Source organism: Actinomycetota bacterium (assembly GCA_035640355.1).
Classification (GTDB): domain Bacteria; phylum Actinomycetota; class UBA4738; order UBA4738; family HRBIN12; genus CALGFI01.
The window spans coordinates 1-57,671 of the sequence record DASQWI010000008.1 but is presented as its reverse complement, the minus strand read 5'-3'; the positions used below and the strand labels follow the sequence as shown (position 1 = coordinate 57,671).

The following is a 57,671-nucleotide window of genomic DNA, read 5'->3' as shown; positions in this document are numbered from 1 at the left end:
GGATGTTCAGTCGGCCCCGGACGCAGGCGTCGAGGAACGGAACGAGCTCTGGAGTGAGCGTTCCGAAGTCGATCAGGTCCTTTGCCGTGAACGGGTCCGCTGAGAACTTCCGGATCGTCAGAGCGGAGCCGTGGATGGCGAGGGGCGGAATGATCGCGTTCACGCGCGACCCGTCGGTCAGACGAGCGTCCACGTACGGGGAGGAGTCGTCGATACGGCGCCCCACTCGTCCGACGATCTTGTCGATCGTCCGACGAAGATCCTCCTCGTTACGGAACGAGACGTCGGTGCGATAGATTTTGCCTCCACGTTCGATGTACACGACGCGGTGGCTGTTCACCATTACCTCCGTGATCTCCGGGTCGCGGATGAACGGCTCGATCGGCCCCAGGCCGAGGATGTTGTCCCCGATCTGCTGGATGATCTGCGCCTTCTCCTGGATCGAGAGCGGTGTCTCAACGTCTTCGAGGAGCTCACGGAGCCGGCGATCCACGAGCCGGCGAAGCTCGCCGTCCTCCATCGCGTCGTCGTAGAGGCGGGCCCCGAGGACCTCGATCAGCCGTTCCTGTATCTGATCCCTGACCTCGGCAGTTCGATCCGGCTGCTCCTGCCGAGACAAACGTTCCGCAAGCGACACCTCACGACCCCCTTGCAAACAGGCGACGTTTCGTGGAAACCGCCTCGTCAGGCGCCACCGACGACCTGAGCCGGTCGGCGAACACCTGGATGCCCTTGGCCACGTCGGATCGTCGCTGGTCGAGCCACAACAACCGACCGCGGTTGATCGACTGCGCGACGAGTGGACTCGACGGGATCCGGCCGTCGACGCGGATGCCGACGAGCCGTTCGATGTCCTCGACCGTCAGATCGACCTTGCTGTCGGCCCTGTTGACGACGAACCGGAGCCGGTCGCGCGGCACGCCGAGGTTCGCAAGCGTGTGCATGGCGATCGACATGTGCCGAACCCCGATCGCATCGAGGCCCGACACCAGACAGACCACGTCCGAGAGATCGAGCGCGGCGAGGACATGATCCGAGTATTCGGACGTCGCGTCCACGATCGTGAACGCAAACGCTTCGCGTAGGGCGTTCAAGATTCGGGCGACGGCAGCGCCGGCCAACGGCTCGGCCCGCGGATCCGGGCGTGAGCCGAAGCCGACGACACCGCTGACGAGCGGCGTGCCGAGGCCCGCGATCGCTTCCGAGTCCGCACCTTCCTCGAGCGTCGCCACCTCCACAAGAGTGCGACTCGGTTCCGCACGGAAGTACGCGAAGACGTCGCCGAGGTCGTGGTCGAGATCGACGAGCGCGACCCGGGAGCCCGAACGGTCGGCGAGCGCTGCCGCGAGGTTGCACGCGAGGAAGGTCTTTCCCGTTCCGCCCTTCGTGGAGAAGATCGAGACGATCGTTCCGGTCGACCCGTGGGACCCGTTGCCGTTGGCACTCCCGCGCATTGTGGATGTCCAGTCGAGCGCGCGGCGAAGGGCGTCGGGAAACTCGCTCCTTCCCTTCGTGAGGTCGACGACGTCGCGGACCCCGCCTCGGATGAGCCTCGGAAACGCGCCGTCGACCGGAGTGTCGCGGACCAGGACCACGGCCGTGGCAGGCGACTCGCGGGCGGCGAAATCGGCGAGCGCGATCGCCTCGTCGTCCGTGACGGACGGCGCGAGGACGACGACGTCGAAGCGCTCCTGGCCGTCCGCTATCGCCCGCTGGGCGCTCGCGATCGACGGCAGCCACGACACGGCGTCGGGCGCCGCCCCCAGGGCGCGAGCCACCTCGGGGGGGAAGGTCATCGAGCCACCGACGGCGATGACCCGGCGGCCGTTCATCGCATCGCCCCCAGTTCGACGGGCGGAACGTGGACGCCGGCCTGGTTCGGCGGAAGGAGGGTCAGCCAGACGTGGCCCTGTTCCTGGGCGAAGATCAGGAGAGCCGCCTGCTCAGGTGTGACGGCAAGCGTGATCGTGCCGGTGCTGCCGGAGCTGAGGTCGTCCGACGCCGGCGTGGCGACGGCCAGAACAAGCGCGTCTTCGATGACGACGCGGGTCGTCAACTCGCCGGCGCCGCGTTCGGTGAACGTCCCGAAGACCTCGACGTGATCGCCCTGCTGGATCGCCCCCGCCACAACGCGTTGCGGCTCGAGCGTGATGGACGCTGCCTGGAGACCGTCCGGGATGCCCAGAACGCCGCCCCCGGCTTGAAGCGGGCCGGCGAGCCGCGCGGCAACGATCTGCTCCTCCGCAAGGATCGGATATCCGGTGCGCTGACCCTGGAGCTGGTACACGTCCGTGATCGCGCCGGGGACGAGGTCCTCGACGTCGACGGCCTCCGTTCGGAACACTCCCTCGTCGATCAGCGCGCTCAGTTCCTGTCCCGCTGGGATATCTCGTGTCGCGACGATGACGTCGGCCGTGATACGGCCCGCCTCCGCCCGCTCACGAACTCCGTTCATGAACAACAGCACCCCACCGGCCGCCGCGGCCGCGACCAGGAAGATGAGCGCTGCTGCCACAGGCTTCTTCATGTCGATCTCCTCCTCAGGGTCATCCGGTCAACGCCACGGCGAACAGGCCGAGGTTCGGGGCGTTCGGAATTGGATTCAGTCCGCCGGGTTCGAAACCCATCCACACCGCTTCGAAGCACCGCAGACTGCCGTTGTTGTCGGCCGGGTGGTTGCACATGGTCTGCGCGTCCTGCCCGGTCCAGACCGCCGCCACCTGGAGTCGCGCGAACCCGATCATCGCGTACTTCTGGACCGAGCAGTCCCCATCGACGTTGGCGGGGTCGAGCGCGTCCGGCCGGCAGAGACTGCCGCCCGATCCGAGCTGCTGCGACGGATCGTTCACCGGGAAGTACAGAATCTCTCCCGCTTGCGCGCTGATGTCGTTGTTGAGCGCGTTGCCCTGGAATCCGCTGCCACGGCAGACGTACTCGTATCCCGGTGGATAGTCGATCAGCAGCGAGCCCGGATAGCCCTGGTCGATCCACGTGCCGACGTCGCTCTGGCTAACGTTTCCCCCACACCCGCCCAAGGCGTCCACACCCCACGTGGTCAGGTCGACCAGACCCCACTCGGCGTTCGTCAGGGCGGTGGTGTCGTGGGGCGTTCCGTTGTCCCACCAGAAGAAGCAACGAGAAATGCCGACCTGGAGATCGGGACCGAACGGGATGTCGCAGTCGGACAGCCGTTGAAGCGACAGCATGAGCGGCGCGACGTTGCTGGCTCCGCCCGCCCCTCCCCACAGGGCGGTCGCGTGGGCGGCGACGGGCTTCGGGGTGGAAACCCCGATCGCCGGCCCGAACAACAGACTCTGTTCTCCACCGAAGTAAACGGTGACCTCCCCGCCCTCGACGACGCATCCAGGGGAATACGCATTCGGCTGTGTCGGAAGAGCATCGCCGACGTTCGCCTGTGCGATGCTCGCGGCCTGGGCGTCGGCACCGCCGAGCCCCTCGCCCTTGGCGCATGAGTACGCCGCGGCGAGCGCAGCGGCGTCGTTGGCAGTGCGGATCCGACGATACTTCGTCCACAGGAGACCACCGTCGATCGTCAGCGCGAGCATGCCGACGATCACGAAGAGACAGAGCGCGACGATGACCGCCGTTGCCCCCGATTCGTCGTCGAGCCGCGGCCTCATTCGCATCGGAAGGTCCCCGCCACGTTCATCGTGAACGACATGTCCGGCAGGAGCGGAATCTCGACCGGGATCTGTTGTTCCCAGAAGACGGTGACGGGCTGCCCGGGTGAGATGGAGCAGTCCAGATCTGCCGCCGGGGTGCCCGGCCCGATCGGGTTCCCGTTGGCGGATTGGGTCACTCGGTCGGCGATGAGCGTCGTACCGGCGCACGTCGTCGCCTCCGGGCGGCAGTGGACGGCGGCATAGCGAGCACCCTCTCGCGCCGCGCTGATGTAGTTGACCGTCCGCATGAGCGCGATCCCGAGCGCGATGATCCCGAACAAGATCACGACGAGCAGCGGCAAGAGCAGCGCGAATTCCACCGCCGCCGCACCTCGCTCGTTCCGTCTCCTCACCAGGCCGTCCTCCTACTCTCGATCGTTCCGGCCACCGTCCCTTCCTCGGGGTCGCCCGAGGAAGAGAGAGCGGCCGGAGCCGCTCTCCGTTCGGTACGAGCAACTACGGCACGACGACAGCCCCACCGGGGCACGTCGCCGCCGGAGCGGCGTCGATACAGTCGGCCGTGGCGTCGAGGCGATCGTTGATGGCGTTGCCGAGGAGGAACGCACCGGCCACGAGCACGACGGCGATCAGCGAAACCAGGAGCGCGTACTCGGCTGCGGTGGCACCGACCTCGCTACGCGTCAGATCGACAAGCCGGTCGTGCATGCGCGAACGGAGGTCCCCGATCGCCACCCGCACGTACGTGTGAGCCCGAAGCAGCATCTGGATGTCACCTCCTTCACGCGTACAGGCCGGGCGGCGCACCCAAGGAAAAAAGACACCCGGCAACCTGTGCTATCTGCTGCGGGAAGCTAGTGATCGCCGTTACGGCGTTGCCATCCGCACTTGCGCTGTGCGTACATCGGTAACGATTGAGTACGCACGCATACGTACGTGGATGTCGACGCGAGAGCACGCGCGCGTCCATTACGTCGAAGGAAACGAACGCGGCGTTGGTGCGGACTAGCTGGCGACGAGACGATCGGCGCCCGCGACAGGCGCCATGACCTCCGACGCCGGAAGCGTGAGCACTCCCATCCGGGCAGCCGCCGTCACGGCCGCGACCCGTCCGCTTGCGCCGAGCTTGCGGTAGATGTGGTTGAGGTGCGTCGACACGGTTCGCTCGCGAACGCCGAGCCGGCGCGCGATCTCGCGCGCCGTGAGGCCGTCCGCCGCCGCGACCAGGACGGAGTGTTCACGTGGCGTCAGCACGCTCGTCGTCACCTGCTGATGATCGATCGCCTGGACGAGCTCCCCGAGCGCGCCGCGAGGCAGCCCCTCGAGCACGAGCTCGCCGTTCGCGGCCCGACGCGTCGCCTCGATGTACCGCTCGGGCGACGAGTTCTTGTGTACGAACCCGTGGGCGCCGACGAACAGCGCCTGCGAGATGGCCGTGGGGCTCATGTCGGTCCCCGTGGCCAAGATGGTGATCTGCGGTGATCGCTCACGGATCGAGCGGATCAGCCAGAACGAGTCGTGCGATCCACCCAGCTCGACGCCGACGAGCGCGACGACGGTCGAAGGATTTCGCACCGAGGGCACCAGGTCGAGCGCCGTTTCGGCGTCGCCGGCCTCGCCGACGACCTCGATGTCCGGAACGGACTCGAACAGCATCCGCAGGCTCATGCGGACCACGCCGATCGCCTCGACGATGAGGACACCTGCGGAGTGGGGTGGACGACTGGTCAGAGACATCTGCGGCTCGGCTCCCTCAGTCCTCTTTATTGGCCCTTTTTGGCGTTCTCGTAAGCGGCAGATCGGTCTGGATGTCGCGGCGCCGTAACCGTAGTGGGGGACGCTCTCCGTGTACATACCTACGTCCGTAGGATTTTTCTGTACGTCTAACGGGCTAGTTCGAATGGGGGCTGTGGCTACCCACGCCGATTCGGAACGCAAAAGGGGCGCCGGCATGCCGGCGCCCCTGCTCGAACGGCTCTTCCTCAATGCATGTGACCGCCGGCTCCGGCCGGTGCCGGCTCCTCCTCCTCGGGCTTCTCGACCACGGCGCTCTCGACCGTGAGGACGATTGCCGCGATCGAGGCCGCGTTCTGCAACGCGGAGCGCGTTACCTTCGCGGGGTCGAGGATGCCCGCCTTGAACATGTCGACCCACTCCCCCGTTGCCGCGTTGTAGCCGCGGGAGTCGCCTTCGCTGCGGATCCGCTCGACCACGACGGCGCCCTCGTCTCCGGCGTTGCTCGCGATCAGTCGCGCGGGCTCAGCCAGCGAGTCGCGCACGATCCTGGCGCCCGTCGACTCGTCGCCGGTCAGGTCGACCTTGTCGAACGCCGACTCGGCGCGGATGAGCGCGACGCCGCCGCCCGGGACGACGCCCTCCTCGATAGCCGCTCGCGTGGCCGAGAGCGCGTCCTCGATGCGGTGCTTCTTCTCCTTGAGCTCCACCTCGGTGGCCGCACCGACCTTCACCACGGCGACGCCGCCGGCGAGCTTCGCCAGCCGCTCCTGGAGCTTCTCGCGGTCCCAATCCGAGTCGGTCTTGTCGATCTCGGCCTTGATCTGGTTGATCCGGCCCTTGACCTCGTCGTCGGACCCTGCGCCCTCGACGATCGTCGTGTCGTCCTTCGTGACCACGACCTTGCGAGCGCGACCGAGCAGGTCGAGCGTTGCGTTCTCGAGCTTCAGCCCAACCTCTTCCGAGACGACTTGGGCGCCCGTGAGGATCCCGATGTCCTGGAGCATCGCCTTGCGCCGGTCGCCGAACCCCGGCGCCTTGACCGCGACCGCGTTGAACGTGCCGCGGATCTTGTTCACTACGAGCGTCGCGAGCGCCTCGCCCTCGACGTCCTCGGCGATGATCAGCAGTGGCTTGCCGCCCTGCAGCACCTTCTCGAGCAGCGGCAGCAGCTCCTGCACGCTCCCGACCTTCTTGTTCACCACGAGGATGTAGGGCTCGTCGAGCACCGACTCCATCCGCTCCTGGTCGGTGACGAAGTATGGCGAGATGTAGCCCTTGTCGAACTGCATGCCCTCGACGAACTCGAGCTCCATGCCGAACGTGTTCGACTCCTCGACGGTGACGACGCCGTCCTTGCCCACCTTGTCCAGTGCCTCGGCGATCACGTCTCCGATCGCCGGATCTGCCGCCGAGATCGACGCAACGTTGGCGATCTCCTCGCGCGTCTCGACGTTCTTGGCCTGGTTCATGATGGCCTCAACGGCCGCGGAGACGCCCTTCTCGATGCCCCGCTTCAACGCCATCGGGTTCGCTCCGGCCGCGACGTTCTTCATGCCGCGCCGAACCATGGCCCGCGCGAGCACGGTCGCCGTCGTGGTGCCGTCGCCGGCGACGTCGTTCGTCTTGGTGGCGACCTCCTTGGCCAGCTGGGCGCCCATGTTCTCCCACGGGTCCTCGAGCTCGACCTCCTTGGCGATCGTCACGCCGTCGTTCGTGATCGTCGGCGCCCCCCACTTCTTATCCAGGACCACGTTGTGGCCCTTAGGACCGAGAGTGAGGGAGACCGTGTCAGCGAGCTTGTTCACACCGGTCTCGAGAGACCGCCGTGCCTCCTCACTGAACTTCAGCAGCTTGCTTGCCATGGAACCTCCCGTTCAAAAGGTCGTTACGTACGTCGGGGGCCCGGCGCATCCTCGCGCCCGAGCCCCCGCCGGAACGATCGCCGTGTTCGTTACTTGCTGAGGACGGCGAGAACGTCGCGGGCCGACAGGATCAGGTACTCCTCGCCCTCGACCTTGACCTCTGTGCCGCCGTACTTGCTGTAGATCACCTTGTCGCCGACAGAGACGTCGAGCGGAACCCGGTTCCCGTCCTCGAAACGACCCGGTCCGACGGCCACGACGCTGCCCTCCTGGGGCTTCTCCTTCGCGGTGTCCGGGATCACGATGCCCGAGGTCGTGGTCTCCTCCTCCTCGCTCGGCTGGACCACGATGCGGTCCTCCAGCGGCTTCAGGTTGAACTGCTTGGCCATACCCGTCCTCCTCCTTGCGTGTCTCTCGTGCCGGCCGGCCGCCGCCGGTTAGCACTCCCCCGCTATGAGTGCTAACAGGATAGCCACGCGACTGCCAGGGGTCAACGCGGCTATGACGAGGTCACGACGATGTCGTCGAAGTTCGCCGTCCAGGTGAACAGGGCGGTGTCGCCGATCTGCACCCGGCCTATCGGTGTGGTACCGAGGTTCGCGGTCCACGGGCCGGCGATCGTCGAGCCGTTGAGTGACAGGCGCACGCTCCCCGACGACCCAACGCCCGCGCAGAGCTCGAGCGTGTTCCACCCCGCCGGTAACGAACGTCCTGACGAGAGCTGGGCTCCGGAGACGTCGGACCGGATCCACAGGACGCGGCTGGCGCTGACGTACACGCGAGCCACCGGGCCATCAGCGGCGGTCCGCAACCGCGCGAGCGCCACGCTGTTCGCGCCGATCGACGACAGATTCACGCGCATCGAATGGCACAGGCTCGAGTGCGTCGAGCCGAGGTTCTTGGCGGCCCACGCTCTCGTGCCGGCGGCCTGCGCTCGAGCGCTCGGCGGCGCCGTCCCACCGCTCGTGTGATCGATCGCCAGGCCGCTGGTGTCGCTCCATCGCGAGAACGTCCCGGATGAGAAGTCGTCGGAGAACACGATCGGTGACGACGATACGGTGATGGGGTCCGACGGCATACTTCGCTCGCTCGATTTGAGACCGTCGCTCGCGCTCACCTCGTACGTGTGGATGCTTCCCGGTGCCAGGCCCGCGTCACGGAACGAGACGGTCGTTGCCGAGGAGCTCGTTACCGTGGCGACGGCATCGGCGGCGCCGTCGCGGTAGACGGAGTACGTCAGCACGCCGGCCCGGTCGTCCGTCGACGCCGCCCAGCTTAGATCGATCGTGCCCGCGGCGTTGCTGACGCCGGAGGGCCTGCCAGGAACCGTGGGCGCCGTCGTGTCCGGCTCGGCGGCACAATCGACCGATCCCACGCCCTGCCCATCCGTTCCGACGACGATCTGGCCGTTTCCATCACGGAACTGCCACGCGAGCCCTGTGGCCGAGCCACTCGCGCCATCGTGAGCCGTGATGTACAGCGCGCCGGGGACCTTCGTAGCCCGCCAGACGGCCCGGGCGTCGGCGTTCGAACCGCCGGTGAGATAGTGGCCACCCGAACCGGCTACGAGCTCGACCATGTGGGATCCGGGCTTCCCCGCCTCGAGCGACGCGTTCAGCGGTGCGTAGGCCTCCATCTCGTGCGTGTGTCCGTTCAGCACGAGGTCGCCGCCGTTGTCGGCGAGCAACGCCCAGATCGGCCGCATCGTCGTGTTGTCCTCGACCGAGCTCAGTACTGGTCGATGCCAGTACGCAATCACGCAGTCGAGCTCGTTTGACGCCAGGACGCTTTGCACGAACGCGTATTGCGCGCTCCCGGGACCGCATCCCCCGATGAGGTAGCACTCGCTGTTCAGGTTTAGGAACCGAACGCCCCCGAAGACGAACGTCTCCCAGTTGGGCCGTCCGCGCCAGTAGTTGCGCCAGGCACCGACGTTGGCGGCCTCATGATTCCCGAGCGTCGGCCGAGTGAACCACGCGAGCGCCCCCCACGCCGTTCCACCACCAGGCTCGAACGCCGCCCGACCGTAGTTCTCATCGAGCTCTGCCGGCGTGCCGCGTTCATAGAGGTCTCCGAGGTAAAGCAGCGTGGCGGCATCGGACGCGAGGATCGACGCAGCGACGTCGTCGGCGCGTGCGGTGCCGTCACCGCCGTCTCCGACGGCCGCAATCACGGGATCGCCAGTGAACGAACGCGGCTCGAAGACGTCCTGCCAATCGCGCGGGTTCTGCGGGACGATCGTGTCGTTCCCGTTCTCGAGCGTGAGTCGCAGCGACACCGGAGCGCCCACCGAGTCGTTGAACCGCTTGACGCGCACGTTCAGGAACGCCGTCGCGTCCAAGTATTGGTCGGTGCGCCACGTAAACTCGAACGGCGACGCGTAGTCGGTAAGCAGCTGGGTCGTCGAAGTCGTCGCCGGACCCCACTGGAAGATCATCTCCTTGACGTCGCCGACCGAACTCACCGACACCGCGATCGGCACGTCGCCGGTTAGCTCGCCCGAAGGCGCCGAGACGCAGACGGTAAGGCGGTTCGAACGACCACATGCCCCAACCGCGGTCGAGGGAACTGCGGGAACGGTGAGAACGACCGCGCACAGCACTGTGGCGACGCCGATCCGGAACGCGGCCGCCCGGCGGCGTCGGCCGGATCGCCCTCCCACGCTCACGCGTCCGATCCGATACATCCGAACAGCTGGAGCCGCGACGGGTGCACGCTACGTGATCTCCGGTACGGACACGCCGATGCGATGGACCCGTTCGTCGAGCGCGTCCAGGATCGCGCCGTCGATGCGCGTGTCGAACTTCCGGGCGAAGTCCTTGCCTGACGCGAGCATCGGCTCCAGGTCTTCGATGGAGAGGACGTCTGGACGCGGGGAGCGATGTGGAGGAAATCGGACGTACCGCCGATCGTCTCGACAGATATTGAGGGTCGGGTCGTTCAACAAGATCGTGTTGAAGAACGACTCATCCGGAACCCGAGTCCGCCGGTAGTATCGGACGTACTTCGGATTCTCCTGGACGAAGCGATCGACGGCCGCGACGGCTTTGGCCGACAACGTGATCCAGAATCCACCGCGGTAGCAAGGGAACGCCGGCGTGAACGGCGTCCGGATCCGCCGGAACCCCACGTAAACGACGCTTCCGTCAGGGAGAGCCTTCACCGTCACGGGAGTCAGTCGCTTCGAGAGGGCATCGGTGCGACCGCTTGCGGAGGCCCACGCGTGTAGGCGACGAGCAATCACAGACGGCAGCCCCGGAACGCGAAAGTAGCGATAGTAGTAGCGACGTCGCGCCTCCCGAGCGCTTCGCGGCTTCAAACTCTCGACCGGCGATCCGGAGACGAAGCCGTCGTACGGGGTCGAGGCGAGGAACGCCTCGATATCCGGCAATGGTCGGATCGCGTAGTCCTGGCCGGAAAGGACGATGAGCCAATCGAAGTCAACGTTGTCCATGACCCATCGGACGTCCCCCAGGATGATGTCGATGAACGAAAAGTCCCCCCACTCGACGGGATGGCGGCGGTCGAGAATGCGGACACCCGGTAGTCGTGCGAGCCGTCCTCGATCCAGGTGGCTGTCGTACTCACTGTGGTCAACGACGACAGATGACGCTCCATCATGCGCGCTCAGGAGCCGGACGAGCCTCGCCACCTGGTCGGGATTGGTATGGGAGCAGACGAGGAAGGCGATCTTGGTCATCGCACGAATGCGCGAGCGGCGTCCGCGCGAGTTGCCGGAGGGGGCGCCCCCCTCGGCGAGGCGCCTATCCGGGTGACCTGTCCACGACGACGTCGTCGAAGTTCATCGTCCATGTGGAAGCTCCGGCGTCGCCGATGTGAACCATCCCGATCGGCGTCGTTCCGGTATTGGCCGCCCATCCGGTGACGATCCGGTTTCCGTTCAGGTAGAGGGACCACGACCCGGGCGATACGGTTCCGCACAGCTCCACGCGGTTCCACGCGTTCATCGTCATCGCCACACCGGAGGATCGCTGTTCAGCGGAAACGTCCGAGCGTATCCACAGGACACCGGTCGTCGCCGTGTAGACCCGGGCGATCGGGCCGTTGGCCGCGGTCCTCAACCGAAGAAGGGAGGCCGTGCTTCCGAGGCTCGACGGGTTGACTCGAACGCTCATGCAGGCGTCGCCAAACGTCGAACCGAGAGACTTCGTAGCGAACCCGCTGATCGCGCTCACCTCGCCCCGAGCGCTCGGCGGCGACGGATCACCCCGTGAAGCGTCGATCGTGAGCCTCGTGACGGAGGTCCATTTCGAGAAGTTCCCCGTGGAGAAGTCGTCCGCGAAGATCGGTCCCGCGCCGCTCTGAACCACGATCGGGTCCGACGTCGGGCTGGGTGAACTGTCGTTGCCTGCCGCATCCTCGGCGACGACGCGGTAGGTGTGTGTGCTGCCACCGGCCAGGCCGGTGTCCCGGAACGTAACGGGGCTTTGACCGCTGTTGACGGTTCCGACCTGCGTGCCGTCACGGACCACGTGGTACGCAAGCGTCGTGCTGACGGCGTCGGTCGAGCCTGCCCAGGTCAGGTCGATCGTCCCGGGCGAATTGCTCACTCCGCTCGGCTTTCCTGGCGGGGTTGGAGGCGTCGTGTCACCGCCGCCGGTCGCGGGCCCGAACAGGAACATGCCTCGAGACGACCAGTTGTATCCGGCGCTCGCCGGCGAGACGACCGTGGGCGCGCCGCTGGGGACGCCGTTCACGAAGTTCACTGCGTACAGGTTGCCGTCGGTCCTGGCGAAGAAGATCTTGCCGCTCGCCATGGTGACGCCGCTCGCGGTCGCCCAGTTCACGCCTCCCCCGGCGGCGAACCGCTCGGCGCCGACGATGCGACTCTCGGGGGTGAACCATCGCCAGTACAGGTTGGCGTCACCAGCGACTGTGAAGTACAGGCGTCCCCGACCGGCGTCGAAGAACATTCCCGTCACGTTCGCCAGCGGGAAGTTGTTCACGCCGTTCAGGTTGACCGCCTGTGCCGGGCCCACGGTGGTGCCATCGAAGGACCGTGCGATGAGCTGACCGCCGCTCGTTCCGTGATACAGGACGCCGTTGATGATGACGGCGCCGCGTGTCGCGCTCCAATCGATCCCGGGCGTCTGCAGCTGCCCGCGCGAACCGGCGGTCGTTCCGTCGAACGACCGACGGTCGAGGAAGTTCACGGCGCCCGTCCTCTGCGGGGCGTTGTACAACGTTGATGGGAGGTTGTAGACGGCGTTCGCCGGGATGTTCTTGCCGCCTGCGGTCGGGAACATCGCGAGCTTGCGATGGACTTCGCCGGCTACCAAGTCCGTATCGCTCCCCATCCACAGCCCTGCCGGTGTGGAGTACAAGGCGAAAACGCCGACGCCGCGCGCGCGGCCGGGGTTCCACGAGAACGGCACGCCGTTCACCGGATCGAGTGCCGCGATGCCGGGCCGCGACACCGCCCCCGGGCCTGCCGTATCACCCGCGAACGGGTTGTTCATCCAACGCTGGTGGCCACCGACGTAAACCGCCGTCCCGGTGACGGCGACCGCCGACAGCGTGTCGCCACCCGTGTAATCCCGCCACGTCGGAGTGAGGTTGAGGCCCGTCGCCGAGGTCTCCCAGCGCGTCGCCGTGTCGCACAGCGTCCCGCTGTTCGCTCCCCCGAAGAACGCGCCGGTCGTGACGATCACGAAGTACGAGCCGTTCGGCGAGAAATCGACGTCGCGCATGTACGTGTCGAACGCGCTGATCAGGCAGTCGGGCCGGAACCCGTCGGTCTCCCAGTTCGCGACCGTCGCCGGAGACGTGCCCAGGTCGATCATGCCGGCCTGCCACCGCTCGACTCCGCCGATCCTGGTGAAGTTGCCGATGGCAACGAGCTTCCTGCCGTCCGGCGAGATGTCCATCGAATACAGAGACGCGGTCGTCCCCGCCTTGCGCGCGACGGTGATCGGCAGGTTCAGGTTGCCGTCGATCGCACCGCTCGAAACGTTGACCGCACCCAGGTTCCCCCTCGGCGCTCCGGCGAGCCGCGTGAACGCACCTCCGACGTAAAGGAGACTTCCTCGAACGATGAGCTCGCGCACACGGCCGTCGGCCGTCGCGGAGAACGACGACACCCGCTGGCCGTTGGTGACGTTCAGCTTGACGAGCTTGCGAGAGGGCGCACCGTTGACGTTGTTGAAGTTCCCCCCGGCGAAGACGTTGCCGTCGGGCGCTGCCGCGAGCGCGAGCACCGATCCGTCGAGGTTCGGTGCGAAGCCAGTGTCGATCGCGCCCGTAGAAGCGTTGAAAGCGAAGATGTGACTGCGGGCGATGTCGGCGCCGTTCGCGGTTTGACGAACGGCAGTGAAATCGCCACCGACGATCACGCGACTGCCGATCTGGACGATCGCGTTGACCTGACCAGAGACGATATGAGGCGTGAAGTTGACCGGGTCCGCACTCACGACGACCGAGTGCGCGACGTTGACGGCAGTCGCCGGCAGAGCGAGCGTGACAACAGGGGCAATGACGGCGATGATCGCTACCGCCCGGCGCCCAACCCTCCCTACCATTGGAATAGCCCTACCACACACGCCCTCCCCTAAACGCCCTACCTTATGCAAGGTTACCCCCTCCCGAGCACTTATGTTCACGGTGAGTGCACGCCCCCGAGGCGCCGCAACCACCCCACGTTCACGGAGCCGGCGAGCCGATCGAGCGCAAGCGTGCGCCGGAGCCTCCACAGCGCCGGGAGGTACAGGAGTACCCCGACCACAGCGGCCACAGCGAGGGCGAACCCGTCAGAGGCTAGGACAAGCCGCAGTGCGACCGGTATCACGCCGAACACCACGATCGCGGTCAGGCCCACCGAGACTGTCGCCACGCCGACGGGGTGGAGGCCGACGAGACCGTGGACCTGGATCAGGGGGACGAGATTGTTGACCACGATGCTGGCGGCCCAGGCGATCGCCGCGCCCGTGATGCCGAAGCGCGGGATGAGGAGAAGGTTCAAAACCACGTTGACGCCGACCGCGACGGCGGTGTTCAGCAAATTCCAGCTGCTCTTCCCCGCCATCAGGAGCGCGATGTCGACCGGTCCCACGCCCGAGCCGAAGAGCATGGCGACCGCGAGGATCATCAGGGCGTCCCCGGCCCCCACGTAACCCGGACCGAGCACCGAGACCAGCGTGGGGGCGAAGATCGCCAGCATGAGGTAGACGGGCCATCCGAGCGCTATCGACCACGCCGTTCCGATGCGGTACACAGCGGCGGCAGCGTGATGTTCGCGCCGCGCGAGCAGCTCGCTCAGCATCGGCCCCATCGCCTGGATGACGGCTTGAGCCGCGAATCCTCCGAAAACGAGGAACCTCGTGGCCGCTGCGTACACGCCGGCCTCCTGCGTTGACCGCAGCGCGCCGATGAGCAGCGTGTCCAGCCACAGCACGGCGACGGCGAAGAGGCCCGCGAGGCCTCGCGGCGCCGCGAACCGCCAGAATTCGGCGAAGAGAGCACGGCCGGCGCGCGGGGTGGCTGTCGGCACCTGGGCCGGTGTTCCCTTCGGCACTCGGGTCAGCCAAAGGCCGGCGACGAGACAACCGATCGCGTACGGCAGGGCCCACGCGACGACGAGCGCGACCGTTCCTAGGCCTAGGGCCGCGACCCCGAGCGCCAAGATCGGCTGAGCCGCGGCGCGCCCTGACCGGTCGATCACGTTGGTGGGACCCATACGCCCCAGCCCACGCGTCGCTGCGAGGACGACGGCGAAAACCGCCGCCACGGGCACGAACGGCGACACCGCCCGGATGAGGGGCTCGACGGCCGTCTGCGCCACGCCGCTCGTGATGAGTTCGGACAGCGGCCCCGCGAGCGCGGCCATCGCGGCCGCGAGGACCGCCGCGATCGCCAAGACACTCCCCACAGCGATCTGGACGATCGGGCTGACGTGTTCGCTTCGGTCGAGAACGACGAACCGCGGGATCGTTCGAACGAGGCCGATGTCGGCGCCCCACACGGAGAAGGTCGTGGCGAGTGAGAAGAGAGCCACGGTCTCGAAGAATGCACCTACCTCCGCGCGAGTGAACGAGCGTGTCACGACGAACACGAGCGCCAGACCGAACAGCGCCGACGCGACAACGCCGACGAGACTTCCGGCACCACCCCGAGCGAACGTCGTCAGGTACGGATCGGCGGTTGGCTGAACACGTTCGGACGTGCCTCCCGAAGACGTCACGTGCCCCACGAGAACGCGCGCCCGAGATATTCCTCGAGACGCCGGTTCGGCTCGGCAAAATGTTCGCGTAGGCGCTCGAGCGTCGCCGGGGCCATCTCCGCGCCAGATCGTGCGTTGAGCCGGGGGTACTCGCGGTACGAGAGCTCGGCGATGCCGAGGAAGCGCTCGACCTCCCGGAAGCCCTTGTCGGGATCCGCGAAGAACGTGCCGGAGTCGACGACCAGGAGCTGCTCCGTGGGGAAGAGCGCGTGCCATCGCTTCACCTGCTCCAGATAGCGGCCGCGCGCCAAATAGGAGAAGTGCTGATGGGGGAAGCTCACGTACTGCGGATCGCTCCGCATCCGCTCGTCTTCACCTTCGAGCCGCGTCGGCTCCACCTGAAGCGCGTCCTCGAACGCGAGATGCTCGAAACCGCGTGCCACCTCGTGGCGGAAGTGCGAGTACGCGCGTGAGACCGGGTCCCGCAGCATGAGGATCAGCCGGGCGTCGGGAAGCAGCGACCGAACCCGCTCCGGCACGAGCGGGTGGAACACGTAGTACGGACACGCCTCACCGGTCACGACGTGGCCGACACGCCGGGCGCGCCGACGGACGGCCCACTCCGTCGGGAAGTGCGATCGGTACCAACGCACACTGTTCCCGAAGTTGGTGTCGAAGTAGTGAGCTCCCTTGCGACGGAGCGTCACAGTCATGACCTGTGGATGACGCCCCAGGTACCGATACAGCGACGTGGTCCCGGCTCGTTCGGCGCCGATGATCAGAAATGAAGGCAGCAGCCTCGCCGTCGCCGTCGAAATCTCGTAGACGTGGGCGGCGCGTCGAACCGCGGACAGAGCGCGCCGTTTCACGTCGGTCATGGCCGAACCGTATGCGAGTCAAGCGCATGCTCGAGCGAGGCGAACGCTCGCGGAACGGCACGGCCGGCGTCACGCCCTTCCTCCAACCGCAGCAACAGTTCGAAGAGATAGAGGGATAGGAGTCGGCGTTGGTCGGCGTGATCGAGGCCGAGGCGGCCGAGCGTCGTGCGCGATGCATCCAGCGTGTCGGACGCCAGCGAGTTCGCGTCCACGCCGTCTCGCCACCGGAAAAGGAAGCGGTGGTGAAGCACGTCGAGCCCGACCGGGACGCTCCCCCCGCTCCGCTCCCAGTCCCAGACGTCTAGACCCGTCCGAGTTCGCGCCATGTTCCACGGCGTCCAGTCGCCGTGCCACGACCCGAACGCCACGTCGCCGTCGGTGGAGGCGTCGATGAGGGTGTCGAACCGTCGAACCAGGATCGAGCGCCGTTCCTCGTCGTCGAGCGCCTCGATGCGATCACGGACCGCCCGTTCGTACGTACTGCGCGACAGCGGCTCCACGACACGCCCAGTCCGGAACGCGATCTCTCGCACCGCGCCGATCGGCGGAGTGGCGCCGAGGCTCTCCCGTCGGAGCAACGCATGCCGGAGCGGCGAAAGAACGGTGAGATGCGCGCCGCCCACATCGGCCTGGTGGAGGATGCGGGGAACGCGGAAGGTCGCCGGCGGGGACGACAGGAACGAGCGCAAGGTGTCGGCCTCGTTCGACACGAGCCGTTTGGTAAGCGCATCCCATCCAACCTTCGCGTAACCGAGCACGTCGCCTCGCTCCGAGAGGATCTGGAGGACGGGCTTGCGGTTCGGACGGAGCCGCTCGCCGACGAACACCGCGATCTCAACGTGGTTCCCGTCGAAGACCCTACGGATCTCGTCGACAACCGGCGACGAAGTCGCCGCGTCGCCCACGAGCACGTCGAGTCGTGTCCCGATCAGCGTCGCCAACGGAGTGGCGAGCGCCGCCCCGACCAACGCCTTTCGCACGCGAGCCGGCTGCGTCATGCCGTCGTTGAATTGACGAAGCGCCGTGGATGCGGCGCGACGCGAGTGTGCCGGAACCAGCAGTCGAACGTTCCTCGCGCTCGGCAGCGCCTTCAGCGCGGCCACACGCGGACGGTCGCTCTCCGCGTTGCCCGGGATGATGGTGCACCCGGGCCAGACCGCGTCGAGCAACCGAGCTACGTCGGTCGGCGGGCGGCGCCTCGCGAGCGGGGCGGACCCGTTCACTGGTAGTCGGCGTTCACGAGCTCGGGAGCCGGCGTTTCCTCCGCAGACGACGTCTCGCGCATCGCCATGGCGATCCCGATCATCATGATGTGCAGCTGGGTCGGGAGCATGTCGTAGACCACGAGCTGGATGATGGCGATCAACAACATGACGTGGCACCAGAACCGCACGTCGTTCCGAACCGATCGCGTTCGCCACAGCGCATACAGGAACCACGCGACGAACAGAACCGCACCCACGAACCCGTGCGAGACCAGCACCGTCCAGAGCAATCCCTGCGTTCCGACAGGCGGTGCATTGGGATTCCATTTCGACGGCAGCGGTGCCGCGTACCCCAGCAGTGGAGACTCGAGCGCGGAGCGGCCGGCTTCCTCATAGAGCATCGCGCGGCGCTCGTTGCTGTGTCCGATCTGGAGACGGGCGTCGATGAGGTCCTTTAGGGGCGTGAGGATCAACAGGCTCCCCACCACAAGAATTACACCGATGAGCGCGACGACGGCTCGTTCGCGACCCGCGAAGGCCAGTCGCACCGCCGCGTACAACAGACCGATACCGAGGCTTATCCATAGACCGCGGTTGAGCGAGAAGACCACGGGAACCACCGACGCCACCGCCAACACCGCGAGCAGGCTGCGAGCGCCCGGTGATGGGCGCCTGTTCCAGGCAAGAATCACGAACGGGATCAACAGACCGAACGTCGATCCCCAATCGTTCGTGTAGGTGAACGGGGCTGCAGGTCGCGCTACGGCATAGCCGAGGAAGTCATGGATCTGGGCAGCGGCGGGATGAATGATGGTCTGCAAGAAGGCGTCGCTTCGAAGGGACTCCGGCAACATCCGCTCCGCGAGGCTGGTGACGGAGAACGTCGGCGCGAGGACGGCGAGATAACCACCTGCGACGACGATTCCCCAGAACGCAGCGAGGAGCATCGCTAGGCGGCGAGCGGGGAGCCGTTCCCTCGAAAGGTTGAACACGTACAGGAGGAAGATCGTCGCCGACAGGTACAGGCTCGTGCGCCAAACGTAGCCGATCGTCCTACCGGTCCCGACCAGCTGCGTCGAGGATGCGAGGGCCCAGCCGAGGAATGCAACCCAGACGAGGAAGCCGCGAGGGACGACGACGGCCCCACGACGAAGCAGCCAGAACAGCATGGGGACGGCGAAGACCGGCCAGACGAACGCGGCGATCCCCAAGATCCACCAGAGCGGCAGGCCGAGGATAACTGCGTAGATCGGCCACCCCGCAGGCAGGGCAGGCCGGCGAACGGTTGGGGCCTGGATCGCCGTTTCCATCAGACACCCCGACCGTATCGGTGGGCAGCGTCGAGGATCGTTCGAGCCGAGACCACGCCCGTCGAGACGGCGACTGCGGCGAACGCTCGACGGTCGAACGGGTTCGCGCGGAGCGCTTGCCAGGCCCAGCGTCTCGCCTCGGTCGGTCGTTGGGCGGCCGCGTGCGCGAACGCGATCTGGCCGCGAAGCCGCGCGAGGCCTCGTCGTGACCGCGAGAACTCCGGATACCGCTCCAGGAGGTACAACAACGCGTCGACGATCGTGTCCCAGCGGCCGCCGAACCACGACGATCCATCCCAGTGGATGCGCGCGAGCGGACGGCGGACCGCGACGACCGGACCGCGACGTGCTCGCCTCAGGAGCCATTCGTAGTCCTCTCCGTATCCACCAGGGATGTGCTCGTCCACGAGCCCATCGTTCTCGACGAGATCGCGACGCCGCGCCAGGAACGTCGACGGGTGGAGCTCCATGATCCTGGACCCGAGCAGCATGTCGAACGTCACCAGTTCCGCGGGCGCCGTCCGTTTCGTCATGTGGCCATGGAACTCGACGATGACGCCGGTCGTTATGGCGGTCGCGGTGGGGCGGCCGACGAAGCGCTCCACCTGCGTATGCAGCTTGTCGGGGAACCACTCGTCGTCGTCGTCGCAGAACGCCACGAGCTCGTTGTGGGCGGCGAGGATGCCGGTGTTCCGAGCACCGGCAAGACCGGAGCTTCGTCCGTTCTCGATGACCCGGATAGTCCGATCCGCTTGCGAGGCCACCTCGAGCGGTCGTGGTTCGGATTGGTCGAACACGACGAGAACCTCGATCGGCCCTTCGTACCGCTGCGCGAAGATCGCCTGGACCGCGCGAACGACAAGATTCGGTCGATCGCGCGTCGGCACGACGACGGAGACGCCAGGCCAGTGGGCCCGTGTCGGAGCCGCACGCGACGGCGTATTCATCGTCGGCTCACCAGTGGGTATCCGTACCTGGCGAGCAACGGCCACGTGACGGCCGTCGTCACGATCCGATCACCGCGAGGCATGCTCCGCTGCCACGTGTCGTCCGGGTGAAGGGCGACCTCTCCGACGGCGAAGCGCATGGGATTGCCCGACACTGTGTGATCCGGGGCGAACTCCACGACCCCGTTACGAACGACCGTGTCGGTTGGGACGTTCGCCCGCTTCCCGAGCGCGCCAACGATCCGCTCGATCTCTGCCTCCGGATTGCGCACGAGGGACTCATATTTGAGGAACGTCGTGGAAACGCCGGTGGCACGGAGCGCATGGAAAAGTCCGTTCACGATGAGCCACTCGAGACCGGAACGAAAGGGTGTTGTGGTCGGCATGTACGTCGGGGCGGTCGTGACCTCCGGCCTGGCTACCTGCCTCGTCAGCGAGAACGCGACGCCGTGGCTGTCACGGACGAGATGGACGACGTGCAGACGGACGGCGGGCACTCGTCGCAGGACGAACGCTGTCGAGGCGTGCTTCGACGAGTCGACGATGACGTCGGCCCCCGAGACAGCGCGGATCGCCGAAAAGAGCAGAGAAAGCACATCGGCGTAGCGGTCCAGCGTGCGTCCATAGCCGCGTGCCCGGCTACGACCGGCGAGCAGCAATGGGATGTATCTCGTCCGGTCGACCGTCCGTTGGAGTCCCCGGACCTCCAACGGGTCGAGCCGATCCCAGCCGCCGAACGCGCGCGTCCCGACCTCGGTCCAGAACGGACAGTCGTGGAATGGTGCCCCGCAACCGCAGAGCTCATTGCCCGCAACACCGCGTTCCCAGAGGTGAACGACCTCGCCAACCGAGACGAACCCCGGAACGCGGCTCAGCATCCGATGGAGGAGCGTGCTGCCGCTCCGCATCGTCCCGCCTATATATGCGACGTCAACAGCCGTATCCGACGAGGATCCCACCTTTCGACGCTTGTTTCCCCCGGCAACGGCACCCTACCCTTCCCGACGAAGCTGTGAACACGGAGAGGGTTCATCAGACGCGGGGCGTGCGTCGCCCGCGCCTGGGTGGCCGCGGCCGCTCCGTCGCGCTCGGGCGAGGCGTGCTCTAGGTTATGTGCGCAGCAATTCACGGGTAATGACGGGTATTCGCGATCAGCGGGCAGTCCGCAATCAAGCGGGCATCCGTTGGGAGGCAGGGTGACCGACAGATCCTCGTCCGACGATGCCGTTGACCTTCGGATCTACGGGGAGGTCCTTCGGCATCGCTGGCGGCTGATCACCACGATCGCCCTCCTCGTGGTTGTCCTGGCGGGCGTGTACACGTTCTCTCTTCCGGTCGCGTACACGGCCGAGGGGCAGATCCTCGTCGACCCGGGTTCGAGTTCGTCGGGTCTTCGCCCTGACCAGCTGGTCAGCATGGAAACCGAGGCCACGCTCGTCGAGTCGGCAATCATCGCCGCGCGCGTTCGCGACGATCTCGGCACCACGCTGACCTCTCCCGAGCTGATGGAGAACGTGTCCGTCGAAGCCACTCCCGACTCGCTCGTTCTCGATGTCTCCTACACGGCGCCCACGAGGCGGGACGCCGCGAGGACGGCGAATGCGTTCGCCCGTGCGTACCTCTCCTACCGGCGTGAGCGGGCAGAAGACAAGTTGGACGACGAGCGAGCGGAATTGACCGATTTGATGGAGGAGCTCCAGATAGAGCGGGACCAGTACAACGAGGACATCAACGCCACAGACCCAGGAACGATCGAGTACCGCAACGCTCGCCAGCGCCGGGACCTCCTCAACCAGCGGATCGCCAGCCTGTCCATACAGCTGACGGAGATCCCGTTGACGGTCGATCCCGGCGAGGTGATCCTCCCCGCCACGTCGGACGCCGCGGAGCCGAGCCCCAACCACGTGATCAACCTCGCCATCGGATTCTTCCTTGGCGGCTTCGTCGGCGTCGGCGCCGCCTTCGTACGCGAGCGAACGGATGATCGGATCCGGGGCCGAACGGATCTCGAGGCTGCGCTCGGAGCGCCGACGGCCGCCATCATTCCGCGCATGGCGGGGCGCAACCTGCGTCGTGCACCCTACGTCGTCCTCGAAAAGCAGCCCCGAAGCCCCGCGGCCGAGGCCTACCGAACGCTCCGCACGAGCATCATGGCGAGAGGACGACAGCAAGGCATCCGAGTGATCGGCGTCACGGGCGCCGCGATGGGCGAGGGCAAGACGACGACGGCGTCGAACCTCGCGGCGGCGCTGGCGCAGACCGGCCAGAATGTCCTGGCGCTCTCGGCCGACCTGCGCAGGCCCAAGCTGCATCGGTATTTCGCGCTCGACGACGAGCCGGGACTGAGCGATCTCCTTGCCGGCAACGCGTCGTTCGAGAGCGCCGCGAGGAAGGCGGGCGACAACCTTCGCGTCGTGCCGAGCGGATCGCCGACCTCGCAGCCGGCTGAGTTGCTGGAATCGCCAAGGTTAGCGGAGCTCCTGAAACGCGCACGCGAAGCGTTCGACTTCGTCATCGTCGATCTTCCGCCAATCCTCGGGCTCGCCGACACGCTCGTGGTCGCGCCTCTGGTGGACGGCCTCCTCGTCGTCGCGGAGGCCGAGCGGACGACCCAAACCGCGATCCGACACAGCGTCGACCACCTCGTCCAGGTCGGCGCCGTCATCGAGGGGGGCGTCCTAAACAACGTCTCGCCATCGCGGCTTGCTGAGTACCGCTACGGTTACGAATACACCGAGGAGAACGGTTCGTCCCGACGTAGACGAGAAGCGGTCTCGAGCGCAACCAACACTGACGAGCCCGGCGCGAAGGCGACGACGGTGGGTGCGTCGTCGACAGCCACGAAATCGTCGAGAGCCACGAAGTCGTCGACAGCCACGAAGTCTTCGACCAGTCAGAGCAAGCGTTGGACCGCCAAGCCGGCGAGATCCCGACGCGGAAAGTGGTGAATCACCCGGACGGTGGCCCTCCCACCGTCGTCCTCGTGTGCTCGTCGGGCGGCCACCTCGCGCAGCTCTACAACTTGCAGCCTTGGTGGGAACGCTTCCGCCGCGTGTGGGTCACGTTCGACACGGATGACGCCCGTTCGCTGCTCGAGCGCGAAGCTGTCGTGCCCGCGCACCACCCCACTACGCGGAACGTTCACAACCTGATTCGGAACGCGGTCCTCGCCTTGCGGGTGTTCCGCCGGTACCGCCCGCGAGCGATCGTGTCCACGGGCGCAGGCGTCGCGGTGCCGTTCTTCGTGCTCGCTCGACTCTTCGGGGCGAGGACGATCTACATCGAGGTATTCGATCGCATCGACGCCCCGTCGCTCACTGCGAGGCTCTGCTATCCGCTCAGCGACCTGTTCGCCCTGCAGTCGGAGGAGCAGGCGCGATTCTTCCCTCGGGGCCAGGTGGTTGGTGCGCTCGTCTAGTGATGCGGCTGACGCCGAGCGGCCGCTGGTCGTCGTGACGGTCGGAACGGACCACCACCCGTTCGATCGGCTTGTTCGGTGGGTGGATGCGTGGGCCGGTTCGGCGAGGTGGTCAATCGAGTGCTTCATTCAGGTCGGGACGTCGACGGTTACACCTCGCGTGGCGGCATGGGCATCGTACGTATCACGTGACGAGCTTCGTTCCCTGATGTCGAACGCAGCCGCCGTCGTGTGCCACGGTGGGCCGGCCACGATCATGGATTGCCGGCGGGCGGGAGTAAAGCCCGTCGTGGTGCCCAGGCGCCGGGCACTCGGTGAGCATGTCGACGACCATCAGCTGCTGTTCGCGCGTCGCGCCGCGCGGGCGGGTGATGTCGACCTCGTCGAATCGGAAGAGCAGTTGAGAGCGATCCTGGATATCGCGCTCTCCGAGCCGGGCGCTCGTCGGATCGAGAGATCCGACCATGGCGATCTCGCCGCATCCATCCGTCGCTTCCAAGCGCTCGCGGATCCGCTCCTCGGTCTGGAGGTCACACCCCAATCCAAATCGGACAAACGTGTGGAGTCTGTCGCTAGTAGGCGCCGCGGGCGGTGATCACAGCGGGGATCGTTCGGACGATCAACTCAAGGTCACGTCGCAGCGTCCACGTGGAGATGTATTCCAGATCCATCTCCACCCACGTGTCGTAGTCGAGGTTCGAACGCCCGCTCACTTGCCAGATGCACGTCAGTCCGGGCTTCACCGAGAGCCGGCCCCGCTCACGCGGCCCGAACACCGCGTACTCCTCGGGGAGCGGCGGCCGCGGTCCGACCAGGCTCATGTCGCCGAGCAATACGTTGAACAACTGGGGAAGCTCGTCGAGCGACGAGGCTCGAAGCCACCGTCCAACGCGCGTGAGCCTCGGGTCCTGGCGGATCTTGAACACCGGGCCGCGGACCTCGTTCATCTCCAGCAACTGATCGCGTGTCAAGCCGTGCCGGACCCGCATCGAGCGAAACTTGTACATTCGGAACGGACGGCCATCGCGCCCCATCCGCTCCTGCACGTACAGGGCGGGTCCCGCGGACGTGAGCCTGACCGCACCTGCGATCAGCATTAAGACCGGCAACAGCAGGAGCAGAAACGCGAGGCTGATCGCCACGTCGATCGTCCGCTTCACGACAAGTTGCCAGGGTGCTGCAACGAGGAGTCCGATACGGCCGGCGTCGCGTTCTCCCGCGACGAGCTCGAGTGAGGGCCTTGTAAGGGGTGGAGCTGCCGGCCGGGCTACCGCGATCGCTTCGGCGGCCTGGATGTCCGGCAGTTCCTCCTGCATGCATCCCCCTCGCGCCGCAACCGACGCAACCCCAAGCGTCACCGACCCGGCCGTTCGGCCTACGGCGCCCCTGACGTTAACCCGTTCGGCCGACGTAGTGCACTGTACGTGTTTCGGGGGACACATTTCCCGGTTGCTCAACGTTCAAACACGCAAGCGCCGAGAAGGGCATGCCGCGAGTTGCTCGGGACGCCTAAGTAGCATTGGCCGTCCCCACCCCTGTACAACCGGAGACCTGTGTCGGAGCCACGAACGCCGCCAAGAGGGCAAGTCGCCGAGGCAAGAGACCGGCCGCGCCCGCAGCGACGCCGCCGGGCCAAGATCGCACTCCTGGTGGCAGTGGCCGTCCTCGCCACGCTCGGCGTTTCGCTCGCCTTCACGATGCTCTCCGTCCGCCAAGACCTCGAGCAGGGGCGAGCCGCGATGGAGCAGGGCCGGAGCCATCTGCTCGCCGGAGATGTGCAGGCTGCGGCAACGTCGTTCCGCGAAGGACGCGCCTCGTTCGCGAACGCGGAGGATGCGGCGAACGGTCCCATTGTTAACGCCGCCGGATGGATACCGGGCATCGGCCGCACGAGTGACGCGGTTAGGACGATGGCAGCGTCGGCGGGGACGGCGGCCGACGCCGCTATCGTCCTTACCGACGCGATCGCGTCCGTCCCTGAAGGTCTGGCCGGACTCACGCCCAGGGCCGGAGCGCTCCCGCTCGACACGCTCGTCCCGCTCGCCGAGGCGGCTCGACGCGCGGACGCTCTCATGGGCGAGGCTGCCGCTCGGCTGGCGCACACGACCGACTCGCTCGTCTTGGAGCCCGTTGCCGGCGCCCTGCGCGACGCGGACGAAGAGGCCGCCGAGATCCGAGGCGAGATCCATGCCCTCGCCCTTCTCCTACACGGGCTCCCCCGGTTCCTCGGAGCGGATCACGCGCGCACGTACTTCTTCGGAGCGCAGAACCCGGCGGAGCTTCGCGGGACGGGCGGCCTTATCGGCGCGTATTCGCTCCTCCGGATCGAAGACGGGAAGTTCCACTTCTCACCGTTCAAGCAGATACACCGTCTGGCGCAGTCCCCGGGCCTGCCGTCACCGAACGAGGGCTTCGCGGCATACGAGCAGTTCAGAAAGCACGGGCTGTTCTGGACGGCTATCAACGTGATGCCGGACTTCCCGTCCGTTTCGCAGGCGATCATCGCCTCGTACGAGGCGGCCACGGGGACGCGGCTCGACGGCGTCATCGTGGCGGATCCGTTCGCGCTCGCCGCACTGCTCGAGGCCACCGGACCCGTGAAGGTCCCCGGGTACGGCGTGTCCGTCGATGCGGAGAACGTCGTGCCGTTCACGACGAACGAGGCCTACTCGCTGTTCGGCGACCCCACGCAACGAAAGCGCATCCTGGGCGACGTCGCCAGGGCGGCGTTCAAGCGATTCGTCGAGCAGCCGTCCACGGACGTCGACGACCTTCGAAAGCTCGTCGACGCCGCATCTGGTCGGCATCTCCTCGTCTACTCGGTCGACCGCGACATGCAGGAGGGCCTCGCGGACACGCCCGTCGGTGGCACGCTCCGGCCACCGAGGGCCGACGACGATCTCGTGTCCGTCGTGGTAACGAGCGCCGCGGGCTCCAAGGTCGACTACTTCCAAGAGCGCGACGTGTCGTACGCAGTCGCGCTCGATGACGACGGGAGCGCCAACGCCGTGCTCGACCTCACGCTCCGCAACCACGCGCCCACGTCAGGAGAGCCGTCATACGTGATCGGACCGTTCCCGCAGAGCGGCGCGTACTTCGGGCCGATCCTCCGCACCATCGAGGCCGGTGAGAGCGTGGCGCTGTCAACCGTCTATTGCGGAACGGACTGCGTGCCGGTGGAGAACGGAGCCGAGCTCGATGGATCGCCGATAGACGTGCAGTTTGGGGTGGATTTCGGTCAACGCTACATTCGCCACTACTACGCGGTCCCGAGCGGCGACGCACAAGCACTCCACCTGACCTGGGACGACCCGGCTGCGTGGGAGGGGAACAGCTCCGGCGGCGTTTTCCGGATGACCTTCGCCAGTCAGGTAACCGTTCGCCCGTCCACGCTCGAGATCCGCGTCGAGCCGCCCGAAGGGATGCAGATCACGTCAGTGACGGCTCCGCTTACGGTCCGCGGCGGTGCAGCCGTCTACAGAGGGGGAGCCGCGCCACGCCTGGACGTCGAGGTCGAGTTCGGACCGTCACTTCCGGTCAGGCTGTGGCGCAACACGCTGCGGTTCCTCAACGCCCGAGTCTTCGACCTCTGATCGGAAGACGACCTACGCGAAGACGCCCTGAATCGAGCAGCGGTCGCTGCGCGTCATAGCGGTGCGAGCTACTTCGCGCCTGCGCGTGCGCGGCGCCGGCCCAGCACGTACACCGTCAGGCCGACCGCGAGGAGCGCGGCCGCGAGCACCATCCACAGCGTGACCTCAGAACCGGTGAACGCCACGCCGCCGGGGGCCTGAACCACGTTCTCGGGGGCGCGAGCGATGACTTGCGGACCCACGTCCGTGCCAGGCGGAACGACCGACTGGGCCAGCGCAGGCATCGCCGTGAGCAGCGTCACGGACAAAGCACCGATGAGCGCGTACCCGAACCTCTTCACACCTACCACCCTCTCCTTCGCGACTTCGGCGTGGGAACGTTACCCACACCCTACGCCGTTCATACTCACGCTTGCAACGACGTCAAGCAGTCGTCAAGGCGCGGACCCACTCGATCGTGCGCTCGAGACCGTCGGCGAGCCGGACGCGAGGCATCCACCCGAGCGCCGTCGTGGCCTTGCGGATATCCGGGCATCGAACGTCCGGATCGTCGACGGGCCGGTCGACGAAGACGACGTCGGAACGACTGCCGGCGAGCGAGGTGATCGTCCGTGCCAGGTCGAGGACCTTCACCTCCTCGGGATTTCCCAGGTTCACCGGTTCGGCGACGACGTCCGACGTCAGGAGCCGCCAGATGCCCTCCACCAGGTCCTCGACATAGCAGAGCGATCGCGTCTGCGAGCCGTCGCCGTGCACCGTCAACGGCGATCCTTGGAGGGCCTGATCGATGAACGTCGGCACGGCACGGCCGTCGCGGCGGCGCATGCGGGGGCCGTACGTGTTGAAGATGCGGACGATCTTGACGGGCACACGGTGCGACCGGTGGTAGGCCATCACCATCGCCTCCGCGTACCGCTTGGCCTCGTCGTAGACGCCGCGCGGCCCGATGGGGTTCACGTGCCCCCAGTACGTCTCGGGCTGCGGGTGAACCTGTGGGTTCCCGTAGACCTCCGACGTCGACGCCAGGAGCAGACCCGCATGCTTCGCCTTCGCCAGCCCCAGCGCGCGGAGCGTCCCCAACGCCCCGACCTTCAGCGTCTGGATCGGATACGCCAGATAGTCCGTCGGAGACGCCGGCGACGCCAAGTGGAGGACCCAATCGAGATCGCCGTCGACGTGGAGGTAGTTCGTCACGTCGTATTGCTCGAATCGGAACCGCCCGTTCGATAGCGCATCGCCGAGGTTCTCCGCCCGGCCGGTGAGGAGCGAGTCGAAGCCGATCACATCCCAGCCTTCGCCAAGCAGTCGATCGGATAGGTGCGATCCGAGAAATCCCGCCGCCCCCGTCACAAGCGCTCGAGGCATCAGCCGCCCTCGGAAAGGGACGCCCGACCGGTCCCGTGGTACACGAAGCCATATGCCCGCATGATCTGAGGGTCGAACATGTTCCGGCCGTCGACGACGATGGGGTGCACCATCAGCTCCTTCGCCCGTGGCAGGTCGATCGAGCGGAACTCGTCCCAGTCCGTGCACACGACCATGCAGTGAGCGCCGTCGAGGGCGTCGTAGACGCTCGGCGCCACCTCGAGATCGGGCACCTCCGATTTCGCGTTCGCCCCGGCTTCGGGGTCGTATCCGACCGTCGCCGCGCCTTCGGCAATCAGACGGCGCGCCAGCGACAGCGCTGGCGACAGGCGGACATCGTCCGTTCGAGGCTTGAACGAGAGGCCGAGCAGCGCGACGCGCTTGTCCTCGAGGTTCCACAAGGCGTCCCGAACCTTCTCGACGGCCACGTCGATCGCCTCGTTATTGATCCGCTCCACCTCACGAAGCAGGCCGAAGTCATAGCCGAGGCGAGACGACAGCCGGTCGAACGCCTGGAGGTCCTTCGGGAAGCAGTACCCGCCCCAACCGAGTCCCGCGTCCAGGAACGCTCGTCCGATGCGGGGGTCAGATCCCATCACGTCGGCGACCGCGGTCACGTCGGCCCCCGCGAGCTCGCAGACGCGCGCAAGCGCGTTGGCGTACGAGACCTTCAGCGCCAAGAACGCGTTACTCGCGTGCTTCGCGAGCTCGGCGGTCTCGATGTCCGTCTCGATCAGCTTCGCCCCGTCACGGATCAACGGCTCGTAGAGCCGGCGCATCGTCTCGAAGCCGCGCGCGGATCGCGCACCGACGAGGATCCGGTCAGGATGGAACGAGTCCTCCACGGCTTGACCCTCGCGGAGGAACTCGGGATTCGACACGACCTCGATGTCCTCGGCCAGGTCGGACCGCGTCATCCTCAGCACCTGACGCAGCCGCTGCGCCGTCCCCGCCGGCACGGTCGACTTCTTGACGACGACGACCCCCGGCGAGAGATGCGGCGCGATCCCACGGGCCGATCGCTCCACGGCGACGAGGTTCGCGTCTCCGGACGCTCGGGCGGGGGTGCCGACGCAGAGGAAGACGACCTCTGCCGACGGGATCGCCTCGGCGGCGTCGACGGAGAACCGAAGGCGGCCAGTACGCGCTCCGCGTTCGATAAGTTCGGCGAGCCCAGGCTCGAAGAATGGCGTGGTGCCTCGTTGGAGCCCGCGAATCTTCTCCTCGTCCTCGTCGACACCGACGACGTCGTGCTCGAACGACGCCAGGGTTGCCGCAGTGGGCAATCCAACATGACCGGTACCGACGACGACGACTCGCATTGCGACCCCTTACCCGGCCCAGGACGGAGCCAGGCATCGTACCGAGGGAGATGCGCCCTGGCTGTAGGCCGTTAGTCCGAGCTTGTCCCCCATTCGTCGTACATCCTCCCGCCTACATTCGTATTCGTCCATCGTCCAAAGGTTAGGGTTGCGAGAACGCTGTGCGCGTCCTACCCTCAGCCTCGGTTTTACGTAGGGACAACGGCGGAAAACGTTCGGAGGACCGGCCGAGGTCGTTCGACGGAGGAAGCGGAATTTCGCAACCTTCCCCCCGGTCGGGCCGTTCCCTCTTTACCGAGGGTGACGGTCGAACGCAGCATCAGACGGGTATACGACGTCGGATGACCGCCGTGGCAGCCGGCTCCACGCGCACGACGTAATACCCGTATTGACGAGATCCGGAGGTTCACCCGATGACGGCCCGCCGATGACAGCCCGCCAGACCGTGCCTCGGATCACGGACGAGGTCATCGTCCTCCCCCAGCCGGACGTCGACTCCACCGTCGACCTAACTGGCGTAGTCCTTCCTCCCGACGGCATGCCGGTCGATGGGTCCGTCGAGCACACCGTGGGCACCAACACGCTTGCCCGGTACCGGTCCCTCGGATTCCTCCTGCTGCCCCTCGACGTGTTGTGCCTAACGGTGGCCCTGTTGGTCGCACACGCCCTGCGCTTCGGGGTCGTCCCTGAATGGGAGTACCTCGTACAGATCGCCCTCGGTGGGATGTTGTGGCCGGCCGTGTTCCACGCCCTCGGCCTCTATGCGCCGCACCTTTTGTCCGCATTGGAGGAATTCCGACGCACGGCGATCGCCGTCGGGATCGGCATCGTGCTTCTGATCCTGCTGACGTTCTGGACCGAGGTGTACCTATCGCGGTCGTGGATGGCGATCACGTTTGGCATCGCTCTGGTGCTCGAGCTCACGACGAGAATGGTCGTGCGCCGATACGTGGCGCGCCTACGCGCGACAGACTTGCTCACGATGCGCACGCTCATCATCGGAAGCGGCGATCAGGTGCAGGAACCGCTCGAAGCCCTCGGGACGCCGGGATCGGGCTTTCTGCCGCTTGGATGGATCGACGCGAACAGCCCGATCATCGCGTCCGCGTCCGTCTCGACGAACGAACGCGTTAGGCGTTTTCGATCCGTGTTCCGGGAGTACCAACCCGACTGCGTCTTCATGGCGTCGACGACGATTGGCCGGCGTCAGATGCTCGCTCTGATGCAAGCCGCGCGGCAAGAGGGGATCATCGTGCGGATCTACACGCACCTGTCGGGTGTCCTCGCCTCGCGGCTGACCGCGCAGCCGCTCGGTAACGAAGGCGTCGTGTTGAGCATGAAGCCGGCAGGCCTTTCGGCTTCCCAGCGGTTCATAAAGCGCGGCATCGACATCGGACTCGCTGCCATCGGCCTCATCGTGACTTCGCCCGTCGTTCTCGTTGCGGCGATCGCGATCCGAGTCACTTCTGGCTCGCCGGTGCTGTTCAAGCAGAAGCGTGTGACAGAGGGAGCGCGCACGTTCGTGATGTACAAGTTCCGGACGATGGCGAACGGCGCCGAACAGCTCGCCGAAGTGAACGGGTTCAACACGTCAGCGCCGTTTTTCAAGCTCGGAGGCGACGACCCGAGACTAACCAAGGTTGGCAAGATCCTGCGTCGGTGGAGCATCGACGAGTTCCCTCAGCTGTTCAACGTGCTGATTGGCGACATGAGCCTCGTCGGTCCGCGGCCACTCCCGGCCCAGCAGGTCTCCGCGAACATCGAGTTGCTCGGTCCTCGACACGAGGTTCGGTCGGGGATCACGGGATGGTGGCAGATCCAGGGGCGATCGGACGTCGAGGATCACGAGGACGCGATCCGGATGGACCACTTCTACATCGAAAACTGGTCGCCCGTCCTCGACGCCTACATCCTGCTGCGGACGATCGGCGCGCTCCTCATGCGCAAAGGGGCCTACTGACGGATGTCTGCCACAACGACTGCCGTGGGTTTGCCTTGGGTCGAACGCGTCCTCGGACAGCGCGTCGATCCCGTTAGCAAGGCGCGAGCAGCCGAGGCCGTCGTAGAGCGAGCGCTCGACGGCGAGCCCGGCGCATACGTGTGCCTAACGAACGTGCACACGACTGTGGAGTCCCAGCGTTCGGCGGCGTTGAGGGCCGCGGTCGACGGGGCGTATCTGTCGGTTCCCGACGGGATGCCGCTCGCCTGGATCCTCCGCCGCCGCGGCCACATCCAGACGGAGAAGGTGACGGGGATCGAGTTCATCCCCGCGGTCGCCTCGATCGGTGTCGACCGAGGGCTGCGGCATTTCTTCTACGGCGGCGCGCCCGGCGTTGCAGTTAGTGCCGGACTCCGCCTCGAGAACCTCGTGCCCGGCGTCACCATCGTCGGTGCCGCGTCTCCACCGTTCGCCGAGGCACACGGCGGTTGGCCCGTCGATGAATTGGAGCACGAGCTCCGGCGGACGCGGCCCCACGTGCTGTGGATCGGCCTGGGCGCCCCCAAGCAGGAGCTGCTGATGGCCGAGTTGGCCGAACGCGTCGACGTCCCTGTCATGGTGGGAGTGGGCGCGGCGTTCGACTACCTCGCGGGCACGAAGGCCGCTGCCCCGACCGCCCTGCGTCACATCGGGCTGGAATGGCTGTTCCGCTTGGCAGTCGAGCCGCGTCGCCTCGCACGCAGGTACATCGTCGGCAACGCCATTTTCCTATGGCTCTTGGCCCGTGACGCGCTCAGGCGGCGGCTTCGAAGCCGCGGCCGACACGAAGGCACCGAACGTGTTGGAGCCCACGACCGCAGTTCGACCTAACCGAGGAGCGACATGCCCGAAACCCCATCGACCCCGCTGCTGATCACCTACCTGGACGCGCTACACAAGGTCCTCGACGCGATCGACGTCGATGCCGTGGAACGCCTCGTTGCGCGGCTGCGCCTGGCGCGGGAAGAGGGCGCGACCGTGTTCGTCGCGGGGAACGGAGGCAGCGCAGCGACGGCAGCACACTGGGTGAACGACCTTTGCAAGGCGACGAGAGCCGCTGGGCGCCCCTCGATCCGTGCCGTCAGCCTCACCGACAACGCCTCGTTCGTCACAGCGCTCGCCAACGACGAGGGCTACGACCGTGTCTTCGCCGGCCAGCTGGAGAACTTCGCGCAGGCGGGCGACGTGCTCGTCGTGATCTCTGCAAGCGGAAACTCTCCGAATCTCGTCCGCGCCGTCGATACTGCCAGGGAGCACGGCGTCACGACGATCGCGCTGCTCGGGTTCGACGGAGGGATCCTCAAGGAGGCTGTCGACGACTTCGTTTGGCTGCCAACGGACGTCGGTGCGTACGGCCTCGCCGAGACTGGCCACTCCGCCGTGACGGATATCGTCACCTCCTATCTCATCGCGGACAACACGAGCGGGCGAAACGCGCTGCGGCGGTGACGGTGGAGGCACCACCGAGCTACACGGATCGGCCGACGCAGGCCGTCGTTCTCGCGGGGGGGCGTGGGACGCGCATGCTCCCCTTCACGCAGACGCGCCCGAAACCGATGATCGAATTCCACGGCAAACCATTCCTGGAATACGTCGTCGAGCTCCTGCGTGATCAGGGGTTCGAGCGCATCCTGATGCTCCTCGGGTACCTGCCGCACGTGATCGAAGGTCACTTCGGAGACGGTCACAGATGGGGCGTCTCGATCTCGTACTCCACCACGGACCCAGAGGCGCTCACGGTCCATCGTGTGCGCGTAGCGGAATCGCTTCTCGACGATCTGTTCCTGCTCCTTTACTGCGACAACTACTGGCCGCTCCAGATGGATCGCGTCTGGACGTCGTTTGTGAAATCGGGGGCAGCAGCTCAGATCACCGTCTACAGCAACAAGGACGGCTACTCGAGAGACAGCGTCATCGTCGATGACAACGGCACGGTGACGACCTTCGACAGATCCCGAACGACACCAGGCCTCAAAGGCGTCGAGATCAGTTATGCGATCGTGCCGAAGTCCGTACTCGAACTGTTCCCGGAAGGAGACATGCTGTTCGAGGAGGCCGTCTATCCGTCGCTCGTCGCGCAGCGGCAGCTCTCGGCGTTCGTGTCGGATCACCGGTATTACAGCGTGGGCTCGCACGAGCGCCTCCCGCTGACCGATGCGTTCCTTGCTATGACGCCGACGGTGATCGTGGACCGCGACGGAGTCCTGAACGACAAGCCTGCACGCGCACGGTACGTCACGAGCACGGACGAGTTCAGGTGGCTTCCCGGCGCTCTGGAAGCGCTCCGATCACTGCGCTCGGCCCGCTACCGCGTCATCGTCGTCTCGAACCAGGCGGGGATCGGACGCGGCCTCATGTCGGAGGTCGATCTCGAAGCGATCCACGCGAAGATGCGCGCCGACGCCGAGGCCGCCGGCGGGAGGATCGACGGGACATATCACTGCCCACACGACTGGAACGCGGGCTGCGAGTGTCGCAAGCCGCGGCCGGGAATGCTGTTCCAGGCGCAACGTGACCACCACCTCGATCTGACGAGGACGTGGTTCCTCGGGGACGACGACCGCGACGCAGAAGCCGCCCGAGCGGCGGGCTGTCGTTTCGCTATGGTCACGGAACGGTCGTCGCTACTCCACCTGACCCGCGCGTTGATCGACGGAACCCTGGAGCCATCGTGACGAAATCGACCCGCCTACCCGTGCTCGTGACCGGGCACCGCGGTTACATCGGGTCCGTGATGGTCCGCCACCTGCTCGAGGCCGGCTACGACGTAGTTGGCATGGACATCGGGTACTTCGACGACTGCACGTTCGTCCCGGACCCCGTCGATGTCCCAACCATCGAGAAGGACATCCGGGATGTCGTGCCGGAAGATCTGAGGTCGCTCTACGCCGTCATCCACCTCGCCGCGCTGAGCAACGACCCGATCGGCAACCTGGACCAGCGTTGGACGGAGCAGATCAACCTCAGCGCGTCTGTGCGGCTCGCCGAGCTGGCGCGAGAGGCAGACGTCCGCCGCTTCCTGTTCTCCTCGTCCTGCATCATGTACGGGATGTCTTCGGCCGACGAGGTCGACGAGATGTCCCCGCTCGCGCCCCAGACCGAGTACGCGAGGTCGAAGGTCGACGCGGAGCAGGCCATCGCCGAGCTTGCGGGCGATCGGTTCTCACCGGTTTTCCTTCGAAACGGCACCGTGTACGGCGTCTCGCCGCGGATGCGGTTCGACACTGTCTTCAACGACCTCTTGGGCTCGGCGTCCGCGACGGGCAAAGTGACGGTGTTCAGCGACGGGAAGCCGTGGCGGCCCGTCGTCCACGTGGAGGACGTCGCTCGCGCCTTCGTAGCGGTTCTCGAGGCTCCGACGGAAGTGATCCACGGGCAGGCGTTCAACACGGGAGCGAACCACCTCAACCACCAGGTGATCGAGCTGGCAGAGATCGCGACCGCGACGGTTCCTGGCTCCGAGCTCGCCGTCCAAGCACGCGGCGACGCCGATCAGCGAACGTACCGAGCGAACTTCGATAAGTTCGCGAGGACGTTCCCGGACTTCGAGTTCCGGTGGGACGCGAAGTCCGGAGCGCACGATCTGTACGAATCGTTTCGCCGAGTGGGGCTTACGGAAGCGATGTACCGGGATCCCCGGTTTACGCGCCTTTCGTGGTTGCGGAGCCTTCTCTCCGACGGGCGGCTCGACGGGCACCTCAGATGGGCGCGCGCAGAGGCGACATCGTGATCGATGGCGTGAGGATCATCCCGCTCCGGCAGATCGTCGACGAGCGCGGGAAGATCATGCACATGCTGAAGGCGACGGACGAGCACTTCATCGCGTTCGGGGAGATCTACTTCTCAACCGCGTGGCCCGGCGCGATCAAGGGCTGGCACGTGCATCGCTCGATGACGGTTAACAACGCCGTCGTCTCCGGCCGGGCGAAGCTCGTGATGTACGACCTGCGTGAGAGCTCGCCGACGAGAGGGGAGCTCCAGGAGGTGTTCATCGGCGAGGACAACTACTCTCTCGTCCAGATCCCCCCGGGTATTGCCAATGGATACAAGGCCTACGGCGACAAGCCCGTGATCCTCGCCAACTGCGCCACCGAGCCTCACGACCCCGAGGAGATCGAGCGGATCGACCCGTTCACTTCCGACATCCCCTATGACTGGTCGTTGCGCCATGGCTAGCTTCGCCCCGAGGATCATCGTGACCCGGACCCCCCTCCGTGTGAGCTTCGCGGGCGGCGGGAGTGACCTGCCGGCGTTCTATGAACGCGAGTTCGGCGCCGTCTTCAGCACGGCGATCTCCAGCTACGTCTGGGTCACGATCAAACCTCACAGCGAGCTCTTCTTCGAGCCCATACGACTGAACTACTCCAAGAGCGAAGAGGTCCAGTCGATCGAGGAGATCGAGAACGACATCGCGAGAGAGTGCCTGAAGTTCCTGGATATCGATCCGCCCATCTACATCAGCACCGTCGGCGATCTCCCGGCGTCTTCAGGGCTGGGCGGCTCGAGCTCCTTCGCCGTAGGTCTGCTCAACGCGTTGCACGCATATCGAGGGGAACGAGTGGGTCCCGGCCGCCTCGCGGAGGAGGCCTCACATATCGAGATCGACGTCTTGAAGCAGCCGATCGGCAAGCAGGACCAATACGCCTCGGCGTTCGGAGGCCTCAACTACTTCGCGTTCAAGTCCGACGGCTCGGTCATGGTGGAACAGAAGCATGTCAGCGACGACACCATTCAGGGGCTGTTCGGGAGTCTCGTGATGTTCTGGACCGGCCACCAGCGTTCGGCGGAGTCCGTACTCGCCGAACAGCAGCGCAACACCGAGCACAAGATGGAGCTGCTGCGGAAGATGCGTGACCACGCCCAGGAGCTCCAGACGATCGCCTCTAACGGGCGTCTGGATGTCCTCGACTTCGGCCGGGTGCTCGATGAGGGGTGGCACCTGAAACGCGAGCTCGCGAGCACGATCACCACTTCCCAGATCGACGGGTGGTACGAGCGCGCGACCGATGCTGGGGCGATCGGCGGAAAGCTTTGCGGCGCAGGCGGCGGTGGGTTCCTTCTATTCGTCGTCGAGCCCGAGAAGAAGGCGCGGGTGCGCGAGGCATTGTCGGAGTTGATGGAGGTGCCGATCGAACACGAGGTCCACGGCTCGCAGATCATCGTCCCGGCGGCGGGCTGAGATGCTCACGCTCGGCTCGACTCGCACCATCGAGGCGTGCATCGTCTGCGGGTCGAACGACCTGAAGCCGTTCCTGGATCTCGGCTCGACCCCACTAGCGAACCGGTTCCTCACGCGCGAGGAACTCGAGATGCCGGAGCCCGCATACCCGCTCCGCGTTGCGTACTGCACCGATTGCTCTCACGTCCAGCTGTCCGAGGTCGTGCCGCCCAGGGACATGTTCGAGGACTACCTGTACGTCTCTTCGGCGTCGGACACGCTCCGAGGACACCTGTTCGATCTCAGCGCGATCATGAGCGACCGCCGCGGGCTGACCACAGACGATCTAGTCGTCGACATCGGTTGCAACGACGGTGCTTTACTGGAGGGGTTTCAACGCTTCGGCGTCCGGACGCTCGGCGTCGATCCGGCCAAGAACCTCGCCGATCTGGCACGAGATACCGGCATCGAGCGATACGTCGATCTGTTCGACTCGCGCTCGGCCGACGAGATCGTCGACCGGTGGGGGCGGGCTGCGCTCATCATGGCGACGAACACGTTCCCGCACATCCCCGATCTCCACGACTTCATGGAGGGGATCGAGAAGGCGCTCCAGCCCGGTGGTGCCTTCGTCATCGAAGCCCACTACCTGCTCGACATGATCGAACAGGGAGCTTTCGACACCATCTACCACGAGCATGTGTCGTACTGGTCCCTGGGTCCATTGATGCGCCTGCTCGAGCAGCATGGGTTCCAGGTCGTCGACGCGGAACGGGTTCCCCTTCATCACGGGCAGCTTCGGGTCACGATGCAGCGGAACGGCGAGCGAGACCCCGACGCTCGAGTTGAACAGATCCTGGCCGTCGAACGAGAGCGCGGCCTCGGGCGCAAACAAACGTTCGAGGCGTTCGCGGAACGAACGGCGAACGTGAAGCGAGTCCTGTCTCGGATGCTGGAGGATCGACGAAGCGCGGGGGTTCGCGTGGTCGGGTATGGCGCCCCGGCCAAGGGCAATACCCTTCTGAGCTACCTCGAGATCGGCCCTGACAAGATCGGATACATCGTCGACCGCAGCCCGCTCAAACAGGGACGATTCACTCCGGGATCGCACATACCGATCGTGCCCGTGGAGCGACTCCTTAAGGATCAACCCGATGCGGTCGTGCTCTTCGCGTGGAACTTCGTCGACGAGATCGTGCAGCAGCAGGTCGAGTACCGTAGGCGTGGGGGGCGCTTCATCGTGCCGATCCCCACGCCGTTCGAACTGACGCACGAGGACATCGAGGCAGTCTCGGCGCGCTGAGTCGATGCGCGACTTCCTTCACGGCTTCGACCCGGGCACGAGCGGCTCGCGCATGTTCGGGTTCGTCGAGGAGCTGTTCCCGATCTGTCGAAGCATCACCGGCGACGGTCTCCGCGAAACGTTGCGCCGCATCGCGAAGCGAGTCCCGATGGACGTTCACGAGGTCCAGACGGGCACGCACGTATTCGATTGGACGGTGCCGAACGAGTGGAACATCCGCGATGCGTACATCGCCGATCAGGATGGACGTCGTGTGGTCGACTTCCGCCAGCACAACCTTCATGTCGTTGGCTACAGCGTTCCCGTCGATGCACGCATGTCGCTGTCGGAGCTCAAGGAGCACGTGCACACGCTTCCCGATCAGCCCGATGTGATCCCCTACCGGACCTCCTACTACTCGGAGGCATGGGGGTTTTGCATGCAGGATGAGCGACTGCAGCAGCTTGCCGACGGCGATTACGACGTCCGGATCGACTCGTCGCTCGAGCCTGGGAGCTTGACGTACGGCGAGGTGGTGTTGCCGGGTGGCACGGAGGAGGAGGTCCTGATCTCGTCCCACTGCTGCCACCCGTCGTTGGCCAACGACAACTTGTCCGGCATCGCCCTCGCGACGCAGTTGATCGAGCACCTCCAAGACATGTCACTTCGGTACTCGTACCGGTTCCTGTTCGTGCCGGGCACGATTGGACCGATCACCTGGCTCGCGTCCAACGAAGATCGGGTTCACCGGATCAAACACGGCCTCGTCGTGACGGGAGTCGGCGCGCCCGGAGCATTCACGTACAAGAGGAGCCGTCGCGGCGACGCGCCGATCGATCGGGCCGCCGCTCACGTCCTCCAGCACTCGGGTTACGCCTACCGGATCGTCGACTTCTCCCCATACGGGTACGACGAAAGGCAGTACTGCTCTCCGGGCTTCGACCTTCCCGTCGGATCGCTGACTCGGGGGCTGCATGGCGAGTATCCCGAGTACCACACGTCGAGCGACGACCTGGATTTCGTCCGGCCTGCCGCTCTGGCGGAATCCCTCCGCATCTACCTCGAAATCATCGACGTGCTCGAGAACGACGGGATCTGCGTCAACCTGAGCCCGAAAGGCGAGCCCCAGCTCGGGAAGCGCGGATTGTACCCGAGTGTTGGGGCGCAAGGCGTTTCAGCCGAACTCATGGGGCGGCTGTGGGTTCTCAACCTCTCTGACGGGCGCAATACCCTGCTGAACGTGGCCGAACGAGCCAACCTGCCGTTCGGGCTCGTCAAGAACGCTGCGGGAGCCCTCCTCGATGGAGGGCTACTGAAACCCGTTCGCTGACGCTGAACCTTGCTGCCGACGCCGCACGTTCATTGGTGAGTCAGCTCGCCTCTCAGCTCCAGAACAGATCCGATCTCCGCGAGAACGGACGGGTCGAGCCTGACGGACCCAACCGACGCGTTCTCTCTCACGTGGTCGGGCGCACGCGAACCGGCGATCACACCCGTGACGCCGGGCTGATGAAGGACCCAGGCGAGCGCGAGCTTCGCGAGCGATGTGCCAAGCCGATCGGCGATGGGCTTCAGTCGCTCGACGACCTCGAGGTTGCGGTCGAGCCTATGGGGCGCGAAGAGTTGATCGTACGCGCGCAAGCCGCGTGATCCCGATCGCCAATCGCCTTGAGGGAAGCGCGTCCGGCGGGTGATCGTTCCCGTCAGGAGGCCGAATGCGAGTGGGCCATATGCGATCACGCCAGTCCCATTCCGACTCGAGAACGACAGCAGCGGCAGACGTTCCTGCCAGAGCATCGACAGATGAGGTTGCAACGAATCAACGTGGCGGATCCGCTCGCAGCGCTCCATGGCCGCCTGAGTGAAATTTGAAACCCCTATCCACCGCACGAGTCCGGCATCGACGAGAGCGGCCATCGCGGACCAGGTCTCCTCGAGCCGTGTGTCCGTCTCGTCCAACCAATGGAGCTGGTAGAGATCGATCACATCGCGGCCCAGCCGCCGCAGGCTCGCTTCTGCAGCGCGACGAACGTCGCCAGGTCGGTAGCCCGAGCCACGAGGCGCGGATGCAACCTTCGTGAAGATCTTGATGTCGGGCCATGTCTTTATTGCCTTCGCGACCAACTCCTCGGAGCGACCGGAGCCATAGATCTCAGCCGTGTCGATCCAGGTGACGCCCGTTTCGAAAGCGGTGATCATCGCTTGAACGACTTGGGCGTCTGGAGGAGCCGCTCCCCATTCGGTGGACCCGGCCTCCCATGCCCCGTACCCAATGACCGAGATCGTCGGCGCCTGCGACCCCAGGCGGCGCAGGGGAATCTCAACAACGCCGTCCGTTCGTCCCATCAGGGCGGCACTGGCTGCTTCAGCTCACTGCGGAGGATTCGCAATGATGAGCCACCCGTAGAGCAAGTGCCATCGCGGTGAGGGTCGGATTGGCGTAGCCCCCGGTCGGAAAGACCGATGCCCCTGTGACGTACAGGTTGTCGACCCCATGGACGAGGGAGTTGCGGTCCACCACTCCGCGGCGAGGATCGTCCGACATCCGGGTCGTACCCATGTGGTGATGTGCACCTCTCAGCACGTTCGGAAGAGACGTCCGATTCACGATTGAGTCGATGGATTCGTGTCCGGCCGCGACAAGCCGCTCCGCGAGTTGGTTCTGGGACCGCTCATAGCTATCGACGTCCTGGTCGGTCAGTCGCCAATCCAGTCGAGCCATCGGCACACCAAACTCGTCTTTGGCGGATGTCAGACGTACTCGGCTGTCGGGATTCGGCACCTGCTCGGCCATCGCGAGGATGCGGAAGACCTGTGGACCTCGATGGCGGGGGTTCAGACGTCGGAGAACCTTCTCGCGGGTCAAGTCGAGCCCGAATCTGGCGATATGGTGGGAGCCCAAGGTTGCGCGTCGGATCTCTTCGGCGAAGTTGGACGTTCTCGCTCGCCCCATCAACGTCGCACGGACGTTCGCCGCCGCCCGAAGCGATCGCGCGGCAAATTCGCTCGCGTAGATTCTGCGAACGCGGGCGTTGAGAAAGAAGCGCTCGAAGACGAAGTACGATCGCAACAGTCGCTCCCGACGGATCACGTCCTCATGGAGGGCGTAGCTCATGCGTACAACAATGTCGTCGTGTAGGTGCGAGTCAAAGCTCGTGGGATCGTCGAACGCGCTGAAATCCTTGGGATGCAGTACGCCAGACACGAAGAGTGGATGCTCCATGAAGAATCGACCCACCAGACCATGCCCGTTGCCCACACCTTCACTATGTCGGGACCGAGACGCGAGGAGCATTCGCGCATTCTCGATGCCACCAGCGGCGAGGATGAAGACGCGGGCGTCAACGGAGAACCCTTTGGACCCCTGGGTCGCCACACCCACGGATGAAACGTGAGACGCCGACGCGTCACAACGAATGTCCACCGCCGTCGAGTTCGTGAGCACCGTCGCACTTGCCGACCCCGCGAGGTCGGCTCTCAGCCGCTCGGCGAAAAGAGGCGACGCGAGCACAAAGAGACACTGCTGGACGATCCCGTCGTGATCTTGGAAGGGGTTCGGGCCCGTTCCGTGGCTGCAGAGAGCGTCGAGGAATCCTGGCGGGCATCCCAACAATGACCACGCGAGGTCGTAGAACGGCCGCAGCTCGGACTTGCGGAATGGCCAGCCGCTGTGCGGTACCCAATCGCGCGGGGCGAAGTCGGCCTCGTCGAGCTCACGGAATCGGGCCAATCGATCACCCCAAGGGGTGTGGAGATCCCACTTGTTCGCCGTTCCTCCCAGCCCGAATCCGCGTGATTGCCCGACGTCATATTCGATTCCGGCATTACGCGCAGTGTGCGTCCGGCCACGACCGCTGTCGTCGTCGCCGCGTTCGAGGAGAGACACGCGCATCCCCTTACCGGCCAGCTGGCTGGCGACCAGCATGCCGGCGGGGCCTGCCCCAATGACGCAGACATCGAACCGCAGCACGTCGTCCTGCGTCACGGTGCGTCCGTCGACGATCATGAGCGTCCTGACCGGATGTGCCGCACGTTTGTAGCGTAAGGCATTGCAGAGGTACCGATTCCGACCAACAGTGCCTGTGTGTACGTATTCAATGTCCTCAGGATCACGTGCGGCCGCCGGCGACCACGAAGTCGCTGAGCCGTCGCCCGACGACTTCGAGCGAGAACTCCTCCCTGACCCGCCGTCTTGCTCGCGTCCCGAGCTTGCGCGCGCGTGCTGGATCGTCGAGGAGGCGTCCGAGCGCCGACGCCAGAGCGGTCGCATCCTCGCGCGGGACGACGACACCTCCGGACGCGTCGCCATCGGGTAACAGGTCTGCTACCCCTGACGTGTCCGCGGCGACGACCGGCAACCCACACGCCATGGCCTCGAGTGGAGCAATCGCAAAGCCCTCGTGCCGCGACGGGAGCGTGTAGACATCCGCGGCGCATAAGTACGTCTTGAGCTCCTCGCGATCGTGGACGAACCGGTCGATCCACCGGACGCGTAAGTTGCCCTCCACGCGCCGCCTGAGTTCAGCGGTGTTCCGTCCCCGTCCCACCAGGAGCAAGAGGAGTTCGCGATGCGGACGTTCGGCGCAGACGATCTGCCACGCATCCAGGAGCACGTCGAGACCCTTCCTCCACACCTGCGCGTGTCCGTGCCACTCGACGACCGCGGCGTTCTCGGCGATCCCCAGGCGCTCGCGTGCGGTACTCCGTTCGATCGGTTTCCAAGCCGCAACGTCTATTGGATTGGGGATGGCGGCGATCTGCTCGTCAGGAACGTCGTATGTCGCCTTGACCCGTTCGCGCTCGGAACGAGCCGCGACGATCAGGCCGTCGGCGCGTCGAACGGTGTATCGACGGATCGGTTGCTCGATGTGGCTGGCAGTTGCGTTCGTCCCCTGATACGTCGCATACACCGGACGGCCGTGCAGGGGTCGAGTCAGAACGCTGATGTCAAACCTGCTCGACTCATATTCCTGGCACAGGATCGCGTCGCACCGCTCGCGATCGAGCGTCTGCATGAGGGCCCGGACAGGTGTGGATGCGTAAGAGACTACGGAGGGCGGTACGGGTGATTTCGGCCAGCGCCCGCGCACCTTCAACAACAATCGATGGCGATATGGATCCCTGAGGACCCACACCGGCGCACCGGTCCCCCGGTGGATGAATCGCCGCGGTTCGGCCACACGGGACGACAGGAAAACGAGAACCATCCGAACGCCGACCGACATCAAGGCGTCGACGTAGTTGCAGATCCACCCGCTCTTCAGCCGCGTCCGGAAGTCCTCGATCGAGACGCCGATCTTGTCGTAGAAGTCCTCGAAGCGGTCCGGGCCGGCGACCAGCGCCACGGTGGGACGCCTATCGCCCGATCTCTCGGCTCGTGTCGCGTCCGCAATTGGTCCCCGCCGAGGCCGTTGCATCGACTGGCTAGCGATCGGTCGGCATCGGACGGTCGACCGGCACCTCGAGCGCCCGTAACCACGTGTGCGCCTGGGCCCTCCACGCCGCGTGGCGATCCTGGCGACGAGGGAGCGACAGCCGCTCGGCGAGACGGTATCGCGCCATCGCCCACAGGTGCGTGCTGACGGGTACGAGCTCACCCAGGAACGCCGCTCGCGCGAAGTGCGCCAGGGCTTTCCGGCGCCAGCCGGCGTTGAGGGCACGATGGGCAAGGTAGTGATGGAGCGGACCCCGGTCGATCGAGATGCCCTTCCGGCCGTCCATCAATGCCGCCTCATTCAGGATCAGGTCGATGTCGAGCGACGCCTGCGCCGGATGGATCCGGTACCCGACGAGGGGATCGGCGACGCAGGCAGGCTGGCTGGTTTGGCCGAGTCGGACCCACAGGTCCCAATCCGCGAGATTGACGAGGCGCGCGTCGAACCCGCCGGCCGTCTGGACCGACGCGCGGGTCGCGATGACACCCGAGCACCCTCCGGGTACGAGGTTCACGCTGGGTAGCCGCGTCAACACAACGGCGGGCGGTTCCGGGGGCGTCCCACCCATCATCCGCTGCTGCCGATCGATCTTGACCGCGCCCGTGTAGCACCACGTCGCGTGGGCCGCGGCGGCGTTCGAGAGCTGTGCCCGAAGCTTCGTTGGAGCCCACAAATCATCGTCGTCGAGGAACGCGATCCACGTTCCACGCGCGTTGTCGATCCCGTGGTTCCGCGTGGTGCTCACACCAAGCGGGGTGTCATGCCGAAGCGATCGGACACGAGGGTCATCGATCGCGGCCACCGCTTCGTCCGTTCCATCGGTGGAGCCGTCGTCCACGACGATGACCTCCAGCTCGACGTCTTCCTGCCACAAGACGGTCCGAAGCGTGAGCATGAGCAGATCGCGCCGATCATGCGTGGGGATCACCACGGACACCTGCGGTGTACTCATCGATCGGTGCGGACGAGACCCAGGCGTTCGCGCAGCGGCCGCGTCGCCGTACCTAGCTTCACCCTCGCGTGATATGCCGCCGATCGAGCGGTCGTCTTGCAACGCGAACGTGCGTCGAGAAGACGCTGCCGCAGAACGCTACTGGGCGCCCGGACAGGGTCGAATGAAGGCGGATAGCCGAGGTAGCGCGACTGTCGGCCGGCGATCCACTCGAACCGCTCGTGCTGGTCAGGGCTCCAGGATCGCCACCGTTCCTTCGGATCGAACTCCGGCCCCTTCGGGACGGGCTCCCAATGCACGGAGGTGCGTCCGGAACCGAAGTACTCCGAGGAGCCACGAACGGGCACGCTCGCGGCGGCGTCGAAATCGAACTCCTCTACATCCAACTCCACGAAGCGAAGGATGTCCGAAAGCGATCCTTTGAGGTCGTCGAGCAGGTCCTCGTACCGGACGACGAGAAAGCGCTCGCGGCTGGATGGCCGGATCAGTTGGAACCGGCGGATCTCGTCGGCCGCTGCGGCCCAACCCTTCGCGGCACGGTCGAAGTCCCAACCCAACGTGGACATGCACGACTGAACGACCGAGCGTCCATCGCGCACGAGAACCAGCAAGCGCGCGCGGGGGAAGAAAGTGAAGAAACGATCGATGTTCCGAACGCTCGGCGTCTTGGCAACGAGCCGCCGATCGCGGTCGACCCACAAAAACGAGAGCAAGCCGTCTCCGAGGCTCGCGTACAGCCGTCGCATCAGCTCGTCGTCGAACGATCCCCACATCGGATCCCATCGTTGCCGAACATCTTGGGCGTACGCCAGCAGGTGATCCGACTGCTCGACGAAGAAGTCCTCCTTCACCGGCTCACGCGCGGGAGCACAACGCGGATGTAGACGCAGCAGATCCAGCAAGAAGTTCGTCCCGCTCCTTGGCATGATGCCAAGGATGAAGATCGGATCGGCGTTCGCGATGTCGAGGGTCAACGAGGCGTCCAGTCCGTCAAGGTCGGTCATCCAAGAAGGTATCGCGCCGTGAAGGTCTCGGTCGTGATCCCCACCCACAACCGAACCGCATGGCTCGAGCTGACGATTCGAAGCGTCCTCCGGCAGCACCATTCGGACCTGGAGACAATCGTCGTCGACGACGGATCGACGGACGACACGCCGGAGCTGCTGTCACGGATGGCCGATCCGCGGGTTCGGGTCATCCGTCACGACTCTTCACAGGGCGTGGCAGCCAGTCGAAATCACGGAGCAGCCGAGGCACGGGGCGAATGGATCGGCTTCGTCGACGACGACGACGTGTGGGCACCGGACAAGCTCGCCAGCCAGCTCGACGCGGCCGACGCGGCCGGCCGGACATGGGTCTACGCCGGAGTCGTCCATGTGGACGACCACACCCGCCTCATTGGCGGCAGGCCGCCACTGCCGCCCGACGCCGTAGCTCGCCTGGTCCGTCACTACAACGTCGTGCCCGGAGGAGGCTCGAACGTGATCGTTCAGCGAGACGCGTTTCAGCGCGCCGGGCCATTCGACGTGCGGTTGAAGAACACGGAGGACTGGGAGATGTGGATCCGGCTCAACGAGCAAGGGCCGCCGGCGTGGGTCCCCCGACCGCTCGTCGGGAAGCGGGAGCACGCACGGATGGCCTCGCTCGACGTGACGGCGATCTTCGAAGGCGTCTCGCTGATCGAGCGGCGACACGAAACGAACGTCGACCGAGGCGTCCTCCACCGGTGGATCGCGGAGGTGTCCCTCCGTAATGGACAGCGGCTCGAGGCGATCAAGCACATGGCGATCGCGGCGGTTCGCGGACAGGCGCCGGGCGTTTCGCGCGACGCGGCGACGATCATAAGAAGGCGTCTGCATCTCGACCGACCGCCCACAGCAACGCCGGCGGCGCACGCCGAGTGGGCCGAGGAGGCGCGCGCCTGGGTCGACGAGCTTCTGCGGACGAGCGCGACTGGAGCGGACGGTGGCGGTCCGAGGTGAGACCGCGCCGGGCTTGCTTTGCTCACACGGCGCGCTGGGATGAGCGGACGGTCCCCTGGCCCGGGTTCCGCAGGCCAGCCAAGAGACCAGCCGGAAGACCGGTCAGCTCGCCCAGGCCCATCGCCATCAGCTCCGGGTTCCTCGTCAACGCCGCCCGCATCACAAGCCACGGCGCCCGAACGAAGTCACGGATCGCCCGCGTAACGATGAACGGATCACCGCGGCGAACGTACTTCCCGTAGAAGGCGCCCTGTCCCCTGGCGTACCGTTGGTACACCTCCTTCAACTCATCGCGACCCTGCCACGCGACGTGCGAGACCACTGCGTCTGGGTCGTAGACGATCGGGATCCTGGACCGGAGCGCCCGGTATGCCCACTCGTTATCCTCGCCCGCCAAGCGGAGCGACGGATGTTCGTCCATGTACCCGATCCGTTCAAGCAGCCGGATGGGGAGCGCCATGTTCGGCGGGTACAGGACGTCCCGGTCGATCATCGGCCTCGAATACGTCGTCGGCTCTGCCGACGTCACGATCGTCAGGACCACGCCGTCGCCGTCGGGTTCGACGCGGCCGGTGACGATCGCATCACCGACACCGCGCACGCGAGCGGAGATGGTCTCCAGCCAGTCGGCGCGAACGCGGCAATCGTCGTGCGTGGTCGCGACGAAAGGTGTCTGCACGCACTCGAAGCCGCGGTTGGTCGCCGCGGCGATGCCGGACTCGTCCGAGCGGACGTGCGTGATGGACAGACCCGCCGTACGAAGGCGTGCGACCCATGGATCGATCAGGTTGGTTCGGCTCTGATCGACGACGACGATCCCGCCCGGCCACACCGTGCCCGCCGCGATCGAGTCCAGGCACCCCTCGAGCAGCTCCCTCCCCACAGTTGGGATGACGACGGTGACGTCTGCTGCGACCGAATGCTCAGTCACCGGCTCGCCACGTCGCCACGAGATCGTCGAACGCGAAGACGCGATCAACGTCGGCCATGCTGGGGCAAGGGATCGCCCACAATTCCCCCGCGAGAGAGAAGTCGGCGAGCTCGCCCGTGTAGTACTCCAGCGCCTCGCGAGCTGCCCAGTCATAGACGAACTCGTGGACGAAGAACGCGCCCCTCGGGGCGGGGTCGACCACAGTCCTCGTAACGCCGCAAACGGCGATGTCGGCGTCGTCGGAAATCTCTGCCGCGATCTGACGCGACGCCGATTCCGTGAATCCCGCGCTTTGAACGCGAACCCATGCGCTCAACCCCAACGACAAGATGGCGGCGGTTGCAAACACCCCGGCCAGAGCTCCCCACGCTCGTGGTCTTCGGAAGTGGACGAGCGGAGCGATCATCCCCACGACGCCGCACATCACGAGCCACGTCGGCGCGAACAACCGCGGAGAGCCTTGCTGCGGCACGTTGAAGACGATCGGTGCATTGATCGCGACCACGAGGACGAACCCTGCGAGAAAGGTCCGCGCGACGCCGCGCCGGTCGGCCGGAGCGGGCCCGGGCGTGACGCCGTCAGGCGCAAAGCGCCATCCAAGGAGCGCTCCGGCTACCAGAACGCCTATACCCACGGGAAACGACCACAGGATGGCGAGCGGGATGGACTGCGCGCCGAGGCCGACAGCAACGAATCGCGGGAAGAACGCGGGATCGCCAACGGCGCTGGACACGCGCTCCGCGAGCGAGGCCTGCAACCGCGGGTCATCGCCCGGCCAGGCGACGACCAGGACGATCAGCACGACGATAACGGCCAACGTCGACACGAGCGCGGTACGCCGCCGTTCCGGCCGTACCGTCAGCCACACCGCCACCGGGAGCGCCAGGATCACCTGCTCGACCGAAAGGCAGGCACCGACGACGGCGAGCGAACCCCAGACGTGGCTGCCGTTGCGGTGCAATCGGAGCGCGGCGAGCGCAAGAGCGAGCCCCAGTGGGACATGCATGGCCGCCGGCCACAGCGCGGCCTCCATCCCGACCGGCTGCAGCAACCAGAGCGCGCCGGCGAGCTCCGGCCACGGTCCTGGTACGCCGATGTCGCGAAGAAGTCCCCTGAGGAGTACGGCGACCGCGAGCGTGAGCACGAGGGGTACTGCGATCGCGAATCCGAACGGAAGGTTCTGGCAAACGCCAGTAGTGACCGCGATCTCGATCAGGTGCGCCTTCCGTAAGACTCCGAGGCGGTCGAGCGAATCACCGAGTGCCGACGAAAGACCGATGCGCTGCGGCTCCAGGCAGTTCACGAAGTCGTCGGCGAGCGGCGCGCCACGCACGACGACCGGGAGCGAGACGGCAACGAACAGGGTGGCGATGACGAGGAGGACGACCAGCCCGACGCGCGACGAACGAATGCGTTCAGAGCGCTCGATCGTCGTCACCTCGGCGCTCACGATGTCCTCACGGCGTCCTTGAGCGGCTCCAGCCACTCTCGCGCCTGCGCGATCCAGCTGTCGTGGCCGGCGCTCCCTCGCTGCTTTCGCCGGGTCGCGAAACCGGGGTCGACGATTGCAACGGCGATCCGTCCCAGCGAAGCGATGTCGCCGGCGGCAGCGGCGCGAGCGTAGTACCGCGCGGCGTCGGCTCGGCGCCCTTCCAGGAGCGCGTGCCAAGCGGCCCATCGGAGGTGTCGCGCTCGATCGATCCGGATCCCGTAGCGCTTGGCCACAAGGTCGAGCTGCCGCAGCATCGAATCCATGTTTCGAGAGGCGTTGCCGTCGTGATACGTGATCGCCACGAGCGGACGACTCACCGAGTCGGGAGGTCCGGCGCGGGCCAGCCGGATCCACATGTCCCAGTCCTCGCTGTTGGTCAGCCCGATATCGAACGGACCCGCAGCGGCCAGGGCCTCGGCGGAGACGACGACGTTCGACGCCCCGGCCGGCACCGAGTTGTGTCGCTCCACGAGGCGAACCACCTCATCGGACGACGGGGGCGGCCCACCCCCGAGGATGTTCAGCTCGCTATCGACCGCCACGTCACCCCCAAACGACCACGCCGTGCCGTTGGCGTCCATCACGCTGACCTGTCGAGCCAACTTGTCAGGCGACCAGACGTCGTCATCGTCGAGGAACGCGATCCATCGGCCCTTCGCTTCGGAGATCCCGGTGTTGCGAGCCGCGCTGACGCCCTCCGATACGGTCTTCCTCACGTAACGCACTCGCGGGTCGGCGAGCTGCGACATCATCTCGTTCGTCGCGTCCGTTGACGCGTCGTCGACGACGAGCACTTCGAGTTGGACGCCCGTCTGCGCGAGAGCGCTGGTGACCGCGCGGTTCAGGAAGCGATACCGGTCACGAGTCGGCAGTACCACGCTCACGTCCGGATCGCTCACCGGCTCAACCTGATCGCCGTGCCGACGAGGAAATCGTCGACGTCGAGCTCGCCGGGTTCCCATCGACCGAGCAGGTACCGATCGTCGCCACGACGTATCGCGTGCGGGCGCCCTGTCCAGGCCGCCTCGTATCCGGCTTCCCTCGCACTGTTCGCGGTCCTACGGTCGGCCTTGCCGTGCGGATAGGCGAAGTGCACAAGCGGGCGGCCGATCACGCCCTCGATCTCCTTCCGTCCCGCCCTCAGCGCCGCCGCGACCTCTTCGTCATCGAGCCCTACGAGCACCTTGTGGCTGAGCGTATGGAAACCGATCGCCATACCGGCGCGTGACAGCCGCAGGATCTCCTGGCTGCCGAGATGCCGTGGCGCGTTCGGCGCCTCCGCCTCGAGGCGCTCCTGCAACGCAGGGTCGATCTCACACGCGCGGATCACGTCGTCGATGCGATCTGTCGCCACGCCGACGAGACGAGCGACCGTTCCGATGCCTCGTTTGGCCACCAGCCGCTCCAGTTGTTCGAACCAGTACGGGCCGAGTCCATGGAGCGAACGACCCGACAGGAAGAACGTCGCGGGCGCCCCAAGTTCGATGAGCGCGGGCAAAGCGTCCTCGAAGTGCGTCGCAAAGTCGTCGTCGAGCGTGATCGCGAACCTCGGTTTCGAGTGGCGATCCAGATCACGGACGATCTCATCGAGGGGAACGATGTTGCCGACGTCGGCAAGTGCTTCCAGCTGGCGTCGGAACAGCATTGGGGGAACGCTGGGCACGACCTCGTGCTCAGGCGGCTCCGCCGCCGTCACCCGGTGGTACACGAGTACCAGGCTCCGGCCTTCGAGCGCAGCAATGGCGCGAACTGCGTCGCCGATCGGTCTGGCGCGAAGGAACGTTCGAACCAGGCGCTTGACGGCGGCGCCTCCACGCGTGCCGATCACGGAGACGACGGCGTTGCGGCCTCGAGGCGCGACAGATCGTCGAGCCATTCCTGCGCCTCGCGACGCCGCTCGTCATCCGCCGGCGACTGCGGTAACAGTGCGAACAGGCGATTCGAGCCGACTGCCGGATGCACCAGCGCCACCGCGGCTCTTGCCGCCGACCGGACATCTCCCATCGCAACCGCCCGTGCGTAGTGACGGATCGCCCTGTGGCGGTCGTTGGCGCGGAGGGAGATCCAGGCCGCTCGGCGCCGCATCGCGGCGCGATCGACGGGGATGCCGTGCCGCGCGGCGAGGCGGTCGGCCTCCTCGATGATCGCCGTCGTCTCCGCCGCGACGTTAGCGGTATGGAACCGGTAGGCGACCAATGGCCGAGGGACGAACGCCGGTGGCCCCGTTCGCGCCACCCTGATCCACATGTCCCAGTCCTCGGTCCGGTGGAGTCCGGGGTCGAACTGGCCCGCCTCGGCCAATGCATCGGCGCGAACGAGAACATTCGAGGCCCCGCTGGGCACAGGGTTGTATCGGGGCAGTCGCTCCATGACCTGCTCCGGCGTAGGAGGGGCGGAGGCGGTGAGAACGCGCAAGTCGCCATCGACGTTCACGTCTCCCGTGTACACCCACGTTCGGCTCGATCTCGTCGCAGCCTCGAGCTGGAACGCAAGCTTCTGCGGCGCCCACAGGTCGTCATCATCGAGGAACGCAACCCACTCGCCTCTCGCCTCTGCGATCCCACGATTCCGTGCCGCGCTCACGCCACCAGATGGCGTTTGCCGAACGACCCTCACGCGGCGGTCGGCGAGCGAAGACACCATGCCCGCGACATCGTCCGTGGATGCGTCGTCCACCACGATGATCTCGATATCGACGTCTTGCTGGCTGAGCACGCTGACAACCGCGAGACGCAAGAGATCGCGGCGGTCGCGAGTCGGGATGACCACCGAGACGTCGGTCATGGCTTGTGCGCGACGAGGATGACGTTCTTCCCGACCGGTGGATCACCCAAGATACGCTGGAGTACTCGGCTGAGAGGCACGATCACCCGGTCGTACCCCCAGATCGTCGAGCTCGAGATCGTCGAATGGTGGAGCCACCGGTAAACGATCAGATACGGCATCACGCCGAGCACGTCGAAGTACCGCAGGAGTGTGACGCGCAGACCCGCCGCTTCGACGATCTGCCGAAGGCGACGCCGAGTGTACCGACGATAGTGACCGGCCTTGTGGTCGAGGTCGCCGTAGAGGGCCTCGAGGGCAGGCCCGAAAACGAGAAGCGCGCCGCCGGGACGCAACGCCTCGGCCGCCAACCGAATCTCGCGCTCGTCATCGGCGATGTGCTCCAGGACGTTCACGTAGAGCACGGCGTCGAACGCGTCGTCGGAACGAGGGTAGTCGGCGAGGGTCTCCCGCCTCGCGACCACGCGGTCGGTGTGCGCGGCGTACGCCTCGAGGCCGGCGAACATGTTGCGCGCCGGTTCCAGCGCGACGACCGACACGTCCGGGAAGCGCTCGACCAGCTTGCGGGTGATCGTCCCGGTTCCCGCCCCCACCTCGAGAACGCGCCCGTGCAGGTACCGCTCGAATGATTCGAGGACCCAGTCGAAGAAATACCTGCTTGCCGCGAGGCACTCGATGTCGTCGTCGGCTCCGAAGTGGTCGACGGCGAACGCTCGTCCGGCGGGCGACAGACGCCGCTCCCGGATGCCTTGCATCTCTCGGCGCAGCGCGACGAGGTGTGCGCCGAACTCGCCGATGTCACCGACCGACAGCCCACCGCCGCCGGCCACCGGGGAGCGGTAGATGATCGGAGCCTCTTCGACACGGTAGCCGCGAGCGATCGCCTTCGCGACGAAGGCAGTGTGCACGCTGTACGGGTCGACCGGCGTCGTCGCGAGGTCGAATTCGCGAAGGAGCTCGACCCGCGCGACGCGGAAGCTCGTCGTCGCATCACCGATCCGGGGGCTCGCCGTCACCCACCGGAACGCGAGGTTCGCCAGCCTCCCCAGGAGCCACCGTGATGGGCTGAGGCCGGGCGTGCCGCTCCCGTGCGTCCACCGCGAGCCGATGACGACGTGGCAGTCACGGTCGATCAGGTGATCGATGAGATTGGGGATCTCGGTCGGATCGTGGCGTCCGTTCGCATCGAGCGTCACGACGAGATCGGCCGTTCCCGCTTCGACGACGCGCCGGAAGCCCTCGAGATACGCCTCGCCGGATCCGGATGCCGGCCCGTCGACGACCGTCAACGGCAAGCCGAGCTCGCTCGCCACCTGCTTGGCGGCCTCGCCATGCCAGCCCCCGTCGACGAGCAGAACCTCGAGGTCGATCTCTCGCGTGCGCAGGGCATACGCCGCTACGGCGAGATCGCGGACGACAGCCCCGATCGCCTCGTGAACGCCGTATGCCGGCAACACGACGGTTGCCACCTGTAGACGCTTCATGCCTCGCGGCCCTCCACGCGCCGATAGCGCACCTCGACAGCGGTTACCGTATCGGCGTGCGCATCGCCCAGGTTGCGCCGCGGGGCGAGCAGCCCTGGTCCGGCGTCCTGACGGTCATCGTTCACCTGTCCGCCGCATTGGCGCGACGGGGCCACGAGGTCGAGGTCTGGCGGTGGTCCGATTGGCCCTCAGACCGCTACGCGGTGCAGCGTCGTGTGTTGGAGACGGGCGGCGTGGTCGAGGTACCTCTACCGGGATCGTGGATCCCGGGTCGAGCAGCGGGAGCGCTCGCCGAGATACGAGCGGTCGACGTCATACACCTCCACGGTGCGTTCAATCCGTCGAACACGGCAATCGCGCGCTCTCTCCGGCGCCCGTACGCGTTCACTCCGCACAGTGGTTACGACCCGGTTTCCCTCCGGCGGAGCCGTTGGGCCAAGCTTGCCTACCGCACGGTATTTGAACGGCGGATGCTCGAGCGGGCCGCACTGCTCGTCGCACTCACCGATGCGGAGCTCTACGACCTCCGCCGATTCGGCGCGACCGCGCCGGCGGAAGTGATCCCGAACGGGGTCGAGCCGTCTCCGGACGACCTCGACGCCGATGCGTTCCGCCGAGAGCTCGCCCTGCCGGGCGATGCGCCTCTCGCCGTGTTCGTCGGTCGCCTCGACGTCCATCGAAAGGGACTCGACGTGCTCGTCCGAGGGATCGCCGATGCCCCGGATTGGCACCTTGCACTGGTCGGTCCGCCGTTTCGCGACGTCGAACTCCTGGAGCGGATCGTTGCCGAGCTGAACCTCGGCGACCGCGTGCACTTCGTCGGGGAACGCCATGGCCGCCACCTTCAGCAGACCGTCTACGGAGCTGATGTGTTTGCTTTGACGTCCCGATGGGAGGGCATGCCGATGGTCCTCCTCGAGGCGCTCGCGCTCGCGCGCCCCGCCGTGGTCAGCTCGGCCGTCGAGCGAACGGTCGGCGTCGCCGACGCCGGCGCCGGCTGGGTCGTGAACGAGGGCGATGTCGGACGCGTTCTTCGCGGCATCCACAGGGAAGAGCTCTCGGAGCGTGGCCGAGCGGCGCTTCAGCTATCGAAGCGATACGACTGGGATCCGGTGGCCGAGCGATACGAGGCCGCCTACGAGCGAGCTCGTGGATCGCGTGAGCGAGTGAGTCCGTGAGTCGGCCGGCGCTGGACGAGCCCACCGGTGCGGAGCGCCTCCGAGAGCCTCAAAGCGAGACGGCGTCGAGCGATCGATGGACGCCACGGTGGCTCTCGTGGTCGCTGATCGCCAGTGCGGGCCTCGTCTTCCTCGCCTGGCTCTTCCTGTCGGTGATGCACGTCGACGACCGATATCAGCTCGACCACGTGTCGGGCGCCCGCATCGCGCTCGCTCAGCGCTTCAACGACGGGACGCTCTATCCAGAGCTGTACGACGGCCGCCTGTACGGCGGAACGAGGTTCATGCCCATCCCCATCGTCGTGCACGGTCTGGTCGCTCGGCTCACCGATGACTATGTCGTCTCGGGCAAGCTCGTCAGCTACGCGTTCACGGCGGCGCTCGTCGCGACGATGTTCGTTCTGCTGCGGCGTCTGCGGTGCCCGTTCGCGCTCGCCGTCGCCCTGCCGGCGCTGGTGCTGACCACTGCTACCGGATTGTCCGGCTCGATGAACGCTCGCGCCGACGTGCTTCCGCTCCTGCTTCAGGTGATCGCCGTGGGGATCGTCGCAGACACCGCTCGACGAGGTCCGACGATCGCCGCGGGCGCTCTCGCCGGTGTCGCGTTCATGTCGAAGCTCAGCGCCGTGTGGGCGCCGGTCGCGATCGTCATCTGGCTCTTCGCCCGCGACCGCAAGCGGACCCCTATGTTCGCCGTGGCATTCGTCGCCACGGCCGGAGCGCTCCTCGCGCTGTTCACCGTGATCACCGACGGACGCATCCTGGAGAACGTCTTCGGTCTTTCGACCTCCGGCGTCACCGGACTTCGCTCGATCCTGTTGACCCCCTACCGGTTCGTCCATCTCATGGTCGACCAGATGACGACGGCGTGGGCGGTGATCCCACTCGTCGGCCTCGCAGCGTGGACGTCCATGAGATTCCGAGCCGCCTCGATCTGGCTGGTCAGCCTGCTCTGTGCCCTGGGCGTTGTCCTGGTCGTGCTCACCGACGTGGGGACGGGCTTCAACCAGCTGATCGACATCGTCGTGTTGATCGCCATCGTGATCGGTGAGTTCGTCGGACGCCTGTGGGACGAGCACGCCGCGATCGAGGCAGGGACCGCGCGCATCCTCCAGACCGTCATCGTCCTCGTTCTGCTCTGGGTCACGCTGAGCGGCCTCGCCGTGACGTTCGGCCCGGACGTCGAAACGACGCTCCAAGGGCAGGTGTCGTTCGACCCCGAGCCGCTCGCGGGCCTCGAGCCACCTCCCCGCTCCGTGCTCTCCGACGACCCATACGTCCCCGTCTCACTGGGACAGGTGCCGGTCGTGCTCGACGCGTTCATGCTTCCGCGGCTCGCGGACGAGCACCCCGATGCGATCCCAGATCTTGTCGAGCGCATCGATGCCCGCGAGTTCGACCTCATCGTCCTCGTCGAGCCGCTCGAGCCGGTCGAGAGATCGTGGTGGACGGAGCAGCATTTCGGTATCGACGTCGCACGCGCGATGTCGCGCGCCTACACGTACGTCGGGAGGATGCAGGGGTATCACCTGTACGAGCCGAACGCGGACACCGCGACGTGACCGTTCGGGAGGAGGTGCGCGCGGGCGGGTGGCTCGGGGCGATCGAGCGATCGGTATACCGCATCCTCACGTTCAGGCCCGACCTGGACGGCCGGATCCTCGTCGCCGGCGTCTTGGCGCTCTACTTCCTCGTTGTCACGATCCCGCGGCTGTTCGGCGTCGACGTCTGGCCGGCGCTCGGAGTCCCGTCGGGTCCCTCACTCTTCTTCGACACTCGCAACCTCACCGCTGCGCTCGAATGCCGCCGCCTCGGCTACGACCCCCTCGTCGAGAGCCCGTGCGACCCCTGGGGCAGGCCGCTCAACTACCCACGCGTCTGGCTCGTCCTGCGGTTCTTGGGGCTGAACCAGTCGCACACCGTCGCCCTGGCCCTCGTGTTCATCGCGCTGTTCTTCGTCGCGGTGTTCTTGCTGATGGGCAGGATCACGTTGGGGCGCGGCGCGCTGCTGGCCGTAGCAGTGTGCTCGCCGGCCGTCATGTTCGCGATCGAGCGCGCGAACCTCGACATCGTCGTGTTTACGCTCATGGTCGCGGCAGTGCTGCTCTGGCGAACCGCCCGCCCGTGGGCGCAGGCGGTTAGTCCGATCGTCGTGCTGATCGGGGCGACCGCCAAGATCTATCCGGTCTTCGGGCTGCCCGCGTACCTGTTCGTCCGCCGACGCGTCCCTGCCATCGTCGCGAGCGTGTGCGTCGCGGTGTTCGCCGCATACGCGCTGATCAGCTTGAGCGATATCGAGGCCGTCGCTCGGGTCGCCCCGCAGGGACAGCACTACGCGTTCGGCGCGCGGATCCTCCCCGTCGCCATCTACCACCTCGTCGTTCCGGATCGATGGGAGGGAGGACTCGTTTCCAAGCAGGTGCTGGTCATCGGGCCCGCGCTCGCGATCGGAGCACTGATCTGGTTCCTCGGTCGTCGGCGGCTGCCGCTCGAGGACGAGGCGGCGGACACCGCGACCCGACTGGCGTTCTTCGTCGGCGCCCTCATCTTCCTGGGAACGTTCGCGGTCGGAAACAACTTCGACTACCGACTCGTCTTCACGCTGCTCACGCTGCCGCAGCTCTTCGAGTGGGCTACAGAGGAACGCGGCGCCCCCAGGGGCCGGTTGGCCGCCGTTTCGATCGTGGCCTTGCTGGTGCTCCTGTGGATTGGAGCCCTGTCGGAGCCACTCAGGCTGGGCGACGAGGTGGTGACCTGGGCCTTCGTCGGGCTGATGATCGCCCTGCTCGGCGCCTCGGTCCCCCGGCTCCGGGCGGTGTGGAACCTCGTCCGCTCGCGGGCGACCACAGCCATATGACCGTTGTACGCAGGGCGAGGCGCTCCGTATCCTCGCGGCACCGATGGATACGCCGGACACGCGAGCCGACCTGAACATCCCGATGGAGGAACATTCGAACGCCGTCGGGGCGCCGACGGTCCGACCCCTCGGCGTACCCCGGAAGATCGGTCTCGCCAGAGCCGTCGTCACGACGGCACGTCCGCGCCAGTGGGCGAAGAACGTGCTGGTGTTCGGTGCGCCGGCCACGGGTGGCGTACTCCTCGAGCCTGAACCGCTCCGGGCGGCCGTCGCCGCATTCGTTGCGTTCTGTCTCGTCGCGAGCGGCGTGTACTTCCTGAACGACGTGGTCGACGTCGCGTCGGATCTCCAGCATCCGACGAAACGACTTCGGCCGATCGCCGCGGGCGCGATCTCCCGTGGGCTCGCCATCGCCGTCGGCGCCCTCCTCGTTGTCGCGGGGATGGCCGTCGGCGCCATCGGGGCAGGCGCCGCACTCGTCGGCGTCCTCGCCGGATACGTGGGCCTCTTCTTCGCGTACACGTTCGTCCTGCGGAACATCGCGTTGCTCGATTTGGCCGGAGTCGCGGGAGGGTTCCTGTTGCGCGCGGTGGCCGGCGGCGTCGCGACCGATGTGCCGCTCTCGATGTGGTTCCTGATGGTCGCGGGGTTCGGTTCGCTGTTCCTCGCTGCGGGCAAGCGCCACGCTGAATTCGTTCAGCTCG

General features: G+C 66.3%; 51 protein-coding genes (1 of these 51 running past the window's edge). 17 read left to right on the top strand and 34 right to left on the bottom strand.

The genetic code is table 11. The features are described 5' to 3' along the window. From VFA08_04425 to VFA08_04340, 18 genes are all read right to left on the bottom strand, one after another. Positions 1-637 carry the 5' portion of a CpaF family protein gene (locus tag VFA08_04425; protein HYZ12835.1) on the bottom strand. Its footprint begins 686 nt before the window's first position, so 637 of the gene's 1,323 nt are visible here — the first part of the coding sequence; its start codon is at positions 635-637; its stop codon lies beyond the left edge, outside the window. Between the two features lies 1 nt (position 638). Further along, positions 639-1,832 carry an AAA family ATPase gene (locus tag VFA08_04420; GenBank protein ID HYZ12834.1) on the bottom strand — a complete coding sequence of 398 codons (1,194 nt, stop codon included), beginning with the start codon at positions 1,830-1,832 and terminating at the stop codon, positions 639-641. Further along, entirely contained in the window at positions 1,829-2,527 is a 699-nt protein-coding gene (cpaB, locus tag VFA08_04415; protein ID HYZ12833.1) for a Flp pilus assembly protein CpaB, read from the bottom strand. Before cpaB ends, VFA08_04420 begins: the two co-directional genes overlap by 4 nt. 19 nt (positions 2,528-2,546) lie before the next feature. Then, entirely contained in the window at positions 2,547-3,641 is a 1,095-nt protein-coding gene (locus VFA08_04410) for a pilus assembly protein TadG-related protein (GenBank protein HYZ12832.1), read from the bottom strand. After that, the gene (locus VFA08_04405; GenBank protein HYZ12831.1) at positions 3,638-4,036 is read right to left on the bottom strand and encodes a TadE family protein; all 399 of its coding nucleotides are present in this window, start codon (positions 4,034-4,036) and stop codon (positions 3,638-3,640) included. The genes VFA08_04410 and VFA08_04405 overlap by 4 nt, the downstream gene beginning before the upstream one ends. Before the next feature lie 103 nt (positions 4,037-4,139). Continuing rightward, on the bottom strand, positions 4,140-4,406 hold the full coding sequence (locus tag VFA08_04400; protein ID HYZ12830.1) for a Flp family type IVb pilin: 267 nt from the start codon (positions 4,404-4,406) through the stop codon (positions 4,140-4,142). 240 nt (positions 4,407-4,646) lie between these two features. After that, positions 4,647-5,378: a response regulator transcription factor gene (locus VFA08_04395; GenBank protein HYZ12829.1), complete on the bottom strand. Its 732-nt coding sequence runs from the start codon at positions 5,376-5,378 to the stop codon at positions 4,647-4,649. A gap of 245 nt (positions 5,379-5,623) precedes the next feature. Then, a complete protein-coding gene (gene groL, locus VFA08_04390; GenBank protein HYZ12828.1) occupies positions 5,624-7,240 on the bottom strand; it encodes a chaperonin GroEL in 1,617 nt (538 codons plus the stop codon). A gap of 89 nt (positions 7,241-7,329) precedes the next feature. Then, on the bottom strand, positions 7,330-7,629 hold the full coding sequence (groES, locus tag VFA08_04385; protein ID HYZ12827.1) for a co-chaperone GroES: 300 nt from the start codon (positions 7,627-7,629) through the stop codon (positions 7,330-7,332). 110 nt (positions 7,630-7,739) lie between these two features. Next, on the bottom strand, positions 7,740-9,908 hold the full coding sequence (locus VFA08_04380; protein ID HYZ12826.1) for a metallophosphoesterase: 2,169 nt from the start codon (positions 9,906-9,908) through the stop codon (positions 7,740-7,742). A 48-nt stretch (positions 9,909-9,956) separates the two neighbouring features. Beyond that, positions 9,957-10,940, bottom strand: coding sequence for a beta-1,6-N-acetylglucosaminyltransferase (locus VFA08_04375; protein ID HYZ12825.1), 984 nt, complete (start codon positions 10,938-10,940; stop codon positions 9,957-9,959). Positions 10,941-11,004: 64 nt separating this feature from the next. Beyond that, complete coding sequence (locus VFA08_04370; protein HYZ12824.1) at positions 11,005-13,779, bottom strand: fibronectin type III domain-containing protein; 2,775 nt, start codon at positions 13,777-13,779, stop codon at positions 11,005-11,007. 77 nt (positions 13,780-13,856) lie between these two features. Beyond that, a complete protein-coding gene (locus VFA08_04365) occupies positions 13,857-15,437 on the bottom strand; it encodes a polysaccharide biosynthesis C-terminal domain-containing protein (protein HYZ12823.1) in 1,581 nt (526 codons plus the stop codon). Continuing rightward, positions 15,434-16,294, bottom strand: a complete 861-nt coding sequence (locus VFA08_04360; protein HYZ12822.1) for a sulfotransferase domain-containing protein — start codon at positions 16,292-16,294, stop codon at positions 15,434-15,436. Before VFA08_04360 ends, VFA08_04365 begins: the two co-directional genes overlap by 4 nt. Beyond that, the gene (locus VFA08_04355; protein ID HYZ12821.1) at positions 16,291-17,463 is read right to left on the bottom strand and encodes a hypothetical protein; all 1,173 of its coding nucleotides are present in this window, start codon (positions 17,461-17,463) and stop codon (positions 16,291-16,293) included. The genes VFA08_04360 and VFA08_04355 overlap by 4 nt, the downstream gene beginning before the upstream one ends. A gap of 50 nt (positions 17,464-17,513) precedes the next feature. Continuing rightward, positions 17,514-18,809, bottom strand: a complete 1,296-nt coding sequence (locus VFA08_04350) for a hypothetical protein (protein ID HYZ12820.1) — start codon at positions 18,807-18,809, stop codon at positions 17,514-17,516. Continuing rightward, positions 18,809-19,756, bottom strand: a complete 948-nt coding sequence (locus tag VFA08_04345; protein ID HYZ12819.1) for a glycosyltransferase family A protein — start codon at positions 19,754-19,756, stop codon at positions 18,809-18,811. Before VFA08_04345 ends, VFA08_04350 begins: the two co-directional genes overlap by 1 nt. After that, the gene (locus VFA08_04340; GenBank protein HYZ12818.1) at positions 19,753-20,664 is read right to left on the bottom strand and encodes a sulfotransferase; all 912 of its coding nucleotides are present in this window, start codon (positions 20,662-20,664) and stop codon (positions 19,753-19,755) included. The genes VFA08_04345 and VFA08_04340 overlap by 4 nt, the downstream gene beginning before the upstream one ends. A 288-nt stretch (positions 20,665-20,952) precedes the next feature. Here VFA08_04340 and VFA08_04335 point away from each other — a divergent pair, with 288 nt between their 5' ends. Further along, positions 20,953-22,704 carry a polysaccharide biosynthesis tyrosine autokinase gene (locus tag VFA08_04335; protein HYZ12817.1) on the top strand — a complete coding sequence of 584 codons (1,752 nt, stop codon included), beginning with the start codon at positions 20,953-20,955 and terminating at the stop codon, positions 22,702-22,704. After that, complete coding sequence (gene pssD / locus VFA08_04330) at positions 22,701-23,174, top strand: PssD/Cps14F family polysaccharide biosynthesis glycosyltransferase (protein ID HYZ12816.1); 474 nt, start codon at positions 22,701-22,703, stop codon at positions 23,172-23,174. Before VFA08_04335 ends, pssD begins: the two co-directional genes overlap by 4 nt. 184 nt (positions 23,175-23,358) lie before the next feature. On the opposite strand, the gene VFA08_04325 is transcribed toward pssD, so the two are convergent. Beyond that, positions 23,359-23,715 carry a hypothetical protein gene (locus VFA08_04325; protein ID HYZ12815.1) on the bottom strand — a complete coding sequence of 119 codons (357 nt, stop codon included), beginning with the start codon at positions 23,713-23,715 and terminating at the stop codon, positions 23,359-23,361. A gap of 31 nt (positions 23,716-23,746) precedes the next feature. Next, on the bottom strand, positions 23,747-24,490 hold the full coding sequence (locus VFA08_04320; GenBank protein HYZ12814.1) for a sugar transferase: 744 nt from the start codon (positions 24,488-24,490) through the stop codon (positions 23,747-23,749). 333 nt (positions 24,491-24,823) lie between these two features. Here VFA08_04320 and VFA08_04315 point away from each other — a divergent pair, with 333 nt between their 5' ends. Beyond that, positions 24,824-26,767 carry a DUF4012 domain-containing protein gene (locus tag VFA08_04315; protein ID HYZ12813.1) on the top strand — a complete coding sequence of 648 codons (1,944 nt, stop codon included), beginning with the start codon at positions 24,824-24,826 and terminating at the stop codon, positions 26,765-26,767. Positions 26,768-26,835: 68 nt separating this feature from the next. Here VFA08_04315 and VFA08_04310 read toward each other — a convergent pair whose 3' ends face one another. The 3 genes from VFA08_04310 to VFA08_04300 all read right to left on the bottom strand — a co-directional run bounded on the left by VFA08_04310 (position 26,836) and on the right by VFA08_04300 (position 29,454). Beyond that, on the bottom strand, positions 26,836-27,108 hold the full coding sequence (locus VFA08_04310) for an LPXTG cell wall anchor domain-containing protein (GenBank protein ID HYZ12812.1): 273 nt from the start codon (positions 27,106-27,108) through the stop codon (positions 26,836-26,838). Between the two features lie 82 nt (positions 27,109-27,190). Beyond that, positions 27,191-28,132 carry a UDP-glucuronic acid decarboxylase family protein gene (locus tag VFA08_04305; GenBank protein ID HYZ12811.1) on the bottom strand — a complete coding sequence of 314 codons (942 nt, stop codon included), beginning with the start codon at positions 28,130-28,132 and terminating at the stop codon, positions 27,191-27,193. After that, positions 28,132-29,454: a UDP-glucose/GDP-mannose dehydrogenase family protein gene (locus VFA08_04300; GenBank protein ID HYZ12810.1), complete on the bottom strand. Its 1,323-nt coding sequence runs from the start codon at positions 29,452-29,454 to the stop codon at positions 28,132-28,134. Before VFA08_04300 ends, VFA08_04305 begins: the two co-directional genes overlap by 1 nt. Positions 29,455-29,899: 445 nt before the next feature. Here VFA08_04300 and VFA08_04295 point away from each other — a divergent pair, with 445 nt between their 5' ends. Genes VFA08_04295 through VFA08_04255 form a run of 9 tightly spaced genes read left to right on the top strand, consistent with a single transcriptional unit; the run spans position 29,900 to position 39,202 of the window. Then, positions 29,900-31,414, top strand: coding sequence for a sugar transferase (locus tag VFA08_04295; GenBank protein ID HYZ12809.1), 1,515 nt, complete (start codon positions 29,900-29,902; stop codon positions 31,412-31,414). A 3-nt stretch (positions 31,415-31,417) separates the two neighbouring features. Continuing rightward, positions 31,418-32,263, top strand: coding sequence for a WecB/TagA/CpsF family glycosyltransferase (locus VFA08_04290; protein ID HYZ12808.1), 846 nt, complete (start codon positions 31,418-31,420; stop codon positions 32,261-32,263). A gap of 12 nt (positions 32,264-32,275) precedes the next feature. Further along, positions 32,276-32,881 carry an SIS domain-containing protein gene (locus VFA08_04285; GenBank protein ID HYZ12807.1) on the top strand — a complete coding sequence of 202 codons (606 nt, stop codon included), beginning with the start codon at positions 32,276-32,278 and terminating at the stop codon, positions 32,879-32,881. After that, a complete protein-coding gene (locus VFA08_04280) occupies positions 32,878-34,107 on the top strand; it encodes an HAD-IIIA family hydrolase (protein ID HYZ12806.1) in 1,230 nt (409 codons plus the stop codon). Before VFA08_04285 ends, VFA08_04280 begins: the two co-directional genes overlap by 4 nt. Next, positions 34,104-35,162 carry an SDR family oxidoreductase gene (locus VFA08_04275; protein HYZ12805.1) on the top strand — a complete coding sequence of 353 codons (1,059 nt, stop codon included), beginning with the start codon at positions 34,104-34,106 and terminating at the stop codon, positions 35,160-35,162. Before VFA08_04280 ends, VFA08_04275 begins: the two co-directional genes overlap by 4 nt. Continuing rightward, the gene (locus VFA08_04270) at positions 35,135-35,608 is read left to right on the top strand and encodes a dTDP-4-dehydrorhamnose 3,5-epimerase family protein (protein HYZ12804.1); all 474 of its coding nucleotides are present in this window, start codon (positions 35,135-35,137) and stop codon (positions 35,606-35,608) included. Before VFA08_04275 ends, VFA08_04270 begins: the two co-directional genes overlap by 28 nt. Before the next feature lie 19 nt (positions 35,609-35,627). Further along, the gene (locus VFA08_04265; protein ID HYZ12803.1) at positions 35,628-36,611 is read left to right on the top strand and encodes a GHMP kinase; all 984 of its coding nucleotides are present in this window, start codon (positions 35,628-35,630) and stop codon (positions 36,609-36,611) included. 1 nt (position 36,612) lies between these two features. Next, positions 36,613-37,893, top strand: coding sequence for a class I SAM-dependent methyltransferase (locus VFA08_04260; GenBank protein HYZ12802.1), 1,281 nt, complete (start codon positions 36,613-36,615; stop codon positions 37,891-37,893). A 4-nt stretch (positions 37,894-37,897) separates the two neighbouring features. Continuing rightward, the gene (locus VFA08_04255; protein HYZ12801.1) at positions 37,898-39,202 is read left to right on the top strand and encodes a DUF4910 domain-containing protein; all 1,305 of its coding nucleotides are present in this window, start codon (positions 37,898-37,900) and stop codon (positions 39,200-39,202) included. A 29-nt stretch (positions 39,203-39,231) separates the two neighbouring features. On the opposite strand, the gene VFA08_04250 is transcribed toward VFA08_04255, so the two are convergent. From VFA08_04250 to VFA08_04230, 5 genes are all read right to left on the bottom strand, one after another. Then, entirely contained in the window at positions 39,232-40,218 is a 987-nt protein-coding gene (locus VFA08_04250) for an aldo/keto reductase (GenBank protein ID HYZ12800.1), read from the bottom strand. Between the two features lie 19 nt (positions 40,219-40,237). Beyond that, positions 40,238-41,878, bottom strand: coding sequence for a GMC family oxidoreductase (locus VFA08_04245; protein ID HYZ12799.1), 1,641 nt, complete (start codon positions 41,876-41,878; stop codon positions 40,238-40,240). 103 nt (positions 41,879-41,981) lie between these two features. Next, positions 41,982-43,217: a glycosyltransferase family 4 protein gene (locus VFA08_04240; protein ID HYZ12798.1), complete on the bottom strand. Its 1,236-nt coding sequence runs from the start codon at positions 43,215-43,217 to the stop codon at positions 41,982-41,984. 79 nt (positions 43,218-43,296) lie between these two features. After that, positions 43,297-44,259, bottom strand: coding sequence for a glycosyltransferase (locus VFA08_04235; protein ID HYZ12797.1), 963 nt, complete (start codon positions 44,257-44,259; stop codon positions 43,297-43,299). Next, a complete protein-coding gene (locus VFA08_04230) occupies positions 44,256-45,263 on the bottom strand; it encodes a sulfotransferase (GenBank protein HYZ12796.1) in 1,008 nt (335 codons plus the stop codon). The genes VFA08_04235 and VFA08_04230 overlap by 4 nt, the downstream gene beginning before the upstream one ends. A gap of 18 nt (positions 45,264-45,281) precedes the next feature. Here VFA08_04230 and VFA08_04225 point away from each other — a divergent pair, with 18 nt between their 5' ends. Then, a complete protein-coding gene (locus VFA08_04225) occupies positions 45,282-46,241 on the top strand; it encodes a glycosyltransferase family 2 protein (protein HYZ12795.1) in 960 nt (319 codons plus the stop codon). Between the two features lie 22 nt (positions 46,242-46,263). Here VFA08_04225 and VFA08_04220 read toward each other — a convergent pair whose 3' ends face one another. From VFA08_04220 to VFA08_04195, 6 genes are read right to left on the bottom strand one after another with little or no spacing between them, the layout of a single operon-like run. Continuing rightward, complete coding sequence (locus VFA08_04220) at positions 46,264-47,172, bottom strand: glycosyltransferase (protein HYZ12794.1); 909 nt, start codon at positions 47,170-47,172, stop codon at positions 46,264-46,266. Beyond that, on the bottom strand, positions 47,165-48,622 hold the full coding sequence (locus VFA08_04215) for a hypothetical protein (GenBank protein ID HYZ12793.1): 1,458 nt from the start codon (positions 48,620-48,622) through the stop codon (positions 47,165-47,167). Before VFA08_04215 ends, VFA08_04220 begins: the two co-directional genes overlap by 8 nt. Continuing rightward, positions 48,619-49,563: a glycosyltransferase gene (locus tag VFA08_04210; GenBank protein HYZ12792.1), complete on the bottom strand. Its 945-nt coding sequence runs from the start codon at positions 49,561-49,563 to the stop codon at positions 48,619-48,621. The genes VFA08_04215 and VFA08_04210 overlap by 4 nt, the downstream gene beginning before the upstream one ends. After that, positions 49,560-50,540: a polysaccharide deacetylase family protein gene (locus VFA08_04205; GenBank protein ID HYZ12791.1), complete on the bottom strand. Its 981-nt coding sequence runs from the start codon at positions 50,538-50,540 to the stop codon at positions 49,560-49,562. Before VFA08_04205 ends, VFA08_04210 begins: the two co-directional genes overlap by 4 nt. Beyond that, positions 50,489-51,448, bottom strand: coding sequence for a glycosyltransferase (locus tag VFA08_04200; protein HYZ12790.1), 960 nt, complete (start codon positions 51,446-51,448; stop codon positions 50,489-50,491). The genes VFA08_04205 and VFA08_04200 overlap by 52 nt, the downstream gene beginning before the upstream one ends. Then, positions 51,445-52,932 (bottom strand): methyltransferase domain-containing protein, encoded by a 1,488-nt coding sequence (locus tag VFA08_04195; GenBank protein ID HYZ12789.1) that lies wholly within the window; start codon positions 52,930-52,932, stop codon positions 51,445-51,447. The genes VFA08_04200 and VFA08_04195 overlap by 4 nt, the downstream gene beginning before the upstream one ends. A gap of 56 nt (positions 52,933-52,988) precedes the next feature. Here VFA08_04195 and VFA08_04190 point away from each other — a divergent pair, with 56 nt between their 5' ends. From VFA08_04190 to VFA08_04175, 4 genes are all read left to right on the top strand, one after another. Beyond that, on the top strand, positions 52,989-54,110 hold the full coding sequence (locus tag VFA08_04190; protein ID HYZ12788.1) for a glycosyltransferase: 1,122 nt from the start codon (positions 52,989-52,991) through the stop codon (positions 54,108-54,110). Continuing rightward, complete coding sequence (locus tag VFA08_04185; protein HYZ12787.1) at positions 54,107-55,672, top strand: glycosyltransferase family 87 protein; 1,566 nt, start codon at positions 54,107-54,109, stop codon at positions 55,670-55,672. Before VFA08_04190 ends, VFA08_04185 begins: the two co-directional genes overlap by 4 nt. Further along, positions 55,669-56,967: a hypothetical protein gene (locus tag VFA08_04180; GenBank protein ID HYZ12786.1), complete on the top strand. Its 1,299-nt coding sequence runs from the start codon at positions 55,669-55,671 to the stop codon at positions 56,965-56,967. The genes VFA08_04185 and VFA08_04180 overlap by 4 nt, the downstream gene beginning before the upstream one ends. Before the next feature lie 43 nt (positions 56,968-57,010). Next, on the top strand, positions 57,011-57,671 hold a 661-nt coding region (locus VFA08_04175; GenBank protein ID HYZ12785.1), incomplete at its 3' end, for a decaprenyl-phosphate phosphoribosyltransferase.

What these genes read in the sequence shown, in the direction of transcription:
- VFA08_04420 (HYZ12834.1), bottom strand. Translation starts at nt 1,832, where the DNA reads ATGAACGGCCGCCGGGTCATCGCCGTCGGTGGCTCGATGACCTTCCCC.
- cpaB (HYZ12833.1), bottom strand. Translation starts at nt 2,527, where the DNA reads ATGAAGAAGCCTGTGGCAGCAGCGCTCATCTTCCTGGTCGCGGCCGCG.
- VFA08_04410 (HYZ12832.1), bottom strand. Translation starts at nt 3,641, where the DNA reads ATGAGGCCGCGGCTCGACGACGAATCGGGGGCAACGGCGGTCATCGTC.
- VFA08_04400 (HYZ12830.1), bottom strand. Translation starts at nt 4,406, where the DNA reads ATGCTGCTTCGGGCTCACACGTACGTGCGGGTGGCGATCGGGGACCTC.
- VFA08_04395 (HYZ12829.1), bottom strand. Translation starts at nt 5,378, where the DNA reads ATGTCTCTGACCAGTCGTCCACCCCACTCCGCAGGTGTCCTCATCGTC.
- groL (HYZ12828.1), bottom strand. Translation starts at nt 7,240, where the DNA reads ATGGCAAGCAAGCTGCTGAAGTTCAGTGAGGAGGCACGGCGGTCTCTC.
- groES (HYZ12827.1), bottom strand. Translation starts at nt 7,629, where the DNA reads ATGGCCAAGCAGTTCAACCTGAAGCCGCTGGAGGACCGCATCGTGGTC.
- VFA08_04375 (HYZ12825.1), bottom strand. Translation starts at nt 10,940, where the DNA reads ATGACCAAGATCGCCTTCCTCGTCTGCTCCCATACCAATCCCGACCAG.
- VFA08_04370 (HYZ12824.1), bottom strand. Translation starts at nt 13,779, where the DNA reads ATGGTAGGGAGGGTTGGGCGCCGGGCGGTAGCGATCATCGCCGTCATT.
- VFA08_04360 (HYZ12822.1), bottom strand. Translation starts at nt 16,294, where the DNA reads ATGACCGACGTGAAACGGCGCGCTCTGTCCGCGGTTCGACGCGCCGCC.
- VFA08_04350 (HYZ12820.1), bottom strand. Translation starts at nt 18,809, where the DNA reads ATGGAAACGGCGATCCAGGCCCCAACCGTTCGCCGGCCTGCCCTGCCT.
- VFA08_04345 (HYZ12819.1), bottom strand. Translation starts at nt 19,756, where the DNA reads ATGAATACGCCGTCGCGTGCGGCTCCGACACGGGCCCACTGGCCTGGC.
- VFA08_04340 (HYZ12818.1), bottom strand. Translation starts at nt 20,664, where the DNA reads ATGCGGAGCGGCAGCACGCTCCTCCATCGGATGCTGAGCCGCGTTCCG.
- VFA08_04320 (HYZ12814.1), bottom strand. Translation starts at nt 24,490, where the DNA reads ATGCAGGAGGAACTGCCGGACATCCAGGCCGCCGAAGCGATCGCGGTA.
- VFA08_04305 (HYZ12811.1), bottom strand. Translation starts at nt 28,132, where the DNA reads ATGCCTCGAGCGCTTGTGACGGGGGCGGCGGGATTTCTCGGATCGCAC.
- VFA08_04300 (HYZ12810.1), bottom strand. Translation starts at nt 29,454, where the DNA reads ATGCGAGTCGTCGTCGTCGGTACCGGTCATGTTGGATTGCCCACTGCG.
- VFA08_04290 (HYZ12808.1), top strand. Translation starts at nt 31,418, where the DNA reads ATGTCTGCCACAACGACTGCCGTGGGTTTGCCTTGGGTCGAACGCGTC.
- VFA08_04285 (HYZ12807.1), top strand. Translation starts at nt 32,276, where the DNA reads ATGCCCGAAACCCCATCGACCCCGCTGCTGATCACCTACCTGGACGCG.
- VFA08_04270 (HYZ12804.1), top strand. Translation starts at nt 35,135, where the DNA reads ATGGGCGCGCGCAGAGGCGACATCGTGATCGATGGCGTGAGGATCATC.
- VFA08_04260 (HYZ12802.1), top strand. Translation starts at nt 36,613, where the DNA reads ATGCTCACGCTCGGCTCGACTCGCACCATCGAGGCGTGCATCGTCTGC.
- VFA08_04255 (HYZ12801.1), top strand. Translation starts at nt 37,898, where the DNA reads ATGCGCGACTTCCTTCACGGCTTCGACCCGGGCACGAGCGGCTCGCGC.
- VFA08_04250 (HYZ12800.1), bottom strand. Translation starts at nt 40,218, where the DNA reads ATGGGACGAACGGACGGCGTTGTTGAGATTCCCCTGCGCCGCCTGGGG.
- VFA08_04245 (HYZ12799.1), bottom strand. Translation starts at nt 41,878, where the DNA reads ATGATCGTCGACGGACGCACCGTGACGCAGGACGACGTGCTGCGGTTC.
- VFA08_04235 (HYZ12797.1), bottom strand. Translation starts at nt 44,259, where the DNA reads ATGAGTACACCGCAGGTGTCCGTGGTGATCCCCACGCATGATCGGCGC.
- VFA08_04230 (HYZ12796.1), bottom strand. Translation starts at nt 45,263, where the DNA reads ATGACCGACCTTGACGGACTGGACGCCTCGTTGACCCTCGACATCGCG.
- VFA08_04205 (HYZ12791.1), bottom strand. Translation starts at nt 50,540, where the DNA reads ATGGCTCGACGATCTGTCGCGCCTCGAGGCCGCAACGCCGTCGTCTCC.
- VFA08_04200 (HYZ12790.1), bottom strand. Translation starts at nt 51,448, where the DNA reads ATGACCGACGTCTCGGTGGTCATCCCGACTCGCGACCGCCGCGATCTC.
- VFA08_04195 (HYZ12789.1), bottom strand. Translation starts at nt 52,932, where the DNA reads ATGAAGCGTCTACAGGTGGCAACCGTCGTGTTGCCGGCATACGGCGTT.